This window comes from Streptomyces sp. SLBN-31 (assembly GCF_006715395.1).
GTDB lineage: Bacteria > Actinomycetota > Actinomycetes > Streptomycetales > Streptomycetaceae > Streptomyces.
The window spans coordinates 1,578,294-1,634,597 of record NZ_VFNC01000002.1; the positions used below are offsets into that span (position 1 = coordinate 1,578,294).

Genomic DNA, 56,304 nt, shown 5'->3' on the forward strand with positions numbered 1-56,304 from the left:
TCCCCAAGCCCGGCTGGGTGGAGCACGACGCCACCGAGATCTGGTCCAAGGTGCAGGCGGTGGTCGCCGGGGCGCTCGCGAAGGCGGGGCTGCGCGCCGACCAGCTCAGCGCCATGGGAATCACCAACCAGCGCGAGACCACGCTCCTGTGGGACCGCGCGACCGGGAAACCGGTGCACAACGCCATCGTCTGGCAGGACACGCGCACCGCGGCCCTGACCCGGCAGCTCGGCGGCTCGGACGGGCAGGACCGCTTCCGTGAGCAGACCGGGCTGCCCCTGGCCACCTACTTCTCCGGACCGAAGGCGGCCTGGCTGCTGGAGAACGTGCCCGGCCTCAGGACGCGCGCCGAGAACGGCGAGATCGCCTTCGGCACCATGGACTCCTGGCTCATCTGGAACCTCACCGGCGGCACCGACGGCGGGCAGCACGTCACCGACGTGACGAACGCCGGCCGCACGATGCTGATGAACCTGGAGAGCCTCCAGTGGGACCCGTCGATCCTCTCCGCGATGAACATCCCGGAGGCGATCCTGCCCGAGATCAAGTCCTCGGCGGAGGTGTACGGCACAGCGGTGGGCCAGCTCGCGGGCGTGCCGGTGGCATCGGCGCTCGGTGACCAGCAGGCCGCCGTGTTCGGGCAGGCCTGCTACGACGTGGGCACGGCGAAGAACACCTACGGGACGGGCTCCTTCCTGCTGCTCAACACGGGCAACCGGCCGGTGGCGTCGAAGAGCGGCCTGCTGACGACGATGGGCTACAAGATCGGCGGTGAGGCGCCGGTCTACTGTCTGGAGGGCTCCATCGCGATCACGGGCGCGCTCGTGCAGTGGTTCCGCGACCAGCTGGGCATCATCCGCACCGCCGACGAGATCGAGCCGCTCGCTGCGAGCGTCGAGGACAACGGCGGCGCCTACATCGTGCCCGCCTTCTCCGGCCTGTTCGCGCCCTACTGGCGCTCCGACGCGCGCGGTGTGATCACCGGTCTGACCCGGTACGTCACCAAGGCGCACCTGGCCCGTGCCGTGCTGGAGGCGACGAGCTGGCAGACGCGCGAGGTCGTGGACGCCATGTACCAGGACTCCGGAGTGCACATCACCACCCTCAAGGTGGACGGCGGCATGACCAAGAACAACCTGCTCATGCAGCACCAGGCGGACGTCCTCGACGTCCCGGTGGTCCGCCCCAAGGTCTCCGAGACGACCTGCCTGGGCGCCGCCTACGCCGCCGGTCTCGCCACCGGCGTCTGGAACGACCTCGACGAACTCAAGGCCCACTGGAAGAAGGACGCCGAGTGGACGCCCTCCATGGAGGCGTCGGTGCGGGACCGCGAGTACCACAACTGGCACAAGGCCGTGGAGAAGAGCTTCGGCTGGGACGAGGACGAAGAGGGCTAGGCACGCGCGTGTGCCGATGACGGCGGCCCGTACCCGGTCGGCGGGGGTACGGGCCGCTCCCGTGCGATGCCTCAGGTGCCGACGGTCTCGCGGCGCTCCGAGGCCTGGGCCATCGCGTGCCGCACCACGCCGATCAGGACCTCCTTGACCGATTCCCGGTCGCGGGCGTCGGTCAGCAGCAGCGGCACGTCGTCGTCGAGATCGAGGGCCCGCCGGACGTCCTCCACCGGGTAACGGGCGGCTCCCTCGAAGCAGTTGACGCCGACGACGAAGGGAATGGAGCGCCGCTCGAAGTAGTCGACGGCGGCGAAGGAGTCCTCGAGGCGGCGCGTGTCGGCGAGCACGACGGCTCCCAGGGAGCCCTCGGAGAGCTCGTCCCACATGAACCAGAACCGCTCCTGCCCGGGCGTGCCGAACAGGTAGAGCACCAGGTCCTCGCGCAGCGTGATGCGGCCGAAGTCCATGGCCACGGTGGTGGTGCGCTTGCCCTCCACCCCGGTCGTGTCGTCGACCGGGCGTCCCGCCTCGGTGAGCAGCTCCTCCGTGCGCAGCGGCCGGATCTCGCTGACCGCGCCGACGAGCGTGGTCTTGCCCACGCCGAAGCCGCCGGCCACCAGGATCTTGAGCGTGACGGGCTCGACCGGAGACTTCCCGCGCTCAGAACGCCCGAAGATCATCGATCTCTTCTCCTGCTTGATGGGGATGGTGGGACGGTGGGCCGTAGCCCCCGCCGCCAGGGGTTTCGATGACGAGTACGTCGCCGGGACCGACGTCCGCGGAGTCGCTGCCGGCGAGCGCGGTGACGGTGCCGTCGGCCCGCTCCACCCGGTTGGCCCCCAGCGCGCCGGGCTCGCCGCCCGCCATGCCGTACGGCCGCACCCGGCGGTGCTGGGACAGGGTGGAGACGGTCATGGGCTCCTCGAAGCGGATGCGGCGCACCGCGCCGTCCCCGCCGCGCCAGCGTCCGGCACCGCCGCTGCCGTGCCGGACGGCGAACTCCTCCAGCCGCACGGGCAGCCGCCACTCCAGGACCTCGGGGTCGGTGAGCCGCGAATTGGTCATGTGGGTCTGGACGACGGGAGCGCCGGGGAATCCGTCTCCCGCGCCCGAGCCTGAGGCGACGGTCTCGTAGTACTGGTGCCGCTCGTTGCCGAAGGTGACGTTGTTCATGGTGCCCGAGCCCTCGGCCTGGACGCCGAGCGCCGCGTACAGGGCGCCGGTGATGGCCTGGGAGGTCTCGACGTTGCCCGCGACGACGGCGGCGGGCGGTTCGGGCGCCAGCATCGAGGCGGGCGGCACGATGATGTCCAGGGGCCTCAGGCAGCCGTCGTTGAGCGGGATGTCGTCGGCGACGAGGGTCCGGAAGACGTACAGGACGGCCGCGTTGACCACCGCGAAGGGCGCGTTGAAGTTGCCCGCCAGTTGCGGGGAGGTGCCGGTGAAGTCGACGGCCGCCGACCGCTTCTCGCGGTCCACGCGCACGCGTACGCGGATGACGGCGCCCGCGTCGGTCTCGTAGGCGTACTCGCCGTCGTCGAGAGCGTCGATCACGCGGCGGACGGCCTCCTCGGCGTTGTCCTGGACGTGCCTCATGTAGGCCTGGACGACGTCGAGCCCGAAGTCCTCGATCATGCGGGCGACTTCGTCGACGCCCTTGCGGTTGGCGGCGATCTGGGCGCGCAGGTCGGCGAGGTTGGTCTTCGGGTTGCGGGAGGGGTAGGGCGCCTCGGTGAGCAGCCGGCGGGTCTCCTCGTCGCGGAAGCGGCCGGCCTCGGCGAGCAGCCAGTTGTCGAAGAGGACGCCTTCCTCCTCGATGGTGCGGCTGTCGGCGGGCATGGAGCCCGGGGCGATCCCGCCGATCTCGGCATGATGGCCCCGGGAGGCGACGTAGAAGAGGATCCGGTCACCCTCCGTGTCGAACACCGGCGTGATCACGGTGACGTCCGGGAGGTGCGTTCCGCCGTGGTACGGGTCGTTGACGGCGTAGGTGTCGCCGGGCCGCATGGACGATCCCCGGCGGCGGATGACCTCCTTGACGCTGGTGCCCATGGAGCCCAGGTGGACGGGGATGTGGGGGGCGTTGGCCACCAGGTTTCCGTCCGGGTCGAAGAGCGCGCAGGAGAAGTCCAGGCGCTCCTTGATGTTGACGGACTGGGCCGTCGACTCCAGCCGCGCACCCATCTGTTCGGCGATCGACATGAACAGGTTGTTGAAGACCTCGAGCAGAACCGGATCGGCTTTCGTGTCGATGTCGGAACTCTGCGTAATCACCGCGCGTTCCATGACCAGATGCCCGTCGTCGCGTGCCACGGCCTGCCAGCCGTCGTCGACGACGGTCGTCGCACTGGCCTCGGTGATGATCGCGGGGCCGGTGACCGTCTCGCCGGGAGGGAGCTCCTCTCGGCGGTGGAGGGGTACGTCGCGCCAGGTGCCGCCGGTGTGCAGCCGGACGGTGTCGGGAGCGGCGGTCCGGCCTTCGTACGGGGCGAGGGCGGAGAGATCGGGGGGTTCGGTGACGCCGGTGGCTTCCACTGAGAGGGCTTCGACGACGATCGGACGGTCGAGCGTGAAGGAGTACGTGGCACGATGACGTTCCTCGAAGGCGTGACGCATCGTGTCGGGCTCGGTCAGCTCGACGGTGAGGGTGGTGTCGGTGCCGTCGTAGCGGAGCTGGGCGCGGCGGACGACCTGGATGTGGTCCTCCGGCACGTCCTCGGCGAGGAGTTCGGCGCGGGCCGCCCCCTCGAGGTCCTCGGCCGTCTTGAGGACGGCGGCCATGGCCCGGCGTTCCAGGGGCGCCTCGACGGACTGTTCGCGCATGGCGGTGGTGTCGGCAAGGCCGATGCCGAGGGCGGACAGCACACCGGCCATGGGCGGGACGAGGACGGTGCGGATGCCGAGCGAGTCGGCGACCATGCACGCGTGCTGGCCGCCCGCGCCGCCGAAGGTGGTCAGGGCGTAGCGGGTGACGTCGTGGCCCTTCTGGACCGAGATCCGCTTGACGGCGTTGGCGATGTTGGCGACGGCGATCTGCAGGTAGCCCTCGGCGACCTGCTCGGGCGTGCGGTCGTCGGCGGTCCGCTCGCGGATCTCGCGCGCGAGGGCGGCGAAGCGGTCGCGGACGAGCTGGTCGTCGAGGGGCTGGTCGCCGTCGGGGCCGAACACCTTCGGGAAGTGGGCGGGCTGGATGCGGCCGAGCATGACGTTGGCGTCGGTGACGGCGAGCGGGCCGCCGCCGCGGTAGCAGGCGGGTCCGGGGTCCGCCCCCGCCGAGTCCGGCCCCACGCGGTAGCGGGAGCCGTCGAAGTGCAGGATGGAGCCGCCGCCGGCCGCCACCGTGTGGATGTCCAGCATCGGGGCGCGCAGCCGGACTCCGGCGATCTGCGTGGTGAAGACCCGTTCGTACTCACCGGCGAAGTGCGAGACGTCGGTGGAGGTGCCACCCATGTCGAACCCGATGACCCGGTCGAACCCGGCGAGCTGCGACATACGGGCCATGCCGACGATCCCGCCCGCGGGGCCGGAGAGGATGGCGTCCTTGCCGCGGAACTGACCGGCTTCGGCGAGACCGCCGTTGGACTGCATGAACATCAGCCGCACACCGTGCAGCTCGTCGGCGACGTGCCGGACGTAGCGGCGCAGCACCGGCGAGAGGTAGGCGTCGACGACCGCGGTGTCCCCGCGGGGGACGAGCTTCATCAGCGGGCTGACCTCGCTGGACAGCGAGATCTGCGGGAAGCCGATGCGAGCGGCCAGCTCGCCGACGGCCCGCTCGTGGGCGGGGTGCAGGTGGCTGTGCATGCAGACGACGGCGACGGCGCGGATCCCGTCGTCGTACGCCTCCTGCAGCGGCCCGGTCAGCGCGTCCAGGTCGGGGGCGCGCAGCACGGTGCCGTCGGCGGCGATGCGCTCGTCGACCTCGACGACCCGCTCGTGGAGCAGTTCGGGGAGTTCGATGCGGCGCGCGAAGATGTGCGGCCGGTTCTGGTAGGCGATGCGCAGGGCGTCGCGGAAGCCGCGCGTGACGACGAGCAGCGTGCGCTCGCCCTTGCGCTCCAGCAGGGCGTTGGTGGCGACCGTCGTGCCCATCCGGACGGCCTCGACGTGCTCCGGGGCGCCGTCCAGCAGTTCCCGGACGCCCGCGACGGCCGCGTCGGAGTACCGCGCGGGGTTCTCCGACAGCAGCTTGTGCGTGAGCAGGCGGCCGTCCGGGCGTCGCGCGACGATGTCGGTGAACGTGCCGCCCCGGTCCACCCAGAACTGCCAGCCAGTCACGTCAGTACCCCGCTTCCGCGCCGCTCACAGCGCCCGGAGGCCGTTGATCACGTCGCGCAGAATACTCTCGTCCACCAGCTCGGCAGGCGGGATCGGCCGGTTGACGTGGACGAATTCCGCGTCCACGAGGTCTCCGACGAGGACCCGGACCACACCGATGGGCAGGTCGAGCCCGGCGGCGAGTTCGGCGACCGACTGGGGGGTGTCCCGGCACAGGTCGACGATGTCCACGTGTTCGGGCGACAGCGTCGTGTCGGCGTCCGGGTCGTCCGCGTGCGGTTCCGCGACCACCACCGCGATCAGGTCGAGGCGGTGCTGCCCCGGGCTGGTCGTGCGACCGCGTGTCATCGCGTAGGGGCGGACGACCGGTCCGGCCTCGTCGTCGAACCAGTGGCTTGTTCCCTGACCGTCAGCGCTCATGACATCTCACTACCCGCCTGCGGGCAGATCGGTGCGTGGAGCGGTGCCGAGATGCGCGCCGACGCGCTTGACCAGGAGTGTCATCTCGTACGCCACCTGGCCGATGTCGGCGTCGGCGTCGGCGAGGACGGCCAGGCAGCTGCCGTCGCCCGCGGCCGTCACGAACAGGAAGGCCTCGTCGAGTTCCACGATGGTCTGCCGGACGTTGCCCGCCTCGAAGTGGCGGCCCACGCCCTTGGCGAGGCTGTGGAACCCGGAGGCGACGGCGGCGAGGTGCTCGCTGTCCTCCCGGGTCAGGTCCCTGGACACGCCGGTCGGCAGGCCGTCGCCGGAGAGCACGAGAGCCTTGCGGATGCTCGCGACGCGGTCCACCAGCTCGTCCAGGAGCCAGTTCAGCTCTCCGGACTGATCGGTCGCGCTGTGGCCGGTCGCCTTCGGTGCGGTCATCGACCGTCCCCCTTAGTCGTTCCTTGTGGTGCTGTGCCACGGTGGGCGTCGTCGCCCGCGGCATTCTCGTCGCGACCGCGCTGCCAGCCGCGCTGGAGCGAGGCCATACGGTTGCGTACCTCGTCGGCGTCCCGCTCGACGGGTTCCGCGCGCTCATCGGTGCGCCGCACGGCGCTCTGGCGCAGCTGTGGGGCCAGGTTGGCCTGGCGCACCCGCCGCGGCAGCGCGCCCGCGCCGGATCCGCCCTCCGGAGTGCCGGCGCCGGGGCGCCCGCCGAGGGCGTCCGCTCTGCCGGGCGTTGCCGGGGCGGGTCGGGTGCGGGCGGGAAGTGCGGGGCTCAGCGGGTGCTCGCCGGGGGCGCCGGCCGCGGCGCCCCCGCCGGGACGGCCGGTTTCGCCCTGGCCCGGACGCAGCGGCGAGGTGCCTCGCCTGCGGTTGGGCAGGGGCGGCGCGGCCTCGGGGTCCGAGGCGTCCGGCGCGCTGCCCGTCAGGAGTTCCTCGCGGCGCCGGGACGGCAGCGGCACGGCGGTCTTCGGCTCGGGGCGGCCGGACCGGGCCGGCGGGGCCTCGTGCGTGTCCTCGCGCCGGGGTCGTGCGTCGGTGACCGGGCGTCCGTGGGAGCTGACCAGCTTGGGCGTGCTGCGCCGGGGCAGCTGGACGGGCGAGCCCGAACGGTCGTCCTGGTCGCCGTGGGCGGACCCGCGGCCGTCGGCGTCGGGGCGCCGGAGGTCGTCGTGCCGGCCGCCCGGTTCGTCGTCGGCGAGGGCGCGGGACCGCAGGGGGCGGAAGATGCCGCCGCGTTCGTCGTCCTCGTCGTCGAGCGCGCCCGGGAAGTCGTCGAGGTCGACGGGGGCCTCCAGCTCGACCGGCCCGTTCAGGAGCGCGCCGGGCAGTTGCACTGGCACCCGGGACAGCTCGTTGCGGCGGCTCTCCTCGAGTTCGGCCTCCTTCGAGGGCTGGGGGCGGTCGAGGCGGAAGCCGATGCCGTTCGTGTCGGGCACGTCGTCGGTCAGCAGCGCGTCCGGGATGAAGACGACGGCGGTGGTGCCGCCGTACGGGGACGTCTGGAGGGAGACGCGCACGTTCTGCCGCTGGGCGAGCCGGCTGACCACGAACAGACCGAGCCGGTCGGTGTCGGACAGCTCGAACTCGGGTGTCTCGGCGAGCCGCAGGTTGGCGTCCAGCAGTGCGTCGGCGGCCATGCCCAGACCGCGGTCGTGGATCTCCAGGGTGAAGCCGTTGGCGACCCGCTCTCCGACGACCTGCACGGCCGTGTGCGGGGGCGAGAACACGGTGGCGTTCTCCAGGAGTTCGGCCACGAGGTGGGTGAGGTCGGCGACGGCCGGGCCGGTGACGGCGACCCGGGGCAGCCTGCGGACCTCGATGCGCTCGTAGTCCTCGACCTCGGCGACGGCGGCCCGCACGACGTCCATGAGCTGGACGGGTTTGCGCCACTGCCGGGACGGGGCGGCGCCGGAGAGGATCACCAGGCCCTCGGCGTGCCGGCGCATACGGGTGGTCAGGTGGTCGAGCCGGAAGAGGTCGGCCAGTTCGTCGGTGTCCTCGGTGCGGCGCTCCATGCTGTCGAGGAGGGTGAGCTGCTTGTGCAGCAGGACCTGGCTGCGGCGGGCGAGGTTGACGAACACCTCGGAGACGCCGGCGCGCAGTTCGGCCTGTTTGACGGCGGCCTCGACGGCGGCGCGCTGCAGGGTGTTGAGAGCCTGGCCGACCTCGCCGATCTCGTTCTTGTCGTACTCCAGGCGCGGTGCCTCGGTCTCCACGTCGACCTGCTCGCCTGCGGACAGGCGCCGCATGACGCTGGGCAGCCGCACGCCCGACGCCTCATGGGCCTCCAGGCGCAGCTTTCGCAGGTCGCGGATGAGGGTGCGGCCGATGCGCACGGACAGGAAGAGCGAGAAGAGCAGGGCCAGCAGGCCGAGGACGCCGGCGACGGCGGCCTTGGCGATGACCCCCATCGCGACGGGGCGTACGCGGTCCTGGTAGCGGTCGTCCGCCTGGTCGTTGAGGGTGCCGAGCTCGTCGAGGACGTTCCCGGCGGCGTTGTCCCAGTTCTTGGCGGTGACCTCGGGGGAGGTGCCGGCTCCCGCGGAGACCGCGGACTGTTCGGCCACGCGCAGCGGGGCCGTCTCGGCGTTCTTCCAGAACCGCTGGTAGCGATCGCGATCCGAGGAGGGCAGCAGCTGCAGGTTGTAGTCGTAGATCAGGCTGCGCTGGGCGATGAGGTCGGTGACCTTGCGCAGCTCGGTGCGGGAGGGCTTGCCGACGACCAGGGCGGAGCCCAGGAGCGCGTCCTCGCGGGAGAGCAGTTCGCGGGCGCGGGCGAGGCTGACCAGGGCACGGTACTGCTTGTCCATCTCCACGTTGTCGACGACGTGGAGGTTGGTGAGCAGCACGTAGCAGGGGTCGATCAGGCGGTTGTAGAGATCGAGGGCCTGGGCGCGGTCGACGGTTCCGTCCTCGACACTGTGCCGCAGGTCGTCGAGACCCTTGAACGCGTCCAGCACCGTGCTCAGGCGGTCGGTCGTCTCCCCGCCCATGGCGTCGCGCACATCCGGGTTCGTGGAGTTCTTCCGGATCCGTGCGACGGCCTTGTCGGTGGCGGCCCGGGTGCGCCGCAGATCGCTGATCCCCTCGGAGGCGCGGGGGTCGGCGAGATAGACGAGGGACTGGCGGCGTTCCTGCTGTACGACGCGGACGGTGTCCTCGATCGGATAAGCGACCTTCTCCACCACGTCCGACACGTTGAACAGCTGTTCCGCCTCACGTCCGGTGAGTACGGTGGCGAAGCCCCAGATCGCGGTGAGGGACACCAGCGGCACGAGAAGCAGCGCCACGATCTTCCGGCGGATCGACTTCCCGCGAAAGCGCATGGCCTCCCCCAGCTCGACCCCCGCCGAACGGGGGTACACATGTACGTCAACAAACGGCGCGAGCCTACTACCGAAGCACAGGTAACTCGAAGACCGGTCCGGAGGCTGAACTTCCGCACGGGCGGCGAGACATGGGGAGTTGTCCGTTCATTGCGGCAGATTGCCTCCCGGTTTGCCCTGGAGATGACGGAAGTTCATCGCGCGTGCGTGGCCGACGTGTTGGCCGAAATTTTTCGTTGCTTGGGAATCTTCGAAGGGCGTCGTTCGTCCTTCTCTACAGGAAATGGGTGCGGAATCGGCCACAGGAGCCGCATCCCGCAACCCGGCGGCGTAAAACAACGCAAGCCGGGCAGCCACTGGGGAGTCGTGCTGTGAGGCACGGAGGCGAGCGGTCTGCTGGCGGTGGGGAGTGACACGGTGATGGGCACGGCGGAGCGGAACAAGGCGCCCGGGGACGGCGTGGTGACGCGCACGGCGGTGCGGCGGGGCACCGAAGCACCGGATCGCGACATTCCGGCAGGCGGACGTGTGGCCGCGCAGGAAGGTGACGCTGCCCGGGGCCAGTCGTCCTACCGACCCCTGTGGGTCGAGGAGCCGGCGCGCAGGCGCCGACTGCCCGACCCGGTGCGTACGGCGGCCGTGCGGGCGGTGCTGATCATCGCCGTGACGCTGCTGCAGGCGATGGTGGCCTTCCTGTGCACCATGGCCGGCTCATGGCTGGCGTTCCCGATGGTCATCAGCAGCGTCGTCAGCACGGTGGTCGCCACCTGGGGTGCCCTGGACGTGTGGGTGACCCGCCAGGTGTGGAACCAGCGCAACGGCGTGGTGTCGACCCCGGGCAGCACCGCCCGGGCCCTGCGGCGCGAGCGGCGCCGCGTCCGGCGCCAGGAGAAGGCCGCCGTGCGGACCCAGGAGCGCATACGGCGTCGGGGCGGCGCGGGTCAGCTGTCGCACCCCTGACGGCCCGCTGGTCAACCGTTCGTCGGCGCCGGCCGCTTGAACATCCGGGTGGCGGTGATCTCGCTGCGCACCGCCTCGTCCTCGCCGTTCGGGCTCTGCTGGGGCAGTCCGGGCCTGAGGTGCTCCTCCACGCTGATGTACTTCAGCCCGGCCCGTAGGTCGGCGTCGTTGCGGAGCCTGATCACGAGGGGGAACTCCGCCAGCGCGGTCGTGTCGAACAGTCCGGTGGTGTAGAGGAGTTGGACGCCCAGCGCGTCCGAAACGGCCCGCTGCAGCTCCAGCAGGTACGTGGCGTTCGCGCGCCCGATGGGGTTGTCGAGGAACAGCGTGCCGGCGTGGCGGTGCCTGTCCCGGCCACGGTCGTTGGAGCGCAGGGCGGCCATGGTGCAGTACAGGGCGATGGCCGCGGTGAGCAGCTGGCCGCCCGAGAACACGTCGCCCATCTGCCCGACGGGCACCCGCTCGGCGCGCAGTACGGCGTCCGGCTTGAGGATCTCCACGGCGACGCCCCTGGGCTGCAGGGCCGCGGCCACACCGCGCAGCAGCAGGGACATGCCGTCGCGCCGCAGGTCGGAGTTCTTCTTCACGGCGGCCCGGGTCGCCTCGTCGATGACCTCGCCCAGGCGCTCGGTGAGCGTGGCCTGGTCGGGTTCCTCGAAGCGGATGCGCAGGAACTCCTGCCCGGACCACTCGCCGAGCCCCTCCGGCAGCCGGGACAACCGCTGGGCGGACCGCAGGGTCGCCAGTGCCGACTCGACGAGGCCGCGCAGGCGGTCCACGATCGAGTCGCGGTTGCGCTCCAATTGAGCCAACTCGTCGGTGAGCACACGGAGTCGGGGCGCGAAAGCGTCGGCCCACTTCTGCGCGTGCTCGGGCAGCGCGGAGGCGGGCAGTTCGCGGATCTGCTGCCGCGCGGGGGTGCGGACCTGCTCGTAGCGCGTGGAGTTGGCGTGCCGGACGAGGACGTCGCTCGCCTCCCGTACGGCGGACTCGGCGGCCGACAGGTCGGCGGCGCACCCGCGCAGCGAGCGGCGGGCCTCGGCCGCGGAGTGCCGGGCCTCCTCCAGGCTGCCCGGGTAGGGCTCCGGTTCCTCCTGCTCCTCCTCGAAAGGGTGCTCGCGCAGCAGGTCGCGCAGCATCGCGGCGATCTCGTCGAAGCCTCCGGCCGAGTCCTCGGCCGCGCGGTGGGCGTCGAGCAGTTCGGCGTGCGCCTGCCGGGACTGGCTCAACGCCTCGGTGCGGGAGGCCAGTTCGGCGGTGGCCGTGCGCAGCAGTGCCTGGGCGTGCTCGGCGTCGCGCGGCTGGAGCTCCTCGGACAGCTCGGTGTGCGCCTCACCGTCCTCGGGCGCGTGCCGCTCCGCCTCACCGCGGAGCCGGCCGAGCTGCTCGCTCGCGCTGGACATCCGGGTCTCCAGCAGCTGGACCAGCTCCTCGGCCCGGGCGGCGGCGGCCTGGCGGGAGGGCCCGTCGGAGCCGTCGGGCGACTGCAGCAGCTGCTCGGCGCGGGTGCGGACCTTGTTGCTGAGCCGGTCCAGTTCGGTGCGGGCGGCGCTCTCGTCGCTCTCCGCGCGGGCCTGCTCGGCGCGCAGGTCGGCGCCGACGCCGACCTTCTCGTAGACCTGGGAGGCGGCCCGGTAGGCCTCGCGGAGGGCGGGCAGCGACGCCTTCGGGGCCGCCGCGTCGTACTCCGGTACGTCGTCGGGGGCGCCCGCGATCTCGGCGCGCTCGGCGCGCAGCGCGCGGGCGGTGCGCCGGGCGTCGTCGGCGGCCCGCTGGGCGGCGCGCCGGTCCTCGTCGGCGGCGCGAGCGCGGTCCAGGCAGACCTGGGCGCGGGCCTCCGACTCGGCTCCCTCGTCGGCCAGTTCGCGGAGCTTTGCCTGCCAGCCGGCCCGCTCGCGCAGCCGGAAGGCGAGCCCCGCGAGGGCGTCGGCGGCGCGGCGTGCCTTCTGCGCGGCCTCCTGCCGCTCGTCCCGCACCTGCGCGGCCTCGGCGGCGGCCTCGTCGGCCTCGGCCCGCACCGTGCGCGCCTCGCTCAGTTCGGCCTCCGCCTCCTCGGCGAACGCGCGGGCGTCGTGCGCCGCCTGTGCCAGTTCCACGAGTCGACCGGCGGGACAGCCCGTGCGCCAGGAGGCGAGCCGGGCGGCCAGCTCACGGTCCTTGCCGAGCCGGGCGGCGAGCGTACGGATCTCCTCGTCGCGCTCGGCCGCCCGCGCGCGCAGCGCTTGCCGTTCCTCGTCGGCAGCGCGTTCGTCGTGCATGGCCGGGTTCGGCGGGACGAGGAACACGTCGGCGGAACCGCCGTGTTCGGCGTCGTGCGCCGGGGTCGGTGCGAGCAGGGCGGCCGCGGTGCCGACTGCGACCGCCGAACGCGGCAGCAGTGCCGCGTCGGCGAGGGCGCCCCGGGCGCGGGCGTGCGTGTCGGGGTCGGTGATGATCACGCCGTCGACCAGCTCGGGCCGGGCGGCCAGGACGCGCGCGTGGTCGGTGGGGTCGACGGCCTGGGCGAGGTAGCGCCAGCCGGGCAGTGCGGGGATGCCGTGCTCGCCCAGGAACTCGACCGTGGCGAGCACGTCGGGGCCGGGGGGAAGCAGTCCGCCGTCGCCGAGCGCGCCGAGGATGCGGGAGTCGTCGGCCGCGGCCGTGCGCAGTTCGAAGAGGTGGCGCTCTGCGGTGGAGACCGAGTCCTCCAGCAGCTCGCGCAGTTCGTCGGCGAAGCGGTCGAGGTCCTCGGGCGTGAGCGCCCCATCGTCGCTCTCCGCCTCCTGGCGGGGCCGCGGGACCGCCGACCGGTCGTGCTCGCCGGACCCGCCGGAAAGGCTCAGCAGCTCCGCCAGCCGTTCCTCGGCCGCCAGTGCCTCGGCCAGGCGCCGCTCGGCCTCGTAGGAGCGCTGGGTCGCGGTCGCCGCGTCCGCGGCGCGGGCCGCGGTCAGCTCCGCGCGGGACTCGGCCGAGGCCGCCTCGCGCGCGTGCTCGGCCGCCTTGCGGGAGGCCTCACGGGCCGTGTCCCAGGCCGCGACGGCCGTCTTCTCGGCGTCGCTGGCGGCGAGGGCGGCGCGCGCCGGATCGGCGTCGGGGGCGCTGTCGTCGAGCCAGCCGGCCCGCACCGCCTCGGCGGTCTCCTGTTCGACCTCGGTGAGGCGCTGGCGCAGATGGCCGATCTCGCTGCGGGCGCGCTGCGCCTCGGTCGCGGCGGCGGTCGAGTCCCGGTGGGCGGCCTCGCCGACCTCCTGCAGGGCGGCGGAGCGCTCTTCCTCCTCGTTGGCGAGGGCCTCGGCGCTCTCGGCGGCCGACTGCAGGGCCCGTACGAGATCCACGGCGGCCCTGGCGCGGGCGGCGAGCGCCGGGGCCGCGTCCCGTTCGGCCTCCTGGATGGCGGCGGCCACGCGGGCGACGCGGTCGGCGGCGGCGCGGTGGCGCAGTACGGCCTCGGCGGCCTGCCAGGCGGAGTGCAGGGTGCGGGCGTCGGCCAACTCGCGCTTCTGCGCGGCGGCGGACTTCTCGGCGGCGGCGAGCGCCAGGGAGGCGTTGCGGTAGGCGAGTTCGGCGGCGATCAGCGCGCTGCGCTCGCGGGCGCCCTCGGCGTGCGTGACCGCATAGGCGGCGGCGGTGACGCGCTGGGCGAGGTCGGCGGCCCGCACCCGCTCCCGCGTGCCGCGGGCCGACAGCCGGCGGGCCAGGGTCCGGGTGCGGCGCTCGGCCGCGGTGTGGACGTCACGCGCACGCGCGCGTGCCTCCGCGGCCTCGATGATCCGTCCGAGGAGGTCCACGGACCCGGCGGTGAAGTCCCGTTCGGCGATCAGCTCGGCGCGGCGGCCCAGCTTGTTGCCGAAGCCGCTGACGAGGTCGGCGAGTCCGTCGGTGTCCCGGGTGTCGGTGACGGCGCGCAGCAGCAGGTCGGTGAAGTCGGAGTCCTTCTTGACCGCGAAGAGGCCGGCCGCCTCGCCCTCGTCGGCGTTCATCTCCCGCTGATAGCGGAAGAGTTCGGGGTCCAGGCCGAGGTCGCCGAGGTGTTCGATCCACCGGTCGTGGATCTCCTCCCAGTGCACCTCAAGGTGGGGGTAGGCCTTGCCGGCCTCGGTGAGGGCGTCCCGGAAGCCCTTCATGGTGCGGCGGCGGCCCTGGGCTCCCGACTGGCCCTCGATGGCGGGGCGTACGGCGGTGGACTCGGCCACCGGCAGGTTGTCCAGGGACAGTCCGGGCCCGGGCCGGAACGAGTACCAGGCCTCGGCGAACTTCCGCGGGTCGTTGGAGACCTGCCGACCACGCCACTCGCTGACCTTGCCGACGACGACGCACTCGCCCGTCAGCGTGTGCTGCCACTCCAGGGCGACGTGCCCGCAGTCGTCGGCGAGCAGGAACTTGCGCAGGACGCCGGAGCTGGCGCCGCCGAGGGTGTTTCGGTGGCCGGGCAGCATCACCGAGAAGATCAGCTTCAGCAGGACCGACTTGCCGCCGCCGTTCTCCAGGAAGAGCACGCCGGCGGGCGCGGGGCGGCGCGGCGGCCCGACCGGCTCCTCCTCGAAGAACTCCGCCTGGGTGGGCGCGGGGTCGGGCACGGGCTCGCCCACGCCGCGCAGGTCGAGCACGGTGTCGGCGTAGCGCGCACCGGCGGGCCCGATGGAGTAGAGGCGGACGCGGGACAGCTCGTACATGGCGGACTCTCGTAGGTCTTCGGCAGGTCAGGGGGGTCAGGACGGGGACGACGAGTGAAAGGGCAGCCCGGCGTCGGCCGCCAGGTGCAGGTCGTCGGTGTCCTCGGGCGGCAGCAGCGTGGGCGTGCCGTCGGTCACCGGGACGACGCCCAGCTCCAGCAGTTCGGCCATCGCGGCACTGCCCGCCATGTCCCGCACCTGGAGCTGGTAGCGGGCGGTTGTGCGGTAGGTGCCGCCGTTGTCGTCACCGGTGCGCTGGAGGAACCCGGAGTCGGTGAGGAAGGCGACCGCCTTGCCGACGATGCCGGTCGTCGAACCGGCGAGTCTGCGCGCGTCCTTGGTGGCGCCGGCCGCGCTGCGTCTCATCCAGATCCGCCACGCGGCCTCCAGCCCGGGCGCGTCGGTGGCGGGGTCGGTGTTCTCGCCCTGCTCCTCGGCGCGTTCCTCCAGCCGCCGGCAGGCCTGTCGGACGAACGCGTCGACGCCGTTGACGCTCACGCGCCCGATGTAGCCGTCGTCGGCGAGGTCCTCGGGGCGTGGGAAGGCCATGGCGGCGACGGCGAGGTGGGCCAGTCCGTGCAGGAAGCGGTCACCGCCGTCGGCGGACGTGCGACGCGCGTAGTCGCCCATGCGGACGGCGAAGACGGAGTCCTCGGCCGCGGTGACCGCCATCCCAGCGCGCGGGGACACCTCCAGCACGATCAGTCCGAGCCCGGCGGCCACGGCGTCCGCGAGGCGCGCGAAGGGCGGGTCCTCCCGGTAGCGCCGCAGCAGTTCCGCGTACTCCTGGTCCCGCGCGGGCTGCAGTTTGGGCTGCAGCCCGAAGGCGACGAGCCGCGCCGCGTCGGCGGCGTCGGCAGGCGTGACGGCGGCGGGCGCCGAGGGCGCCGGGACCTCCGTGTCACTCCGATCGACGTGCTCGGTCACTGCTCGGGCTCCTTGTTGTCGCGTCGTTGCTCGGTCATGCCGCTTCCGTCCGGTCCGCGGCCATCCCCGCCGCGTCCAGCAGGGCGGTCCCGACGATCAGGTCGGCGCCGCCGAACTCGGGGTCGTCCAGCTCCGTCCCGTCGTCCACGGCGAACAGCAGTTTCTCCTCGCCCTGGCGGTAGGCCGTGCCGACGGGCGGACTGGCCGCGTGCACCGCGAGCAGCGCCACGAGGTACGGCAGTTCCGGATCCCTTCGGCGGGCCTCCGCGAGCAGTCCGGAGAGCCGGCGCGGCGCGTCGGCCGGCAGGTCGAGCAGTTCGGTCGCCGCGGCCAGCTGCTCCTCGCTGAACCGGCTGTCGTCCGGTGTCGCGATGAGATCGGGTTCCGGCATCTCGGCGCCGAGGTGCTCCCGCTCCACCGGGGGCGTGAGCAGGATGTCGACCAGGTCGCCCACCCGGACCGACACCGGCGTGCGCAGGCCGGTCCCGCGCGCGAAGAAGGCGTCCGTGACACGGACGGCGTGCTCCACCGGCAGGGGCAGCACGGGAGCGACCAGATGTCCGTACAGGTCTATCCCCGACGAGGTCATGGGGGTGGCGAACGCCTGCCGGTCCTGCTCCGCGCGGAACAGCGGCCCCGCCTCAAGCAGCCGGGACTGCAGCTGTGTGTGCCGGCGGATGCAGTCCTTGACGATGTCGACGAGTTCGGCCGCCCGCCGCTTGTGCTCGGTGTCCTCCGTCTCGTCGCGCGCCTTGCGGATGTTGGTGAGGATGGCGTTCTCGTGGCGGTACCGGTCGGCCACGTGGTCCAGCGCCTCGGCGATCATGTCGGGCACGGAGTTGAGCCAGTCCACCGCCCGTACGTTGCGCCGGGTCGCGTCCAGGGCGCGGCGCAGGGTCTCCGAGTACTGGACGGTGCGGTAGCGGGCCTGTTCGGCGGCGAGCTGCGCGTCGGCGAGGCGGCCCCGGTTGATGAGCACCTCCAGCTTGACCTCGGCGGCGATCTGGGCGCTGGTGACGTCCGTGTCGAGGGCGCCGACCAGGACGTTGACCGCTTCGTCGGTCGTACGGAGGTACACCGTGCCGCCGGGGCCGGGCACCTCCTCGATCAGCTTGAAGTCGTAGTCGCGCCGGACGTAGCTGCCGTCGGTCGTGAAGGTGCCGTAGACGGCCCGGAAGCCGCGGTCGACGCTTCCGACGTTGATCAGGTTCTCCAGCACCCAGCGGGCCACGCGCTCGTGCTCTGCGACGGGCCGCTGCGGGGCCTGGGCGGCGATGCGGGGGATGAGGCGGGCGACTATCTGGTCGTGGTCGGCGCCCGTGTCGAAGTCCATGTTCAGGGTGACCAGGTCGATGGCCGCGAGGGCCACCTCCGCCATGCCGTAGACCGAGTACTCACCGGCGAGGTTGGCCTTGCGGGCGTCGAGGTCGTGCAGCGGCGCGGTGCAGGCGAGCGCGCGCAGCCGCCGCGCCAGTCCCTCGTCGGCGGCCGGGCCCGGTGCGGGGCGCGGCCCCGCGCTGAGCTGGGGCGGAACACGGTCCGTCGGTGCAGGCGAAGTCACGGTGCACAGACTAGGTCCTCGGTCTGACAACGGCCCAAACGACTCAAGGGGGCCCTGGCGTCACACTTCGCCCGTCAGTGCGAGGAGCTCGCGCCTGGCCCGGCTCCATGGGCCTCCTCGCCGACCCGCCTGCGGTAGACCTCGACGACTCGCTCCAGGGAGTCCCGCAGATACGTCGCGAGCAGCTTCTCGGCCTCCGCCCGGTCCCCGGCCTCCAACGCCTGGAGGATCTGGCGGTTGCGGGCGAGATAGGGCTCGTGGAGCCGCTTCGGGTCGTCGACGACGTGGAAGGCGAGCCGCAGTTCGGCGAAGACGCTGCGCATCAGCTCGTCGGTGCGGGCGCTGCCCGCGAGGGCCACCAGTTCCCGGTGGAAGTGGATGTTGGCGGTGCCCAGCGCTTTCCAGTCACCCTCGCGCGCCGCCCGCAGCCCCTCCTCGACGGCCGCCGACAGCCCGTCGAGCCCGTACGGCGGCTCGCCGAGCCCGCGGACGACGGCGCACTCGACGAGGCCGCGGGTGCGGTAGATGTCCTCGACGTCCTCGACCGCCAGGACCCGGACGAAGACACCGCGGTTGAGCTCGTGGACGAGCAGGCGTTCGTGCGTGAGCAGCCGGAACGCCTCGCGCAGGGTGTTGCGGGAGACCCCGAGCGCGCCGCCGATGCTGTCCTCCGACAGGCGCGTGCCGGGCGGGAAGAAGCCCTCGGCGATGCGGCTTCTGAGGATGTCCGAAACCCGTTCGGCGGTGCTGGTGCGTCCCAGGAGGGCGCGGTCCTCGGCGAGTGACGTCAGCTGCTCTGCCATGCCGGAATTCAATCGCAGATCAGAAGAACGAACCAACATGGGTATTGAGGGATCGTTGAACAATCCTCTACGGTTCTCCTCGCGGCACCGCTCCGTTCTCCTGCGGCGCCCACCGCTTGCGCACGACTCAGCTCCGCACGGCACGCTCTCCCGCACGGCACGGCTCACTCCTGAAGCACCCTCCGTCCTCCCTCTGCGAGGTGCCCATGAGCACGACCCCTCCACCGCAGGCCCTGACCACCGACGCGCAGGTCGGCGAACACCCCGACCACGACGGCGCGTTGGGCTGGCTGCGCGCCCTCGGTCCGCGCGGCCGGCGCGCCTTCGCCGGCGCTTTCGGCGGCTATGCCCTGGATTCGTACGACTACTTCACCCTGCCGCTGAGCATGGTCGCCCTGTCCGCGTACTTCGGCCTCAACAGCGGCCAGACCGGCCTCTTCACCACCGTCACGCTCGTGGTCTCCGCGGTCGGCGGCGCCCTCGCGGGGGTGGTGGCGGACCGGGTGGGCCGGGTCAAGGCGCTGATGATCACGGTCATCACGTACGCGGTCTTCACCGTGGCCTGCGGCTTCGCGCCCAACTACGAGACACTGCTGGTCTTCCGGGCGCTCCAGGGCCTCGGCTTCGGCGGCGAGTGGGCGGTCGGCGCGATCCTCGTCGCCGAGTACGCGAGCGCCAGGCACCGCGGACGCACCCTGGGCGCGATCCAGAGCTCCTGGGCCGTGGGCTGGGCGCTGGCCGTGATCATGTACACGGTCGTGTTCTCGTACGCGGGTGACGACCTGGCCTGGCGGATCATGTTCTGGACGGGCGCCCTGCCCGCGCTGCTGGTGATCTGGATGCGGCGCCGGGTGCACGACGCCCCGGAGGCGGTCGCCGTACGCGAGAAGGCCACCGAAAAGGGCTCGTTCACCGCGATCTTCAAGCCGGGTCTGCTGCGCACCACCGTCTTCGCCGGTCTGCTGTCCACCGGCGTCCAGGGCGGCTACTACACGCTCGCCACCTGGGTGCCGACGTACCTGAAGACCGACCGCGACCTGTCGGTGGTCGGCACCGGCGGCTATCTGACCTTCCTGATCTCCGGCGCCTTCCTCGGCTATCTGACCGGCGGCTACCTCACCGACCGGCTCGGCCGCCGGCGCAACATCTGGCTGTTCGCCCTGCTGTCCGCGGTCTGCATCCTGGCGTACGCCAACATCCCGCAGGGCGCCAACACCCTGCTCCTGGTGCTGGGTTTCCCGCTCGGATTCTGCATGTCGGCCATCTTCAGCGGCTTCGGTTCCTATCTGAGCGAGCTGTACCCGACGGCCGTGCGGGGCACCGGCCAGGGCTTCACGTACAACACCGGGCGTGCCGTCGGCGCGGTCTTCCCCACGGCGGTCGGCTTCCTTGCCGACAGCTGGGGCGTGGGCGGCGCCCTGGTGTTCGGTGCGATCGGCTACGGCATCGCGGCACTGGCCCTCCTCGGGCTGCCGGAGACGCGCGGGAAGGAACTGGCGTGAACCGCACCGAGGACGCGGTCGCCGACCGCCCCCTGACCCTGGTCGACGAGCACGCGCACGCGTGGAGCCCGAAAACCGCCCGCGCCCGCTTCCGCGACGGCCTCTCCGGCCCGACCGCCGGGGTCGCGGCGGGCCACACCCAGGTCAACCTGATCTCGGTGCCCGCCGACTGGGCGTACGACATGCTGCTGTTCTGCCAGCGCAACCCCAAGCCGTGCCCGGTGCTCGACGTGACGGACGCCGGTTCCTGGACCACCGTCCTCGCCGACGGCGCGGACCTGCGCACCGATCTGCCGCGCTACCGGGTCTGGCGGGACGGCGAGTTGGTCGAAGAGCCCACGGACGTGCGCGCCCACTGGCGCGAGGATCTGGTGTCGTTCCTGATCGGCTGCAGTTTCACCTTCGAGTGGGCGCTGGCCGAGGCGGGCGTGCCGATCCGGCACGTCGAGCAGGGCCGCAACGTGCCGATGTACGTGACCGACCGTCAGTGCCGCCCGGCGGGGCGGCTGCACGGCCCCATGGTGGTGTCCATGCGGCCGGTGCCGCCGCAGCACCTGTCCGCGGCGATCCGGGAGAGCAGTCTGCTCCCGGCGGTGCACGGCAGTCCCGTGCACTGCGGCGATCCCTCGGGGCTCGGCATCGGCGACCTCGGCCGGCCCGACTTCGGCGACGCGGTGGACGCGGCGCCGGACGACATCCCGGTGTTCTGGGCCTGCGGTGTGACCCCGCAGGCCGCGGTGATGGCCTCCCGCCCACCGTTCGCCATCACGCACGCACCGGGACAGATGTTCCTGACGGACGCCCGCGACGAGCAGTACCGCGTGGCCTGAGACGAGACACGAAGGACCATGACCTCGATCGATCTGAACGCCGACCTCGGCGAGGGATTCGGCCGCTGGCGGCTCACCGACGACGAGCGGCTGCTGTCCGTCGTCACCAGCGCCAACGTGGCCTGCGGCTTCCACGCCGGCGACGCGGCCACCATGCGGCGCGTGTGCGAGCTCGCGGCCGAGCGCGGCGTCCGGATCGGCGCCCAGGTGTCCTACCGGGACCTGGCCGGCTTCGGGCGGCGGGCGATGGACGTCCCGCCCGCCGAACTGGCGGCCGAAGTGGCCTACCAGATCGGCGCCCTGGAGGTCTTCGCCCGCGCGGCGGGCACGCGCGTGTCGTACGTCAAACCGCACGGCGCGCTCTACAACCGCGTGGTGCGCGACGAAGAGCAGGCCGGCGCGGTCGTCGACGGCGTCCGGCTCGCCGACGCCACGCTGCCCGTGCTGGGCCTGCCCGGCTCGCGGCTGCTGGAGTACGCCGAGAAGGCCGGACTCCCGGCCGTCACCGAGGCGTTCGCCGACCGCGCGTACACCGAGGAGGGCACGCTGGTGCCGCGCGCCCATGAAGGCGCCGTGGTGACCGACCCCGAGGCGGTGGTGGAGCGCTCGGTCGGCCTGGCCCGAGACGGCGTGGTCGACGCGCACTCCGGGGCGCGCGTCGAGGTACGCGCGCGCTCCCTGTGCCTGCACGGCGACACACCGGGCGCGGTCGAACTGGCCCGGCTGGTGCGGGAGCGGCTGCAGGCATCCGGCGTCCGCGTGGAGGCCTTCGCATGAGGGTGCTGCCCGTCGGCGAGCGCGCCGTCCTGGTCGAGGTGGCCTGCGGGGAGGAGGCGCAGGCGCTGCACGCCGAGTTGCTGCGCCGCCGCGCCGAGGGATCGCTGTCGGCCCGCGAGATCGTCCCCGCCGCCCGCACGGTCCTCCTGGACGGCGTGGACGATCCGGTCCGCCTCACCGCCGAACTGACGGCCGCCGAGGTTCCCCCCGCTCCCCCACGCGCGCGTGAGGCGGTCGAGATCCCGGTGCGCTACGACGGTCCCGACCTGGCGGACGTGGCCGCGCACTGGCACGTCGACACCCGCGAGGTGGCCCGCATCCACGCCGACACCGAGTTCAGCGTCGCCTTCTGCGGGTTCGCCCCCGGATTCGGCTACCTCACCGGCCTGCCACGGCACTACGACGTCCCGCGCCGGGCCACCCCGCGCACGGCCGTCCCGGCGGGCGCCGTGGCCCTGGCGGGCCCCTACACGGGCGTGTACCCGCGCTCGTCGCCCGGTGGCTGGCAGCTGATCGGCAGCACGGACACGGTCCTGTGGGACCACGCGCGCGTGCCGGCCGCGCTGCTGTCGCCCGGCACGCGCGTGCGGTTCGTCCCGGTGGGGCGCTCATGACGGACCGTGCGCTCGTCGTCGTACGCGCCGGGGCGCTGACCACCGTCCAGGACCAGGGCCGCCCGGGCCACGCCCACCTCGGGGTGCCGCGCTCCGGGGCACTCGACGGCCCGGCGGCGGCGCTCGTCAACCGTCTCGTCGGCAATCCGCCCGGCGCCGCAGTCCTGGAGACCACGGTCAACGGCTGCTCACTGCGGCCGCGTTCGGCGGTCACGGTGGCCGTCGGGGGCGCGCCCTGCCCGGTGACGGTGGAGGGCCGCCCGGTGGCCTGGGGCGCGCCCGTACGCGTCCCCGCCGGCGCCCTCCTCAACGTCGGCACCGTCGTGTCGGGTGTACGCAGCTACGTCGCCGTCTCCGGGGGCGTCGCCGTCGACCCGGTGCTGGGAAGCCGTTCCACGGACCTGCTGTCCGGTCTGGGGCCGCCGCCGCTCGCGGACGGCACCGTGCTGCCCCTGGGCACGCCTGAGGCCCTTCACGCGCGTGTGGACGCCGCGCCGCAGCCGGCGCCGCCGGTCGAGCTCGTCCTGAGGGTGACGCTCGGTCCGCGCGACGACTGGTTCACCCCGGCGGCACTGCGCGCCTTCACGTCCCTGGCGTACCGGGTCTCCCCGGCGAGCAACCGTATCGGCCTGCGCACGGAGGGCCCCACCCTGGAGCGAGCCCGTCATGGCGAACTCCCCAGCGAGGGCATGGTGCTGGGCGCGGTCCAAGTCCCTCCGGACGGCAGGCCGGTGGTCTTCCTGTCCGACCACCCGACCACCGGGGGCTACCCGGTGATCGGTGTCGTCCAGGCCGAGGACCTCCCGGCCGCCGCCCAGGCGTCACCGGGCACCCCGGTCCGCTTCGTAGGCACACGGCGGCACTGACGCCGTAAAAGGGGCGCGGGGAACCGCGCGACCAGCCCCCACGCACCCGCGGAGACCCACTGCCGAGCGCTTCACGCAACCGGCGAGACCGACCGGCGTCCGGACCTCCAGGGCCTCCCGGTCTGCGCCCCGCTGACGGCGAGGTTGGTCAACTCGACGTCCGCCTCGGCGAGTGCGCCGGCGAGCAGCGCGGCCCAGCCGCGCCACCCGTTCCCGGCCGGGTCGCCCACGCCCTCGGTCAGGGAGTCCCCGAGGGCGACGAAACGCGGGGCTCTCATGCCACGCCCCCGCGGGTGAAACGACGCGTCGGTACCGTCGCGTCGTGCACGGCGAGGAACGCGTCCACCGCGGTGTTCCACCCGAAGCACTCCGCACGCGCGCGTGCCGCCTCGCGCCGTTCCCCTTCGGGGAGTTCGAGCAGCGTGTCCACTGCCTCCGCGAAGGCCTCCCCGTGGTCCGCCGCGACGGCCCCCGCGGAGCCGATGACCTCCGGCAGCGCCGACGACGCGCTCACCACGACCGGGGTCGCGCAGGCCATCGCCTCCAGCGCGGCCAGGCCGAACGTCTCGGCGGGCCCGGGAGCCAGGCAGACGTCGGCCGAGGCCTGCAGTGCGCCGAGCCTCGCCCGGTCCGAGACGTGCCCGAGGAAGGTCACCGGCAACCGGCGCTCGCGCGCCCGCAGTTCGAGCCGAGACCGCAGCGGCCCGTCACCGGCGACGACCAGCACCGCCGGACGCCCGCGGCGGATCAGCGCTTCCAGGGCGTCCAGAGCCGTGCCTGGCCGTTTCTCCACGGACAGGCGTGTGCAGGTCACCAGCAGCGTCTCGGTCACGCGCGCGTACTGTGCGCGCAGCCCGGCGTCGCGCAGCGCGGGACGGCGTTCCACCAGGTCGACGCCCAGCGGTGCCCGTACGACGTTGCGTGCGCCGATCCGTACGAACTCCCGCTCGGCGAACTCGGTCGTGCACACCACGCGCGCATAGGTGTGCGCGGTACGGGTGTTGAGGGCGTCCGCGGCGCGCCGGGCGGCGTTCTCGGACAGGCCCCAGGTGCGCAGCACGCCGTCGGCGGTCTCGTGGGAGACCATCACGGCGGGCACCCGGTGCCGCCGGGCCCACTTGCCGGTCCACCTGAGTGTCGTCCGGTCGGAGACCTCCAGCCGGTCCGGCGCCAGGTCCTCCAGCAGGGCGGCGACCCGCCGCTTGTCGGTCAGCACGCGATAGCCGCCCGTACCGGGGAGCAGCGGCCCGGGCAGCGTGATGACGCGGCCCTGTTCGGTGTCGCGGTCGTCGGCGCGTGCGCCGGGGACGATGAGCACGGGCTCGTGTCCGGCCGCCCGGTAGCCCTTGCCGAGTTCGCGCAGGGCGGTGCGCAGTCCGCCGGAAGCGGGCGCGACGAAGTTGGCGAGCCGGACGATGCGCAGTGAGGTCATGCCGCCACCACCGTCTTCTTCCGGGCGGCGAGCACGTCCGCGTAGTGCCCGATCAATTGGTCGCCCACGGCCGCCCAGGTGCGTCCCCCGACCGTGGCGCGGGCGGTGGCCCCGAACACGAACCGCCGCTCGGGATCGGCGATCAGGGACCGCACCGCCTCGCGGACGGCATCCGCGTCGTGCGGCGGCACCAGCAGCCCGGTGCGTTCGTGGGCGACCAGGTCGAGTGGTCCGCCGACGGCGGGCGCGACGACCGGGACGCCGCTGGCCATGGCCTCCTGCACGGTCTGGCAGAAGGTCTCGAACGGGCCGGTGTGCGCGAAGACGTCCAGGGAGGCGTAGATCCGGGCGAGTTCGTCGCCGGTGCGGCGGCCGAGGAAGACGGCGCCCGGCAGCGCCTCGGTCAGGCTCGGCGCGCTCGGGCCGTCACCGACGACCACGACCCGCACGCCTTGGAGTCCGCACACTCCGGACAGGAGCTCGACGTGCTTCTCGGGGGCGAGCCGGCCGACGTAGCCGACGAGCAGCTCGCCGTTCGGGGCGAGTTCGCGGCGCAGGGCCGGATCGCGCAGGTCGGGACGGAACCGGGCGGTGTCGACGCCGCGCGGCCACAGCTTCACCCGGGGGACGTCGTGGGCCTCCAGGTCGCGCAGGGAGGCGCTGGAGGGAGCGAGGGTGAGGTCGGCGGCGGCGTGGACGGAGCGGATGCGCCGCCAGGCCGCGGCCTCGCCTGCGCCCATGTAGGTGCGGGCGTATCCGGCCAGGTCGGTCTGGTAGACGGCCACGGCGGGAATGCCGAGCCGGGCGGCGGCCATGCCGCGGACGCCGAGGACGAAGGGGCTGGCCAGGTGCACGATGTCGGCCCGGTGTTCGACGACGGCCGCGGCGAGGCGCCGGCTGGGCAGGGCGACACGGACCTGGGGATAGCGCGGGAGCGGGAGGGAGGGGACACGGACGACGAGGCACGGCGCCTGGACGTCGGGCCCGGTCCCGGCCCGGCCGAGCAGAGCGGTGCCGGCCGGGGCGACGACGAGCGGATGGTGACCGCGATCTACGAGGTGCCGGGCGGTCTGGAGCGCGCAGTGGGCCACGCCGTTCACATCGGGGGGAAAGGATTCGGTCACGATGACGACACGCATACCGGTGTTCTCGCCGTGCCGGACGTGGCCGCGTCAACGTGGATCTTTGCGAACGATGAACGTCCCGTGAGCGTTCCCTCGCGCACCCGAGCAGGTCGACCGCGTCCATGACCGCCTGACCCGCGGGCCATCCCTCGTTCACCCGGCGGCAGTGCCACCCTCCGGTGTCACGGTCCGACGCGGGCCTCCACAGAACCGGGACCGCTCGGTTTCCGCCGTCGGCGCACTTCCATCCGCGCGCCTCACACGGCGGGTCCCTCGGGCGCGATCCGGCTGCGTACCGCCGTCTGGACCTCGGCCTCCTCGGCCGGATCGGCGGCGAGGCGGCGGAGCTGTTCGACGACCCGGGCGTCGCCGGTCTCGGCGTGCCGGGCGGCGATCTCCCGGGTGGACTCCTCACAGTCCCAGAGGCATTCGACGGCGAAGCCCGCGGGGAAGGAGGGATCGGTGGCGGCGAGGGCCCGGGCGGCCCTGCCGCGCAGGTGGGAGGAGGCGGTCTCGCGATAGATGTGGCGCAGGACGGGGGCGGCGCAGGCGATGCCGAGCCGGCCGGTGCCGTCCACGAGCGTCCACAGCGTGGGGGCGTCGGGGCCCTCACCGCGCACCGCTTCCCGTAGTGCGCCGAGGACCAGGTCCTTGTCCTCGACTCCGCCGCGGCAGGCAAGCATACGGCCGGCGGCGGCGCCGAGCGGGTCGGGGCGGCGGGCCCAGCCGCGTGCCCGGTCGACGGCGGCGATGCTCCGCATCCGTTCGAAGGCGTCCACGGCGGCCTCCACGACGACCGGTGAGCCCGTGGCCACAGCGCCCTCGATCAGATCGAGGGCGTCGGGATCGTTGCCGTCGGCGAGGTAGCGCAGGGCGGTGCAGCGCGCTCCGTCGAAGCCGTCCTCGGCGGCCCGGACGATCTCCGCCCGGTCCTCGGGACCGGCGACGGCGACCAGACAGCGGGCGGCGGGCACGTGCAGGGCCGCGCCCCGCTCGAAGCCCTGCTGGGCCCACTCGAAGACAGCCTGCACGCTCCACCCCGGGCGGGGCCCGGTCGGTCGCATCTGCCGTTGCCAACGGTCGAAGCAGCCGGCCTCGTGGGCGGCACGCACACGCGTGGCGATCGATTCGCGGGGATCCTCGGCCCACAGCCGCCAGGGCCGGGGCTCGAAGGCGTCCCGCACGGCGGCGGCCAGCTCGGCCTCGCCCTCGGCGTCCGTGGCGAAGCGGGCGAGGACGGGCGCGGCCAGGGACCGCAGGCCGGCGTCGTCGTCCCGCAGGGCCAGCTCGTCCAGGGCCCAGGCCCAGTTGGAGCCGGAGGCGGCGTATCTGCGCAGCAGCTGGAGCGCGTCCCGCCGGCCGTAGGAGGCGAGATGGCCGAGGACCGCGAGGGCCAGGCCCGTGCGTGACTCCTCGGTGTCGAAGGCGTCCTCGACGTCGAAGAGGTGGGCTTCGATCTCGTCCAGCTCGCCGTGCAGGTCGAGGTAGAGACGGGCGTAGTAGAGGGAGCGGTTCTCCAGCTGCCAGTCGTGGCGTGGGTCGCGCAGTACACAGTGGTTGAGCGCCGCGAGCGCTTCGGCGCGCGGGGCGGTGAGCGCGTGCAGTGTTCCGTCGCCGCGGCCCCGCTGAAGCAGGCCGAGCAGCGTACCGCTGGGCGCTATGACCGGTTCGAACATGGGAAACAGCCTCACATCAAGCGTCGACGCAACCGGGGGTCCTGCTTCACCTGGCCGCGTGACAACACGTCGGGGCGCCCGCCGTTTCCTGCTTGCTGTAGACCATTTTCCTCTGCCTCTCGTCGGTGGCCCATGCGGACCGCATCACGGCCCGCGCGGTGCGGCATCACCTGCCCAGCCATCGCGTCCGTGAAGCATGACGTCATGATGACTCGGCAGTTCGACCTGCCGCGACCGAAATTTCGGCGGCCCTGTACCGCCTCCCCCGTTTTCTGTGTTTTCGCTGGTCAAAACATACGGATCAGTGTGCGCCGAACAATTCGAGCAGTTCTGTCCGACCGAACATCCGAGCGGTGTCCACGGCCGACGGCGTGCCCACGGAGGGGTCGGCGCCACCCTCCAGGAGCACCTTGATGACATCCGTCTCACCCTTGAAGACGGCCCCGGCGAGCGGGGTCTGCCCCCGGTCGTTGATCTCGTCGGCGGCGGCGCCCCTGGCGAGCAGTTCGCGCACCGCGTCCGCATGCCCGTGATAGGCGGCGAGCATGAGCAACGAGTCGCCCCGGTCGTTGGTGAGGTTGGCCGGAACGCCCGCGTCGACGTACGCCACGAGTGCCTCGGTCGGACCCTGACGGGCCAGATCGAAGATCTTGGTCGCCAGCTCCACGACCTCGGGGTCGGGGGCTTCAGTCATCGGCCGGACCGCCTCTCATACAACCGATCAGGTGAATCGCAAGGGTACTGGCTCGCGCCGCACATGACCCGATCTGCCGGAGGTAAAGATCACCACAGACCCGGTCGGACGCAAACGGCCTGCTCAACGGGGGCAGCAGGGCTCAGCCATCCGAGGGAAATCCATCGAAATTCACCCAGTTGCACCTTTTATCGTATGGATACATCCTGTGATCCTGGAAGTACTCATGGTGACTGTCCCCGTGAACCAGGAGAACTCAAATGATCTTGTCCATCTCAGGCGTGGTCCTGCTCGGCATCATCGTCTTCCTCTTCTTCCGCAAGGACGGCCTCAAGGCCTCGCACGCGCTGGTCTCGGCTCTCTTCGGCTTCTACCTGGCCAGTACGGCGATCGCCCCGAGCATCAAGGCGGGCGGCGAGAGCCTGGCCAGCCTCCTCGGCGGCATCAAGTTCTGACGCCGTTCCTCCGTCCCGTACGCACCCCGAGGAGACAGCAGTGGCTCGGCGCCCCCTCCCCCGCATCCTGAGCACAGGCAGCGCGCAGATCGCCCGGAGCCGGGAGCTGGCCCGGACGGCGGCCGACAGCGCCACCGACGTACTTCATCCGCTGATCACGATCACGCGCGGTCTGCGCCGGCTGGCGGCGGCCGGCCGGCGCAGATGGGCCGAGACACCGAAGGACAAGCGCGGTCCGCTGCTGTTCCTCGCGGCGTCGGTGGTCCTGGTCGTGGCGCTCGTGCCGTACGGGCCGCTGCTCGCCGCCGTCGTCGTGATGTCGGCGGCGGCCTGGCAGGGCCGCGACCGCAAGCCGCCGGAGCCCGACGGCCCCGACGACTCGCAGACTCAGCGCCTCAAGTCCCTGTACGAGGCTCTGGTTCCGTACTTCTCGACCCCGGAGGACCCCGACCCCCTCTACGCCCACGGCGGCGAGTGGGAGAAGGCGTTCCCGGCGTACGAGTTCGACCAGACCGGCCGCACCACCGAGCTGGTGATCCGCTACCCCGCCTACTTCCCGGACGGCGAGGCCGAGGCCCGCGCGCGGATCGAGCAGCTGCTGCACGCCAAGTCGGGCCGCGGCCGCGAGTACCACTTCGCCTGGGACGAGGAGGGCAACCAGCTGACCGTCACGGTCCTGTCCCCGCTGCCCACCGACATCGCCGCCCAGCGTTTCGTGACGGCACCGGGCGAGACGGTCCTCGGCTTCACCGACCCCACCCAGGTCCAGCGCACGCTCCCGCTCGGCTACGGCGAGGAACAGCGCGACGTCCCGCCGGTCGTCTGGCGCACCGGCATCCGCTCCACCGAGCCGCACCTGCTGGTCATGGGCCAGCCGGGCAGCGGCACCTCGACCCTGCTGCGCTCCATCGCCCTGCAGGCCCTGCAGTACGGCGACGTCGTGATCGTCGAGGGCGGCGGCACCGGCGAGTACGCGTGCCTGACCGGCCGGGACGGCGTCCTCGCCGTCGAGTGCGGTCTCTCCGGGGCGACCGCCAGCCTGGAGTGGGCGGCCACCGAGACGGAACGCCGGCTCATCGCCGCCAACCGCGCCCGTCAGGCCGGCCACCCGCCGCCGGAGGACACCAAGCGCCCCCTGTGGCTCCTGCTGGACCGCCCCACCGCCTTCTCCCACCTCGCCGCGGCCGACGGCCGCAAGGACCCGCAGGCCCTGCTCCAGGTCCCCCTCCGGCACGGCCGCGCGGCCAACGTCACGGTGGTCGTGGCCGACCAGTTCGACAGCGCTGACGCGCTGAGCGACGCGGTACGGCAGCACACGCGCGCGCGTGTCGTGCTCGGACCCGCCACCGCCGAGCAGCTGCGGGCGGTACTGGGAGCGCCGCCGAACACGACACCGGTGGCGCAGGTGCCGCCCGGCCGGGGGTACGCGCGCCTGGGCGCCGGACCCGTGCACCGTCTGCAGGTGCCGTCGACACCGGACCCCTACGACGACGCGACGAGCGACACGGACCGGCAGGCGGTGCTCGCGCTGCTGCCCCCGCGGACGACGCCGGCCGACGGGGAGACCGTCGAGACCGGGCAGGTCGGGGCGGAGCCGTTGCCCGTGGAGGCCGTCGAGGCCGTGGAGGCTGTGGAAGCCGTGGTGGCCGAGAGCTCGTGAGCCCGCGTGGGCATCGGGTGCTGTGGGGAGGCGCGCCTCACGCCACGAACGTACGCGGCGTCTCCCCGCCGCCCGATGCCCCCGACTCCACCAGCTTCGCCGCCGCCGCGAGCCGCACGGCCGCCTCGTCGGCCACCGCGCCCCCCACGGTGAACGGCAGCCGCACATACCCCTCGAAGGCGCCGTCGACCCCGAACCGGGGTCCCGAGGGCACCCGTACCCCGACCCGCTCCCCCGCCTCCGCGAGCCGCGAGCCGGACAGGCCGCCCGTGCGCACCCACAGGGTCAGTCCACCCCGGGGCACCTCGAACTCCCAGTCCGGCAGCTCCCGCCGTACCGCGGCGACCAGCGCGTCCCGGTTCTCCCGGGCCTGCCCGCGCCGCACCTCCACGGCCTGCTCCCAGCCGCCCGTGTTGAAGAGCCAGTTCACGGCGAGCTGTTCCAGTACCGGCGTGCCCAGGTCGGCGTAGGCGCGCGCGGCGACCAGGCTGCGGATCACGTCCGGCGCCGCCCGCACCCAGCCGATGCGCATCCCCGCCCAGAACGCCTTGCTGGCCGATCCGACGGTGATGACGCTGGACCCGGCGGGATCGAAGGCGCAGACGGGCCGCGGCATCGTGTCCTCGTCGAGGCCGTCGTCCAGCCACAGCTCGCTCATCGTCTCGTCCGCAATGAGCACCGTCCCCGCCGACCGGGCCGCCTCCACGAGTTGCCGCCGCTGGTCCTCGCCGGCGAGCGCGCCGGTCGGGTTGTGGAAGTCGGCGACGATGTAGGCGATCCGCGGGGCGGCGTCCCGCAGGACCTGGCGCCAGCGGTCCAGGTCCCAGCCGGTCAGCCCCTCGGCCATCGCGACCGGCACCAGGCGCGCGCCCGCCTCCCGCATCAGCTGCAGGATGTTGGCGTACGACGGCGACTCGACGGCGATGCGCTCGCCGCGCCCGGCGAATAGGTGGCAGATGGCGTCGATCGCACCCATGGCACCGGTGGTCACCATGACCTGCTCGGGCATGGTCGGGATCCCGCGCGCCGTGTAGCGCTCGGCGATCATCGAGCGCAGCGCGGGAAGCCCGGCCGGGTAGTCGCCGTGCGTGTGAGCGTACGGGGGCAGTTCCTCCAGGGCTCCCTGGACGGCCCGGGTGAGCCACGGTTCGGGGGCGGGCAGCGCCGCGCAGCCGAGGTCGATCATGGATCCCAGGGCCTCGGGCGGAAGCGGCTCGAGACCGCGGGCGGGGAGCGGGTTCCCGGCCGGTACGGCCGTCCAGCTGCCGGCTCCGCGCCGGGACTCCAGGAAACCCTCGGTGCGCAGCGCCTCGTAGGCGGCCGCGACCGTGGTGCGGCTGACGGACAGGGCGAGGGCCAGCTCGCGCTCGGCGGGCAGCCGGGCGGCGACCGGGACACGCCCCTCCAGGACCAGCAGGCGGATGCCGTCGGCGAGCGCCCGGTAGGCGGGTGGACGGCGCGTGCCCGGGCCGGCCGGGCGGTCCTGCTGGGACCTCAGAAGCCGAGCGAGCTGCGCGGCACCCATCGCCGAGGTCCACTGTCCCATGGAAATCAGTCCACCTTCCCCGGATTGGCCATGGATGAGGTTTCCACTCACCCTCCAGGGTGGCATGCACCAGGCCACCACGACCACAGGGGGTATCCCTTGGCCACCAGGGACCGTTTCGGGCGACGGTTGATCCAGCTCTACGTCGGGCTCACGCTGTACGGCACGAGCTCCGCGCTCCTCGTCCGATCGGGCCTGGGACTCGAACCGTGGGGCGTGCTGCACCAGGGGCTCGCCCGGCTGACCGGCCTCACCATCGGCGTCGTGTCGATCATCGTGGGCGCGGCGGTCCTGCTGCTGTGGATACCGCTCCGCCAGCGCCCGGGGCTGGGCACCGTCTCCAACGTGTTCCTGATCGGCATCGCGATGGACGGCACGCTCGCTCTCTTCCCCGACGTCCGCTCCCTGGCCGTACGCCTCCCCCTTCTCGTGGCCGGCATCGTGCTCAACGGCGTGGCCACCGGGCTGTACATCTCCGCCCGCTTCGGTCCGGGTCCGCGCGACGGCCTGATGACGGGACTGCACCGCCGTACCGGCCGCTCGATCAGGCTGATGCGGACGGCGATCGAAGTGGCGGTCGTGGCGACGGGGTTCGTGCTCGGCGGCACGGTCGGCATCGGCACGCTGCTGTACGCGCTGTCGATCGGCCCGCTCGCCCAGTTGTTCCTGCGGGTGTTCGACGTCCCGTCGGCATCCGGTGGCAGCACGGTCGTTGCCGGCGGGCAACCGCAGGGAGCGATACTGCGACGGTGACCCCTGCGATACGCCACCCCTACCTCGACCATCCCGGTCCGATCGCCTTCGCTCACCGGGGCGGTGCCGCGGACGGCCTGGAGAACACCCTGCTGCAGTTCCGGCGGGCGGTGGCGGCGGGCTACCGGTACATCGAGACCGACGTCCACACCACGGCGGACGGCAGGCTGGTCGCCTTCCACGACTCGACGCTGGACCGGGTCTCGGACGGCGGGGGGCGGATCGCCGACCTGCCGTGGGCGGAGGTGAGCCGGGCGCGCGTGGCGGGCAAGGAGTCGATCCCGCTGTTCGAGGAGTTGCTGGAGACCCTCCCCGAGGTGCGCTGGAACGTCGATCTCAAGGCGGAGTCCTCGCTGCTGCCCTTCCTGGAACTCGTCGAACGCACGAACGCCTGGGACCGGATCTGCGTGGGCTCGTTCTCCGAGGCGCGCGTGGTCCGCGCCCAGCGCCTGGCCGGCCCGCGCCTGGCGACGTCGTACGGCACCCGGGGCGTGCTCAACCTGCGGCTGCGCTCCTGGGGCGTGCCCGCGGCCCTGCGCCGCTCGGCGGTCGCCGCCCAGGTGCCCGAGGCGCAGTCCGGCATCCAGGTCGTCGACCACCGCTTCGTACGCGCCGCCCACGCGCGCGGACTGCAGGTGCACGTGTGGACCATCAACGAGGCCGAGCGCATGCACCGTCTCCTGGACCTGGGAGTCGATGGCATCATGACCGATCACATCGACACGTTGCGCAAGGTCATGGAGGACCGCGGCGTCTGGGTCCCCCACCCCTGACACCCGCACCCCGCCCCCCCCTCGCGCGGGACATCCACCGGAAAAGCGAGGCGCGGGTGAGCACCACCGACACCGTGCGGACGGCCACCACCGACCTGCGGCGCGAGCAGCGCGGCTGGTACTTCTACGACTGGGCCTGCTCCGTCTACTCGACGAGCGTGCTCACGGTGTTCCTGGGCCCCTACCTGACCTCCGTCGCGAAGTCGGCGGCGGACGCGGACGGGTTCGTGCACCCGCTGGGCGTCCCGGTGCGGGCCGGGTCGTTCTTCGCGTACTGCGTCTCGGCGTCCGTGATCGTGTCGATCGTGGTGATGCCCCTGGTGGGCGCCGCGGCCGACCGCACGGGCCGCAAGAAGCCGCTGCTGGCCGCCTGCGCCTACCTGGGCGCGACGGCCACGACGGGCCTGTTCTTCCTCTCGGGCGACCGGTACCTGCTGGGCGGCCTGCTGCTGATCGTGGCCAACTCCTCGGTGGCCGTCTCGATGGTCGTCTACAACTCCTACCTGCCGCAGATCGCCCCGCCCGAGGACCGCGACCGGGTCTCCTCGCGCGGCTGGGCCTTCGGGTACGCGGCCGGCTCGTCGATGCTGATCGTGAACCTGGTGCTGTTCACGGCCCACGACTCCTTCGGCGTCTCCGAGTCGATGGCGGTCCGCATCTGTCTGGCGTCGGCGGGACTGTGGTGGGCTGCCTTCACCCTCGTACCGCTGAAGCGACTGCACGACCGCCGTACGGCGTCGGCCGCGCCGGCGGTACACGGATGGCGGCAGCTGGCGTCGACCGTCCGGGACATGCGGGGCAAACCCCTCACCCTGGCCTTCCTGCTCGCCTACCTCATCTACAACGACGGCATCCAGACGGTGATCTCGCAGGCCTCGGTGTACGGCTCCGAGGAGCTGGGGCTGAGCCAGTCCACGCTGATCACGGCCGTGTTGATGGTCCAGGTACTGGCGGTGGCGGGGGCGCTGGGCATGGGGCGGCTGGCGCGGACGTACGGGGCCAAGCGGACGGTCCTCGGTTCGCTGGTGGCGTGGACGGTGACGCTGGCGGCCGGGTACTTTCTGCCGGCCGGGGCGCCGGTGTGGTTCTTCGTGCTCGCCGCCGGTATCGGGCTCGTGCTCGGCGGCAGCCAGGCTCTGTCCCGCTCCCTCTTCTCCCATCTCGTGCCGCCCGGCAAGGAGGCCGAGTACTTCTCCGCGTACGAGATGAGCGACCGGGGTATGAGCTGGCTCGGTCCGCTTCTGTTCGGCATCACCTACCAGCTCACCGGGAGCTACCGGGACGCGATCATCTCGCTGGTGGCGTTCTTCGTCATCGGGTTCGCGCTGCTCGCGCGGGTTCCGGTACGGCGGGCGATCCACGACGCGGGCAACCCGGTTCCCGAGATGATTTAGCGCTCACGGGGAAAGGGCTGTAGTGTACGCGTTTGGCCTGCCAGGCGTACCGTTACTGCGCGTCAAAGATGCCGAAACGCTGGGTGACATCTGCTAGCAGATGTGACAAACCGGGCGCTGGTGGGTACAACAAGGGGCGGCTACGACGGCGACGCATTGCCCGGAACGGGAATCTTTACCGCCGACCGGACGTTGACCGGATGACGACGACAGCGACACCTGTCCTGTGGGCGACAAGCCCGGGAGGCACGATTCATGAGTGAGCGAGCTCTTCGCGGCACGCGCCTCGTGGTGACCAGCTACGAGACGGACCGCGGCATCGACCTGGCCCCGCGCCAGGCCGTGGAGTACGCATGCGAGAAGGGGCACCGGTTCGAGATGCCCTTCTCGGTCGAGGCGGAGATCCCGCCGGAGTGGGAGTGCAAGGTCTGCGGAGCCCAGGCACTCCTCGTTGACGGCGACGGCCCGGAAGAGAAGAAGGCCAAGCCCGCGCGTACCCATTGGGACATGCTGATGGAGCGACGCACCCGAGAGGAACTCGAAGAGGTCCTCGAGGAGCGTCTGGCGGTTCTGCGTTCGGGCGCGATGAACATCGCGATCCATCCGCGGGACAGCCGCAAGTCGGCCTAGTCCCTGCCGGGGTCGGGCAGACACCAACACACGCAACAGACGGCGGGCGCCTACGTGGATTCACGTAGGCGCCCGCCGTCGTGTGCCCGGATCCCGGTCGGGCCCGCCGTCACCGCGTCAGCGGCGGGCGCGGCTCCTGCGGGGCGTCACCGGGCCGCTCGTCGTCGCGGACGACCTCGCCCTGGACGACCTTGCCGTCGGGGCGGTGGATGCGGGCCTGCTGGAAGGCGTCGCCGAAGCCGCCCGGGACGGCCTCGCGCAGCTTGCGGTCGACGGTGCGTTCGGTGAAGCGGCTCACCGCCTTCTGGACCGGCGGGATCAGCAGGAGCAGACCCATCGCGTCGGAGATCAGGCCGGGGATCATCAGCAGCAGGCCGCCGAGCATCATCAGGCCGTTGCCCTCGCCGCTCTGCGGGGTCCCTCCCCGCTGCAGCGCCTCGTTGAGGTTCCGGAAGGCGCGACGGCCGGCCTTCTTGATCACCGCTGCGCCGAGCACGAACCCGGCGACGATCAGCAGGAAGACCACGAACCCGCTGGTCGCGCCCGCGACCATGGACAGCAGCCAGATCTCCAGCACCAGCCAGGCCGCCACGCCCAACGGCAGCAACGTCCGCAGCCGGGAGCGCCGGGGCCGGGCGGGGTACGTGGGGATGGGAGCGCCAGTCGTCATACGTCCAGTGTGCCTGGCGGCGGCTCAGGACGGGATAAACGGGTGATCGGCGGGACCCCCGCGGCCCCGCGCGGCCGGGTCAGGCCTTCTTGCCGCGGCCCAGCACCTTGTCGACCCGCTCCGTGGCGCCCCACGCGGTGACCCTGAACAGGGCCTCCACGAGGATGTCGCGGCTCATCTTGGAGTCGCCGAGTTCGCGCTCGACGAAGGTGATGGGGACCTCGACGACGTGGTAGCCGGCCTTGACCGCGCGCCGGGCGAGGTCCACCTGGAAGCAGTAGCCCTGGGAGGCGACCTCGTCGAGGCCGAGGCCTTCGAGGGTCTCGCGGCGGAAGGCGCGGTAGCCGCCGGTGATGTCCCTGAGCGGCAGGTCAAGGGCGAGACGGGAGTACAGGCTGCCGCCGCGGGAGATGAACTCCCGGCTCTTGGGCCAGTTCACCACCCGGCCGCCGGGGACCCAGCGGGAGCCGAGCACCAGGTCGGCGCTCTTCAGGGCGGTCAGCAGCCGGGGCAGCTCCTCGGGCTGGTGGGAGCCGTCGGCGTCCATCTCCACCAGGACGCCGTAGCCGTTCTCCAGGCCCCAGCGGAAGCCCGCGAGGTAGGCGGCGCCCAGGCCCTCCTTGCCCTTGCGGTGCATGACCTGGACGTGGTCGTCCTCGGCGGCCAGTTCGTCGGCGAGCTTGCCCGTGCCGTCGGGGCTGTTGTCGTCGGCCACGAGGACGTGCGCCTCGGGGACGGCCGCACGGACCCGGCCGACGATCTTCTTGATGTTCTCCGCCTCGTTGTAGGTCGGAATGATCACCAAGGCCGTGCCGAGCGGGCCGAACTTTTTCCCCCGGTCCGATGCCGCGAGGGTCTCGTCGCCGTCGTTCACTGCTGCCCCTTCATGTCCGTACGCAGACGTCCACCATAGTGGCCGCGGCCTGCGATGACGTGACAAGGACGTTCGTATGGTGGTGTCGATTCCGCAAGAGCGGGGTAAGAGCAGCCCTTTTACCGGTTTGGCTGCGGATGGGGGCCCGGCGCCCTTCGGGCCGACCTGGGGCCCGCTGGCTGCGGGTCGACCGAAAGCCGTTGTCTACTGAGCGTCCGGGCCCCACCCGGGTCGCACCTCCCCGACCGGCCGGAACGTCCCTCGCAGCGGCGCGGGCGCTGAGCCTGGCTCCCAGTGGCGGTGCCCCGGTACGGCACACCGTCCCTGACCCAGCGGCGCCGCGGGCGAGTGCCCGGAGGTTCCCCGGTAGGGCGTCCGGTGGTGGACTCGGCCGAACCTACCGGCCCCCCGCCTCCGCCTGTCAACAGCCGTTCGACCTGCGGCTCTTCAGGCAAATGCCTGGTCAGCGGGGTGGAGGCGCAGGTCGCACCAGCGGCGTGCGGACCACGGTCGGCGGTGCGCCACCCCGGGAGATCACTCGCCCGGCCGTACGAACACCGTGCGGCCGCCCACCACCGTGCGCAGGCAGACGGGCAGGTCACGGCCCGGGCTGAGGTCGGGCAGGCCGGGAGTGCCGGAGCGGGGGTCGGTGGACCAGCGGGCGACGCGGTCGTCGGGCGCCTGGACCACGAGTTCGTCGGTACGCCAGACGGCGTAGTCGGCGGGTGCCCCGGGCACCAGGACACCGGCGTCGTCGCGGCCGGTCGCCCGCCAGCCGCCGCGGGTGTGGGCGGTGAAGGCGGCCCGCACGGAGACGCGGTGCTCCGGCGTGCGGTGGAAGGCGGCGGCGCGGACCGTGCCCCAGGGGGCGAGGGGCGTGACGGGGCTGTCGGAGCCGAAGGCGAGCGGGACGCCGGCGCGCAGCAGGGCGGCGAAGGGGTTGAGGGTCCGGGCCCGCTCCACGCCGAGGCGCTGGGCGTACATGCCCTCCTCGCCGCCCCACAGCGCGTCGAAGGCGGGCTGCACGGAGGCGGTGAGGCCCAGTTCGGCGAAGGCCGCGACGGTCAGCGGCGTGAGCATCTCGGCGTGCTCGACGCGGTGGCGGGCGGCGCGGACGCGCGCGAGGCCGACCTTCTCGGCGGCGGCGCGGACGCCCTCGACGACGGCGGTCACGGCGGCGTCGCCGATGGCGTGGAAGCCAGCCTGGAGGCCGGCCTCGGTGCAGGCGACGACATGGGCGGCGACGGCGTCCGCGTCCAGGTAGGCGGTGCCGGTGTGGTCGGCGTCGGTGTACGGCAGGTGCAGGCAGGCGGTGTGCGAGCCGAGGGCGCCGTCGACGAACAGGTCCCCCGCGGCGCCCGTCGCACCGAGTTCACGCGCCTTCTCGACGTCCTGTTCGGCCCAGTAGCCGATGACACGGGGCCCCGTCTCCTCGGACGCGAGCCGCAGCAGGCTCGTGAAGTCGTCCTCGGAGGAGATCTCCGGTCCAGCGCACTCGTGCACCGACCCGATTCCGAGGGACGCGGCCTGCGCGAGGGCGGCGCGCTGTGCCTCGGTCCGCTGGGCCGGGGTCACGGCCGCGAACGCGGCGGAGCGCACGGCGTGGTGGGCGTCGGCGGTGAGCGGACCGTCCCCCGCGCCCCGTCCGGCCATGTCGAGCAGGGCCGAGGTCACGACCGCCGAGTGGACGTCGATCCGGCTGAGGTACAGGGGACGGCCGCCCGTGGCCGCGTCCAGTTCGGCGCCGGTCGGCGGACGGCCGCCGGGCCAGCGGGCGGCGTCCCAGCCGTGCCCGAGCAGGACGCGATCGCCGGGCCGAGCTGCGGCGAAGTCCCGTACGAGGGCGAGGGCGGCGTCCAGGTTGGGGGCGCCGGACAGGTCGAGGCCGGTGAGGGAGAGGCCGGTGGAGGTGGTGTGCACATGGGCGTCGGTGAACGCCGGGGTCACGAGCGCGCCGTCCAGGTCGACGACCTCGTCGACGCCGTCCGCGAAGGCGTCGGCGGCGCCCTCGGAGCCGACCCAGGCGACCTGTCCGGCCTCCACGACCATCGCGGTCGCGAAGGGGTCGGCGGGGCTGTGCACCTCGCCTCGGCGCAGCAGGACGGTCTTCGGCCGGTCGGTGCGTTCACTCATGACCGACAGTTTCTCGTGCCGCGGTGCCGCCGTCGTACGCGGGTCGGCTCAGATGCGCGGGGGCCGTGCCTCGTAGGGCGTCGACAGCACCACCGTGGTCCGGGTGGAGACCCCGGCCAGGGACCGCAGCCGGGCCAGCAGCTCCTCCAGCTCGTGGGGTGTGGCCACGCGCACCTTGAGGATGTAGTTCTCGTCGCCGGCGACGCTGTGGCACGCCTCGATCTCGGGCACTCCGGCCAGCCGCTCGGCGATGTCGTCCGGTGCGCTGGGGTCAAAGGGCTTGACCGAGATGAACGCGGTCATGGGCAGCCCGACCGCCTCGGGGTCTACGACCGCGGCATAGCCGCGGATGACGCCCCGCTGTTCCAGCCGTCGCACCCGCTGGTGCACGGCCGACGTGGACAGGCCCGTGGCCTTGCCCAGGTCGGTGTAGCTCATCCGCCCGTCCTTGACGAGCAGCTGAACGATCTGTCGGTCGAGCTCCTCCATGGCGCAAGAACCTACAGTGCGCCTGATCTCCTCGGATACCTCAGCACCCCAGGTCATGCCCGGTTCGTGATGTGGAAGTCCGCCATGGGCATCTGCGAGCGGCATGTGACGAACGCCACACCCCCCGACGCGTCTCCGTGATGCTCTCGTGATTACCGCCGAGACCGGGCGGGAAGTGCTTGCTGTGGTCGAGGCCGCAGCGCCTTCACGGCCCCAGCCCGAGGGGGAGTTATCCATGCAGAGTCTTAAGCGCCCTGGTCGCACCGCGCCCAAGCGGCTCCAGCCGGTGGTCGAGCCCGAGCCGGAGGGCGTCGAACCCGACGAGTTCGACGACGAGTTCGACGCGTACGACACCTTCGAGATGTACCGGGTGATCTGCCCGGACTGCGCCCAGCCCATCGCCCTGCTGGCCGACGAGGAGGTGCTGCCGGAGCACGCGCTGTGCGCCTCGCCGTGGAATCCGTTCGGCCTCACCGTCTGCACCGGTACCGGCCGCCAGGCCTCCGAGGCGCGCTCGGCCGACGAGTCGGCCAAGCCCCAGGAGCAGGACACGGCGCTGCTGTTGACGCTCCCTCAGGGGCTCGACTGGCGGACGCAGCCCTTCTCGCACGTCGGCGGCCCGGGCTCGCGCCCGATGAGCGTGCCGGTGATGCGCCGTCAGGCCGCCTGAGCCCGCTCAGTCCCAGTAGCTGCCCTGCACCATGGCGCGCAGACTGCCGTGGTGCAGGATCAGGGTGTCCGGGTCCGCCGGGACGACGGCCTCGCCGAAGTGCACCTGCCGGTGGGCGACGCGCAGCATGACGATCGCGTGCCGGAGCGCGGCGTACAGGGTGTAGAAGTCCATGTCGCGCGGTGTGTGGCCGGTGAGTTCGGCGTAGCGGGCCTCGACGCGGTCGCGGCGCAGGAAGTCCCGCAGGCCTCGCCGGCCGAAGGCGACCGTCAGGTCCTGGAAGAAGCGGTGCAGGTAGACGGTCCAGCCGAGGTCGACCTCGCGCGGGGCCAGGGCCGCCATCTCCCAATCCAGGACGGCGACGGGGTCGAACCCGTCGTAGACGACGTTTCCGATGCGTGCGTCGCCCCAGTTGAGGACCGGTGTGCCCGGATCGTCGGGCCAGGTCTCCGCCAGTCGGTCGAAGGCCGCCTCGATGAGGGGTGAGCGGGGCCGTCCGTCGACGACCCAGTCGTAGTAGGCACGTTGGGCCTCGACGTGCCGGCGCAGCGCGTCGCCCTCTCCGGGAAGCTGGAGGAACTCGGCCTGATCCACCGGAACTTGGTCGTGCAGTCGCGCCAGCAGTCCGATCGAGGCGGCCTCCAGGCGCTCGCGTTCGGCGTCGCTCGCCGCGTGCAGCCAGTTGCCCTCGTAGGTGTACGGCATGACGTCCGGCGGCACGCGTCCCGCCACCCGCTCCATGACGAAGAACGGCGCGCCGAGCGGTGCGGGGTCCTCCTCCAGCCACAGCACCTTCGGCACGGGCAGGTCGGTGTGCTGTGCGACCAGGCGCATGGTGCGGTACTGGCGCGGCATGTCGTACACCGGGAAGACGGTGTACGCCGCCGGATCGGCCGCCAGTCTCAACGCGCAGGCACGCAGCGGAGGTTCGGGGTGCTCGATGTCGAAGAGCAGGGTCTCGCTGGACATGCCGTTGGACTCGGGGACACCGACGCCGGTCGCCTTCGCGCCGGGCAGGCGGATGCCGAGCCAGGCGGTGAGGCGACGGGCGATGTCCTCGGGGTCGCGGGTGGTGGTGCGGGGGCGGGGTGTCGTGGGTGCCATGTCACATACCGCCTAGGGTGCGACCGACGTGAAGTCCGTGAAGCCGCTCGGGTCGTGCCGCCCGAACGAGCCGTGCTCGAGGATGCCGTGTCCGATCCGACCGTCGAGGCGGAAGCGCGCGGCGTGGTCGGTGACCCCGTAGGCGGCGAGTGGGTGGGCCGCCGTCAGGTCGTACGCGCGCCGGTCGGTCCAGCCCCTGCCCCGCCAGGTGCCGTGCTGCCAGTCGTCGGCGGGCGGGTGGCCGGCGCCGACGGCGAGCGGGGAGGAGGTGAGGATCTCCACCTCCAGCTCCTGGGGTTTGCGGGGGTCGCCGAGGTGGACGACGGCGCGCTCGGGGTGGCGGGTGCCGGACCGGTAGGTGATCTCGGGCCGGGGCCAGCCCAGTTGACGGTCCCGGTGGCCGGGGCGGACGAGAGTGGCGTCGTTGAGGGTGCGGTAGCCGTCGGCGTCCTCCTGGACGATCACCATCAGGAACCGGTCCTCGAAGCGCACCGGGCACCACAGCCAGTGGAAGCCCTCGGTGGGGTGCTCCTCGGCGAACCGGCCGCCTTCCTCACCCGGCAGGGGCCGTACGCCCCAGCTGCGGTCGCGGGTGCCCGTCCAGCCCCCGGCCGTGACCTCGAACTCCCCTCCGGCGGACCGGATCACGCCCTCCACGCTCCCCGCCTGCACGAAGCGGCGCCCTTCCAGGGTGAGCCGGTCGCCGCGGCGCTGGAGGTGGTGGGGTTCCCACAGGGCGGGGAAGTCGGCGGTCCAGACGAGGTCGTACGACAGCGACCCGTCGTCGCAGCGCAGTCTGATCCTGCGCAGCGGCTCCTCCACCTCGATGCGCAGCGGGCCCACCGTGAGCCGCATGCGGTCATCGCCGAGCGCGTCCGACGCCCGGACGGCGTGCAGGGTGTCGCCCGTGCGCAGGGTCGCGTAGGCGTCGATCACCCCGACGTTCGGGTACGCGCCGAGTCCGGTGATCAGCAGCGCCCGCCCCTCGTGGTCGAGGACGTGGAAGATGCACCGGTCGTAGGCGTTTCGGTCGCCGGTCGCGACGTGTTTCATCGACAGGGCGACCTGGTGCACGGGGTACTCGTCGAGCGGTACGGGACGGTCGTCGGCCATGCCCCACCTCCCCGGAGACGGCTTGGCTGACGGTACGTCAGGTGGCGTCCGCCCACCAGAGCCGCGGGCCGGACATCCGCGAACTCACGGTCGATTCCGCGGACGGGTGACCTGTCCCCTTGCCCGTCCGTTGCCCTGGTATGACCTCAACCTACGCAGCGACCGAGCGGCGACGCCGGGTGTTCGTGCCCACGCCCACAGGAACGGTTCCCCGCACCCCAGCACCGCTCCAGGACCCGCCCATCTACCGTGAGCTGCTGCGCGCCTGGGCCGACCGGGGCCGCACCCTGCCAGGGCGCCACGACCCGGAGTGGGCCAGGCTCGCGGCGCCGCAGGTCAGAACCGGCGAGTTCAGCGGGTCTCCGGGCCCGCAAGGTGACGGGCGATGACCATCCGCTGGATCTGGTTGGTGCCTTCGACGATCTGCAGCACCTTGGCCTCGCGCATGTAGCGCTCGGCCGGGAAGTCGGCGGTGTAGCCGTAGCCGCCGAGGATCTGCACGGCGTCCGTGGTCACCTTCATCGCGGTGTCGGTGCAGTGCAGCTTGGCCATCGCCGCCTGCTTGGCGAACGGCCGTCCGGCGTCGCGCAGCCGCGCCGCCGTCAGATACAGCGCCCGGCCCGCCTCGATCTGCGTGGCCATGTCGGCGATCATGAAGCGCAGGCCCTGGAAGTCGGCGATCGGCCGCCCGAACTGGCGCCGGTCGGTGGCGTACGCGACCGCCTCGTCGAGAGCCGCCTGGGCCAGGCCGATCGCGCAGGCCGCGATGCCGAGCCGGCCGGCGTCGAGCGAGGACAGAGCGATCGCGAAGCCCTGGCCCTCCTCGCCGATCCGCCGCTCGTCCGGCACCCGCACGCCGTCGAAGTGGACCTGGGCGGTCGGTGAGCCCTTCATGCCCATCTTCTTCTCGGGCGCGGCGCCACTGAGGCCCTCGGCGTCACCGGGGACCAGGAACACGCTGATCCCACGCGCGCCCTCCTCGCCGGTGCGGGCCATGACGGTGTAGAAGTCGGCCACCCCGCCGTGCGTGATCCAGGCCTTGGTGCCGCTGATCACCCAGTCTCCCCCACTCTCGGCTCCGCTCGAGCGGGAGGGGCCCCCATCGTCCCGCACCGCCTTCGTGCGCAGGGAGGCCGCGTCGGAGCCGGAGGACGGCTCGGAGAGGCAGTACGCCCCGAGCAGCCCCCCGCCGAGCATGGCGGGCAGGTGCTCGATCTGCTGTTGCTTGGAGCCGTAGGCGGCGAGCGCGTAGCAGGCCAGGGTGTGGACGCTGACCCCGAGGCCCACGGTGAGACGGGCCGCGGCGAGCTCCTCGAGCACCTGGAGGTAGACCTCGTAGGGCTGGTCGCCCCCGCCGTACTCGGAGTCGTACGGCAGTCCGAGCAGTCCCGACTTGGACAGCAGGGTGAAGACCTCGCGCGGGAAGTGCCCCGCGTCCTCCTCCTCGGCCGCCTTCGGAGCGATCTCCCGCTGGGCGATGTCGCGGACGAGCGAGATCAGATCCCGGGCCTCGTCCGTGGGCAGTTCACGGTCCACCGGCTGCACGGCGCGATCGGGCATGGCGACGCTCTCCTCCCTCTTTAGGGCACATCGGCGGACGTGCGCCTTGGGTGGGGGCGGCCGCCGGGTCTTCCACGGGCCCAGCCGACGCTCGCTCTCCCGGGTCTCGGAAGCTGCTGACCAGCGGCTGTGCGCTGTGAGTATGCCCGATCGGGGGCGCCCCGTCACCAGTTAACGACCGCTCACTTCAAGAATATCCGAAGCGGCCCGGGAGCCGCTCCGAAGGGCGTCGGATTGGTCCGCACCATTGACCCGAGTGGTCTAGTCCTCCTAGGGTTCATGACCAACGCTTTACCGCGTTCATGCCAATCGGCGCGCGTTCCCTCTCCCCCACGAGGAGACACCCGATGCACGTTTCGCACCGCTCCCGCGCCTCCGTGCGGGCACTCGCCTCCGCCGCCTGCTGCGCGGTCCTCGGCGCCGGGCTGCTGGCCGGCGCAGGCCCCGCCGCCGCCAAACCCTCGGCCCGGGAGGCGGCCGGCTCCAAGGTCGTCGGCTACTTCACCGAATGGGGCACCTACGACCGCAAGTACTACGTCAAGAACATCGAGACGTCCGGCTCGGCGGCCAGGCTCACGCACATCAACTACGCCTTCGGCAACGTCACCGGCGGCAAGTGCGCCATGGGCGACTCCTACGCGGCCACCGACCGCGCCTACACCGCCGCCGAGTCGGTGGACGGCGTCGCCGACACCTGGGACCAGCCGCTGCGCGGCAACTTCAACCAGCTGCTGAAGCTGAAGAAGAAGCACCCGGGGCTGAAGATCCTGTGGTCCTTCGGCGGCTGGACCTGGTCCAGCGGCTTCGGCGAGGCCTCGAAGAACCCGGCCGCGTTCGCCCAGTCCTGCTACGACCTGGTGAAGAACTCCAAGTGGTCGGGCCTGTTCGACGGCATCGACATCGACTGGGAGTACCCCAACGCCTGCGGCAACACCTGCGACACCAGCGGCCGGGAGGCCTTCAAGAACCTGATGGCGGCGCTGCGTTCGAAGTTCGGCAGCGGCTCGCTCGTCACCGCCGCGATCACCGCGGACGCCACCGCCGGGGGCAGGATCGACGCGGCGGACTACGCGGGCGCGGCCCAGTACGTGAACTGGTACAACCCGATGACGTACGACTACTTCGGCGCCTGGGACGCGAGCGGCCCGACCGCCCCGCACTCCGCGCTGACCTCCTACCCGGGCATCCCCAAGGCCGAGTTCAACACCTCGGCCACCATCGCCAAGCTCCGGGGACTCGGCATCCCGGCCGCGAAGCTGCTGCTGGGCATCGGCTTCTACGGCCGCGGCTGGACGGGCGTGACGCAGGCGGCACCGGGCGGCACGGCGACCGGTCCGGCGGCGGGCACCTACGAGCAGGGCATCGAGGACTACAAGGTCCTCAAGTCCAAGTGCCCGGCGAACGGCACGGTGGGCGGCACCGCCTACGCCAAGTGCGGCAGCGACTGGTGGAGTTACGACACGCCCTCGACCATCGCGACGAAGATGACGTACAGGAACCAGCAGGGTCTCGGCGGCACGTTCTTCTGGGAGCTGAGCGGGGACACGGCCGGCGGTGAGCTGATCAAGGCCATCAACTGACCTTGCCTGTACGACACTTGGGGCGAGGGCGCGGGAAGCTCCGGGCACCTCGCCTCAGGCGTCGCGGCGGGCCGGGGCCGGGGACGGGTAGGCCGGGTCGAGTTCCTCGATGGCGCGCATCGCGCCGCCGAGGGTCTTGACCAGCAGCTCGCGCATCTGCGCGCGGGTCAGGGCGGGGCGGTCGATCCAGTCGAGGGCGGCGCCCTCCACGCTGCACACCCAGCTGAACAGGCCCATGCGGGCCAGCGGCGAGATGTCGGTGCGACCGTAGGCGCCCTCGGCGATCGTCGCCACGATCGCCTCGCGCACCCCGTCCCGGATGGCCTGCACCTCGGCGTCGAAGCCGACTCCGCCGCTGACGATCGTGCGGTAGGCGGCCTGGTTGTGCTCGGCCCAGCGGAGGTAGCTCTCCATGGTGCGGTGGACCCGGTCCAGTTGCTCCAGTTCGACACCGCTCGCCGCGAAGCCGACCAGGTCGGCGACCGAGTCGTGGATGATCGCCAGGTAGTAGCCGCGCTTGGACTGGAAGTAGTAGTAGATCAGCCCCTTGGCGACATGCGCCTGCTTGGCTATGTCATCCATGGACAGCGCGTCGTAGGAGGTGTCGGCGAACAACTTCCGCCCGATGGCGATGAGTTCGGCGCGACGCGCCAGCGAGCGTTCGGTGCCGCGCGCTCGGGGACGGGCGCCGTCGCGCTGTTCGCTGATCTTCAATTCGTACCCTGGTCTCGGGCGGGGTGGCGGGACATCCGCAGTATGTCAGAACGACAACGTCCACTCGTTCGACTCTGATCGACGAGCGGGTGCGGAGGGGTCCGGGCCCGTCCCGGGTCGGATCAGAGCAGGCTGAGCTGGGTGACGAGCATGGCGACGACCATGACCAGGGCCCAGCCCATGACGTGCTCGAAGACCTTCGGGCCGTCGTTCTCGGGACCGCCGGTGCGAGTGCGGACGGCGGTGGCGGAGTGTGCGGTCATGGTGTCTCACTGAGGTCGGACGTGTGCGGTGGACTCCCCCCAACTGTTCTGTCCACCTTGCCACCCCGGACGGCTTTTGCGACAGAGACGTCGGTCACAGCACGAAGGCCCCGGTTCGTCCGGGGCCCTCGCCTGCGAGCCCGCGGGTCAGCGCACGCCGACCGCGGCCAGCGCCCTGCGCCGGCGGGGGCCGAGACGCGCGGGGAAGTACAGGTAGCAGACTCCGCCGCTGCCCGAGACGACCTTGCCGGAGGCGTTGTACCGTTTGGTGCGCAGCCAGATGTTCTCGAACTCACGCCGCTTGTACACCCGTCGCACGGCCTCGTCGTCCGGCGAGAACGGGTCGTTGGCGATCACGTCGCCCTCGCCGGTGAAGCCGATGACGGTCATGAGGTGCCCCGCGGTGCCGTAACCCGCCCCGGTCAGCTCCCCCTTGAGGAAGGACTGGGACGTTATGGCCGGGATGCCGGCCGCGATCAGCGTCTCCAGGTCGGTGAGCGAGCCGAGCCGGGTGACGACGCCCTGCAGCCCCTTGTACGTGGCCGCGTAGGCGGCGTTGAACGGCCAGTTGCCGCAGCCCTCGTACTGGTAGTCGTAGGTGTAGCGGGCCGCGTGGTCGACCTGCGGGTCGGCATAGGAGGGGTCCACCCAGGACAGCTGCTCGGGGGTGAGCCGGCCGCCCCAGTACTCGATGATCATCTGCGAGGAGGTGGGGCTGCACCAGGCCTCACCGCCGTTGTCGTACTCGGGGTACTGCCCCTTGTGGATCTCCTGCGAGTACCGCGGGACGATCAGCTCCTTCGCCAGGCCGGGGGTGGAGGCCGGGACGGTGAAGCGGTCGGGCACGTCGGAGCCCATCGCGCCCAGCCGCCACACCAGGGGCGTGAGTTCGGTGCCGGGCCTGCGGCAGAGAGTGAGCCGGAGGCGGTACGAGACCAGGCGCAGGCCGGTGGTGGCGTCGTCCACGGCGAAGGTGTCGGTCCAGATGGTGCTCCTGCCGTCGCTCTGGCCGTCGACCGAGGTGCGCCTGATGTCCTGGTCGCCCGCCGCCCAGCGGCCCATCACGTACCAGGGCGTGTCGGTGCCGTCCGAGTACGTGCCGTGCAGTTCGACCTGAAGCCAGGTGCCGGCCGGGGTGTGCGCGTTCCAGGAGGCGATCGCCTCCGTGGCCGGGACGCGCAGCCGGTGCACCGGCGAGGTCCAGGTCGCGTACTCCCAGGCGGCGGTCCTGCCGGTGTGCGGGTCGGTGTAGTCCATCGTGCCCGCCGGGTGGGCGATGACGACGCCGGGACGGGTCCCCGCGACGGCACGGGCGCCCTGCGCGCTGCCGGAGCGCCAGTCGGGGTACGAGGTCCAGGCGCGGTAGTCCACCGGGCGGGCGGGATCCTCGGCGGCGTCCGCCGCGTCGGCCACCCCAGGGGTGACCGAGGGACCGACGACCGCCGCGGCGACGGCCGCGGCGAGAACGGTTCTGCGGGACGGCTGTTCGGCTCTGCTCATGGGTGGAATGACCCCCAGGTGTCCGAGTCGGGGCAGGTCCGATCGCACAGCGGTACAGCACTTTTGACATGCACCGTTGTGCGCCCACTATGGCCGCCGACCGGCCCTGCGGCCAGCACTGCGGGCCGTGCCGCGCCCACCAATATTGGTCTGCACCACTGGCGTCACCTGCCAGGACGCGGACGGTGCCCGGCTAGACTGAGCCCGAGGACCACCCCCTCCCCCGAGCCAAGGAACGACGATTCAGCACCTCGCCTCCCGTCTCCGTCGCCTGCCGCCGTCCTGCGGTCCGGTCCGTCTGGTCGGCGTCGACGGACACGCCGGTTCCGGGAAGACCACGTTCGCCGGACAGCTGGCCCGGGCGCTCGGCGACGCCCCGGTGCTGCACCTCGACGACATCGCCACCCACGACGAGTTGTTCGACTGGACCGGCCGGCTCCGGACCGAGGTGATCGACCCGCTCCGGCGCGGCGAGAGTGCCCACTACGCCCCCTATGACTGGCGGACCCGCCGCCTCATCGCCCCCCGGGCCTTGCCGCCGGCCCCGGTAATCCTCGTGGAGGGCGTCGGCGCGGGCCGCCGCGCCCTGCGCCCGTACCTCGCCCAGCTGCTGTGGATGGAGTTGCCGCACGAGGACTCCTGGACCCGCGGACGCCTGCGGGACGGGGAGGAGCAACGAGAGTTCTGGGCCGCGTGGGTTCCCGCGGAACGGCGACACTTCGCCGAGGATCCCTCGCGCCCCTTCGCCGACCTGCTGGTACGGCAGGGCGAGAAGGGATACGAGGTACTGCCGGGACCTGCGTACACACCTGGACCGGACCAAGCGAACACACACAGTGACGGACCATCCGCAGTGTGCTGAACTTGTGAAGATCGCCGCTTGTGAACTTCCCGGAGGGCCTCAACTCGGCTTGACCGAGGGGCCGTACAGGTCTTACGTTCTCAATGTGCGGTCAAGCGTGGCCGCCCACGCACGCGAAGCCCCCGGTTGTTCCCCCGTGATCGGGGGCTTCGTTCTGCCCTGAGCCGCCCATCCGGACGCTGTGCGACGCACTTTGCTCACCCTCGGTCACCGTCCGATCCGGGGCTCATCCGCTCCCACCTCGTCAAACGTCCTGTGCGGCACCCTTCGACGGGCGACACAGCGCAGGTACGATGCCCTCGGTGCGACCTCTGGACGACGGCTGCGCGCACCGCAACTCCGGTCCGCGGTACGGCGGTTCGATCAAGGAGGCCACCGGGTGACCGCCCGGCGGCCAACCGACGGGGGCACGGTTTGTGGGGGACGGGATGGACTTCGGCACGCAGGGCCCCGAGGCCCCGGCCGACCTCGCCTGGATGCGAGGCGTGGACGCCTACACGATGGGCGCCTATCCACAGGCGGAGGAGGAGTTCCGGGCCGCGGTGCGGATGGATCCCGGGATGGCCGACGGCTGGCTCGGGCTGCACGCGCTGCGCGTCGACACGACGACCGCGCTGCTCAGGATGTTCCGCCACCGGGACCGCTTCGGGGAACAGCGCGCCCGGCACCGCCGCGCCCTCAACTCCTGGTACTGGCTGGGCTGGTGGGTGCAACCGGTGCTGGAGAGCCCGCGCGACCTGCTGCTCGCGCACGCCTCGCACTGGCTGGACGGCCGCCATGTCCCCGAGCTCGACCGGGCGCTGGCCGGCCTGCCGCCCGTCGACACCGACCACCAAGTCCGCTTCCTGCACGCGTGCCGCGCCTATCTGGTCAAGGACTGGGAGCAGCTCGTCCGCCACACCGACCCGCTGATCGACGATCCGCTGCTGGGCATCGAGGCGGGCCTGTTCGGCGGGATGGCACGGGTCCGGCTGGAGATGTACGGCCAGGCGGAACCGCTGCTGGCGGCCGCCCTGATGCGCTGCCGCAGCGAACAGCCGCAGCGCAAGGAGCTGCGCTACTGGCTGGCCCGCGCCCACGAGGGCACGGGCCGCTCGGCCGCCGCGCTCCCTCTGTACCGGGCCGTGCACCGCGTCGACCCCGCCTTCATGGACACCTCGGCCCGGCTCGCCGCGATCGCCGAGGGCGACGGCTACGACGACTCCGCCGACCTCGCGGCGATCGCGCTCTCCGGCGCCCAGGACGTCCTGGAGGGCCCCGACGGGTTCGACCCGCTCTTCGGGACCGACGGCCGGGACCTCAGGTTCCCGGAACCGGACCTGCCGCCGGCCGGGGCGATGCCGTCCGCGATCGATCCGCTGGTACGGGAGAAGACCATCCCGGGCTCACCGCTGCCCTCCGGTCCCACCGACCCCGCCCTGCTCGAGGAGGCGCTCGCCGAACTGGAGCGCATGGTGGGCCTGGAACCCGTCAAGCGCCAGGTCAAGGCACTGTCAGCGCAGTTGAACATGGCGCGGCTGCGGGCGGGCCAGGGACTGCCGGTCCAGCCGCCCAAGCGACACTTCGTCTTCTCCGGCCCCTCCGGCACCGGCAAGACCACGGTGGCCCGCATCCTCGGCCGCGTCTTCTACGCCCTCGGGCTGCTCGGCGGCGACCACCTGGTGGAGGCCCAGCGCGCCGACCTGGTGGGCGAGTACCTGGGGCAGACGGCGGTGAAGGCCAACGAGCTGATCGACTCCGCCATCGGCGGCGTGCTCTTCGTCGACGAGGCCTACTCGCTCTCCAACTCCGGTTACGGCAAGGGCGACGCGTACGGCGACGAGGCGCTGCAGGTCCTGCTGAAGCGGGCCGAGGACAACCGGGACCACCTGGTGGTGATCCTGGCCGGCTATCCGGAGGGCATGGACCGTCTGCTGGCGGCCAACCCCGGCCTGTCGTCCCGCTTCACCACCCGCGTCGACTTCCCGTCCTACCGGCCCCTCGAACTGACCTCCATCGGTGAGGTACTGGCCGCCGAGAACGGGGACGTGTGGGACGAGGAGGCGCTGGACGAGCTGCGCTCGATCGCCGGGCACGTCGTCGACCAGGGGTGGATCGACGAGCTGGGCAACGGACGGTTCCTGCGGACCCTGTACGAGAAGAGCTGCGCCTACCGGGATCTGCGGCTGTCGACCTACCCCGGGATGCTGTCCCGCGACGACCTGTCGACACTGCGCCTGCCGGACCTGATGCAGGCGTACGGGGAGGTGCTGTCGGGACGGGGGCCGCAGGACCCTGCCGGTATGTGAGCCGCGCGCCCACGAGCACGGGCGCTTCCGACGTGGCTCGGGTGCGGGTGCGTCGTGGCTTGTCGCGCAGTTCCCCGCCCCCCTTTCGGGGCGCGGGGAATCCGCGTCAGCCGGGCAGTGCGGCTTCCTTGGGCTCCGCCAGCCGGGGAGCGGGCGGGACCTCCCGGTGCGCCGGGTCCGTGACCTCGCCGACCAGGAGCTCCAGGACGTCCTCCAGCGCCACCAGGCCCAGCACCTTGCCGGACCCGTCGGCCACCTGGGCCAGATGGGTGGCCGCGCGGCGCATGACGGTCAGGGCGTCGTCCAGGGGCAGGTCCGAGCGCAGGGTCGTCATCGGCCGCCACAGCTGCTGCGGCACCGCCCGGTCCGAGTCCTCCAGGTCGAGTACGTCCTTCACGTGCAGGTAGCCCATGAAGGCGCCGTTGTCCGCGGCGACCGGGAAACGGGAGTACCCGGTGCGGGCGGTCAGCTCGACGATGCGACCCGGGGTGACCGAGGGCGGGACCGTCACCAGTGACTCGCGGCCCAGGAGCACGTCCGTCACCGGGCGGGAGCCCAGCTCCAGCGCGTCCTCCAGGCGTTCCTGCTCCTCGGGGTCGAGGAGGCCGGCCTGACCGGAGTCCTCCACCAGGCGGTTGAGCTGCTCGCTGGTGAAGACGGCCTCCACCTCGTCCTTCGGCTCGACCCGGAAGAGCCGCAGGATGCCCCGGGCGCAGGCGCCGAGGGCCAGGGTGATCGGCTTGCAGAGGCGGGCGAAGTAGACCAGGCCGGGGCTGAGCCACAGCGCCGCCTTCTCGGGGGCCGCCATGGCCAGGTTCTTCGGGACCATCTCGCCGATGACGAGGTGGAAGAAGACCACCGCGGCGAGCGCGATGACATAACCCAGCGGGTGGATCACGCCCTCCGGCAGGTGGATCCACTCGAAGACCGGTTCCAGCAGATGGGCCACCGTCGGTTCGGCCACGGCACCCAGGGTCAGCGAGCAGACCGTGATGCCGAACTGGGCCGCCGCCATCATCTGGGGCAGCCGTTCCAGGCCGTAGAGGACCTGGCGGGCCCGTGCCGTGCCGAGCGGTTCGATCTGGCTGCGGCGGACGGAGACCAGGGCGAACTCGGCGCCGACGAAGAAGCCGTTGGCGAGCACGAGCAGGGCGGCGAACAGGAGTTGGAGCACGCTCATCGGGCGACCTCCACGACCGGCCCGGTGCGCACCAGGCGGACCCGCTCGGCGCGGTAGTGGCCCACGCGGCGCACGGTGAGCCGCCAGCCGGGCAGTTCGGCCCGGTCGCCGGCGGCCGGGATGCGGCCGAGCAGGTCGGCGACGAGTCCGGCGACGGTCTCGTACGGCCCCTCGGGCACGTCGAGGCCGATGCGCTGCAGGATGTCGACCCGGCAGCTGCCGTCGGCGTCCCAGGCGGGCCTGCCGTCCTCCGGCGGGGCGGCGGCGAGCTCGGGCACGTCCTGGCCGTCGTGCTCGTCGCGGACCTCGCCGACGATCTCCTCGACGATGTCCTCCAGCGTCACCACGCCCGCCGTGCCGCCGTACTCGTCGACGACGACCGCGATGGGCTGCTCGCTGCGCAGCTGGGCCAGCAACGGCTGGACCGGCAGGGTCTCGGGGACCAGCAGGGCCGGGCGGGCGATGCGGACCACGGGGGTGCGCAGCCGGTCGTGCGCCGGGACCGCGAGCGCGTCCTTGAGATGGACCATGCCGACGACCTCGTCGATCTTCTCCTTGTACACGGGAAAGCGGGACAGGCCGGTGGCGCGGGTCAGGTTGACCACGTCCTCGGCGGTCGCCGAGGACTGCAGCGCGCTGACCTTCACGCGCGGGGTCATGACGTGCTGCGCGGTCAGCTCACCGAGCGACAGCGTCCGTACGAAGAGGTCGGCGGTGTCCTGTTCCAGGGCGCCGGCCTGCGCCGAGTGCCGGGCCAGGGAAACGAGTTCGCCCGGGGTGCGGGCGGAGGCCAGTTCCTCGGCGGGCTCGACGCCCAGCGCCCGTACCAGCCGGTTGGCGACCGTGTTGAGCGCGGCGATGACCGGGCGGAACAGGCGGGCGAAGACGTGCTGCGGGCCGGCCACGAAACGGGCGACCTGCATGGGCTTGGACACCGCCCAGTTCTTGGGCACGAGTTCGCCGATCACCATCTGCACGGCCGAGGCAAGCAGCATTCCGACGACGACCGCGACGCCGGAGACCGCACCGGCGGGGATGCCGACGGCCGTGAACGGGCCGTGCAGCAGCCGGGCGAGCGCCGGTTCGGCGAGCATGCCGACGACGAGCGAGGTGATGGTGATGCCGAGCTGGGTGCCGGAGAGCTGGAAGGAGAGTTCCTTCAGCGACTCGGCGACCCTGCGGGCGCGCTTGTCGCCCTCGGCGGCGGCCTTCTCGGCGTCCGTGGACTCCACCGTGACCAGGCCGAACTCGGCGGCCACGAAGAAGCCGTTCGCGAGGATCAGCAGGAACGCCGCAGCCAGGAGCAGCAGGGGGGTGGTCATGATGCCGCCACCTCGGTATGTCGACAGGGGGCGGCGCAGGTACTACAGGACGATCCGTCCATCGCTGGAGGGAGTCACTCCTCGGGTAGCAGGGGCAGCCGGTGTCCGCGGGAGCACCGGCGGCGGAGGCGCGACGAAAACGCCTCCGCCAACAGATTAATCAAGACAGGGGTCTCTAGGGCAGATCCCTCGGCGAGCGGGCCTCGGCGAGCGCGCGCAGGGTGCGCGCGTCGGCGATGGCCCGTTCCCGGGCGATGCCGGGCTGGATGCCGAGCGCCGGCAGGCTGGTGCCGTCGCTGAGGTCGAGGAACACCCAGGGGTCGCCGGGGCGCAGGTTGACGTGCAGGATCTCGGGCCAGTCCAGATGCCGCCTGGTGGCGATGTTGACCACGGTGACGCCGGTGTCGTCGGCGACCACCTTCACCCGGGCGAGCAGGGCCAGGACTCCGGCCATCAGGGCTCCGGTGACGATGAAGCTGAGCCGCTCCCCCGGGCCGAGGCCCTCGAGCAGCAGCGCGACCGCGGTGATGACCACGAAGATCGCGACGCCGGCGGTGAGCAGGACCGCGCGGGTGCGGCCGGGACGGAACGTGACGGGAAGGGTGGGCAGGTCGGACATCTCTCTACGGCTCTCCGGGCTTCCTACGGCTGTCAGAGACGGCAGGCGTGGATGGCCGTGGTCAGGATGGCCCGGGCGCCGATGTCGTACAGGTCGTCCATGATCCGCTGGGCCTCCTTGGCCGGGACCATCGCGCGGACGGCGACCCAGCCCTCGTTGTGCAACGGGGAGACGGTCGGGGACTCCAGGCCGGGGGTGAGGGCGACGGCCTTCTCCAGCTGCTCGACGCGGCAGTCGTAGTCCATCATCACGTACGTACGGGCCACCAGGACGCCCTGGAGCCGGCGCAGGAACTGCCGCACCTTGGGCTCCTCGCCGTCCGCGCCGGTGCGGCGGATGACGACGGCCTCGGACTTCATGATCGGCTCGCCGAAGACCTCCAGGCCGGCGTTGCGCAGCGAGGTGCCGGTCTCGACGACGTCGGCGATGACCTCGGCGACGCCGAGCTCGATGGCCGTCTCCACGGCGCCGTCCAGGTGGACGACGGAGGCGTCGACGCCGTTGTCGGCCAGGTGGCCCGCGACGATGCCCTCGTAGGAGGTGGCGATCGTCTTGCCCTTGAGGTCCGCCAGGCCCGCCGCGGCGCCCGGCTTGGAGGCGAAGCGGAAGGTGGAGCGGGCGAAGCCGAGCGGCAGGATCTCCTCGGCGTCGGCGCCGGAGTCGACCAGCAGGTCGCGGCCGGTGATGCCGATGTCGAGCTGTCCGGAGGAGACGTAGATCGCGATGTCGCGGGGGCGGAGGTAGAAGAACTCGACGTCGTTCGACGGGTCGACGGTCCGCAGTTCCTTGGACTCACGGCGCTGCCGGTAGCCGGCCTCATGCAGCATCTCCGCCGCAGGGCCTGAGAGGGAACCCTTGTTGGGGACGGCGATGCGCAGCATGAGGTCGGCTTCCTTCGCGTTCGTTTCGTGTGGGAACGGGGTGTGACTTACAGGTGGGCGTAGACGTCGTCCAGGGAGATCCCGCGGGCGACCATCATCACCTGGACGTGGTACAGCAGCTGCGAGATCTCCTCGGCGGCCGCCTCCTTGCCCTCGTACTCGGCGGCCATCCAGACCTCGGCGGCCTCCTCGACGACCTTCTTGCCGATGGCATGGACGCCCTTGCCGAGCAGTTCTGCGGTGCGGGAGGTGGCGGGATCGCCGTGGGCGGCCTTGTGCTGGAGCTCGGTGAAGAGCTCCTCGAACGTCTTATTGGACATGGTGAGCGTCAGACTACGCCAAAGGGACCTTGGCTCAGTGCCACGGTTCAGATACTGAGCGGAGGGTGGCCGCGGTCGCCACCGCCGCCGTCACCGCCTCGTGCCCCTTGTCCTCGTTGGAGCCCTCGAGGCCGGCCCGGTCCAGGGCCTGCTCCTCGTTGTCACAGGTCAGCAGGCCGAAGCCGACCGGGACGCCGGTGTCGACGGAGACCTGGGTGAGGCCCTGGGTGACGCCCTGGCATACGTAGTCGAAGTGCGGGGTACCGCCGCGGATGACGACACCGAGGGCGACGATCGCGTCGTAGCCGCGGCCCGCGAGGACCTTGGCGACCACCGGGAGCTCCCAGCTGCCGGGGACCCTCAGGAGGGTCGGCTCGTCGATGCCGAGTTCGTGCAGGGCGCGCAGGGCGCCGTCCACCAGGCCGTCCATCACCTTCTCGTGCCACTGCGCCGCGATGACGGCGACCCGCAGGTCTCCGACGTTGCGTACGGACAGCTCCGGTGCGCCCTTGCCGCTCACGTTCTCTTGTCTCCTCGGGGTGCTGTTACTGGTTGTTGCAGGTGGACGCCGGGACGGTGTCCAGCCAGGGCAGGTCGTGTCCCATCCGGTCCCGCTTGGTGCGCAGGTAGCGGAGGTTGTGCTCGCCCGCCTGTACGGGCATCGGCTCGCGGCCGGTGACCTTGAGGCCGTGGCGGACGAGCGCGTCGGTCTTCTCGGGATTGTTGGTCATCAGACGCAGGCTGCGGACGCCGAGGTCCTTAAGGATCTGGGCGCCGGCGCCGTAGTCCCGGGCGTCGGCGGGCAGGCCGAGCTCCAGGTTGGCGTCGAGGGTGTCGCGGCCGCGCTCCTGGAGTTCGTAGGCGCGCAGCTTGGACAGCAGGCCGATGCCGCGTCCCTCGTGTCCGCGCAGGTAGACGACCACTCCTCGGCCCTCTTCCTGGATGCGGTCCAGGGAGGCGTTCAGCTGGGGGCCGCAGTCGCAGCGCAGGGAGGCGAAGATGTCGCCGGTCAGGCACTCGGAGTGGACGCGGACCAGGACGTCCTCGCCGTCGCCGATGTCGCCGTGGACGAGGGCGACGTGCTCGACGCCGTCGACGGTGGA

49 protein-coding genes (2 of these 49 running past the window's edge) are annotated in these 56,304 nt (G+C 72.2%); 17 read left to right on the forward strand and 32 right to left on the reverse strand.

Translation table 11 applies throughout. The annotated features are described in order from the left end of the window. Window positions 1-1,397 carry the 3' portion of a glycerol kinase GlpK gene (glpK, locus tag FBY22_RS27225; RefSeq protein WP_142150278.1) on the forward strand. The gene continues 115 nt to the left of window position 1, outside the view, so only the last 1,397 of its 1,512 coding nucleotides appear in the window; the start codon falls outside the window, past its left edge; the stop codon is at window positions 1,395-1,397. Window positions 1,398-1,468: 71 nt separating this feature from the next. Here glpK and FBY22_RS27230 read toward each other — a convergent pair whose 3' ends face one another. Genes FBY22_RS27230 through FBY22_RS27250 form a run of 5 tightly spaced genes read right to left on the reverse strand, consistent with a single transcriptional unit; the run spans window position 1,469 to window position 9,430 of the window. Further along, window positions 1,469-2,074, reverse strand: coding sequence for an ATP/GTP-binding protein (locus FBY22_RS27230; protein WP_142150280.1), 606 nt, complete (start codon window positions 2,072-2,074; stop codon window positions 1,469-1,471). Next, on the reverse strand, window positions 2,055-5,672 hold the full coding sequence (locus tag FBY22_RS27235) for a hydantoinase B/oxoprolinase family protein (RefSeq protein ID WP_142150282.1): 3,618 nt from the start codon (window positions 5,670-5,672) through the stop codon (window positions 2,055-2,057). Before FBY22_RS27235 ends, FBY22_RS27230 begins: the two co-directional genes overlap by 20 nt. A 24-nt stretch (window positions 5,673-5,696) precedes the next feature. Next, entirely contained in the window at window positions 5,697-6,092 is a 396-nt protein-coding gene (locus FBY22_RS27240; RefSeq protein ID WP_142150283.1) for a DUF742 domain-containing protein, read from the reverse strand. A 9-nt stretch (window positions 6,093-6,101) separates the two neighbouring features. After that, complete coding sequence (locus FBY22_RS27245) at window positions 6,102-6,539, reverse strand: roadblock/LC7 domain-containing protein (RefSeq protein ID WP_142150285.1); 438 nt, start codon at window positions 6,537-6,539, stop codon at window positions 6,102-6,104. Next, window positions 6,536-9,430 (reverse strand): nitrate- and nitrite sensing domain-containing protein, encoded by a 2,895-nt coding sequence (locus tag FBY22_RS27250; protein WP_142150287.1) that lies wholly within the window; start codon window positions 9,428-9,430, stop codon window positions 6,536-6,538. Before FBY22_RS27250 ends, FBY22_RS27245 begins: the two co-directional genes overlap by 4 nt. 420 nt (window positions 9,431-9,850) lie before the next feature. Between FBY22_RS27250 and FBY22_RS27260 the strand changes: the two genes are divergently transcribed. After that, window positions 9,851-10,390, forward strand: coding sequence for a hypothetical protein (locus tag FBY22_RS27260; RefSeq protein WP_142150291.1), 540 nt, complete (start codon window positions 9,851-9,853; stop codon window positions 10,388-10,390). 11 nt (window positions 10,391-10,401) lie between these two features. Here the strand turns inward: FBY22_RS27260 and FBY22_RS27265 are convergent, their stop codons facing one another. From FBY22_RS27265 to FBY22_RS27280, 4 genes are all read right to left on the reverse strand, one after another. Then, a complete protein-coding gene (locus FBY22_RS27265) occupies window positions 10,402-15,042 on the reverse strand; it encodes a hypothetical protein (RefSeq protein ID WP_142150293.1) in 4,641 nt (1,546 codons plus the stop codon). 36 nt (window positions 15,043-15,078) lie between these two features. Further along, window positions 15,079-15,969, reverse strand: a complete 891-nt coding sequence (locus FBY22_RS27270) for a hypothetical protein (protein WP_142150295.1) — start codon at window positions 15,967-15,969, stop codon at window positions 15,079-15,081. Window positions 15,970-16,003: 34 nt separating this feature from the next. After that, window positions 16,004-17,530 carry a hypothetical protein gene (locus FBY22_RS27275; RefSeq protein WP_142150297.1) on the reverse strand — a complete coding sequence of 509 codons (1,527 nt, stop codon included), beginning with the start codon at window positions 17,528-17,530 and terminating at the stop codon, window positions 16,004-16,006. 74 nt (window positions 17,531-17,604) lie between these two features. Continuing rightward, on the reverse strand, window positions 17,605-18,333 hold the full coding sequence (locus FBY22_RS27280) for a GntR family transcriptional regulator (RefSeq protein ID WP_142150299.1): 729 nt from the start codon (window positions 18,331-18,333) through the stop codon (window positions 17,605-17,607). A 206-nt stretch (window positions 18,334-18,539) separates the two neighbouring features. Between FBY22_RS27280 and FBY22_RS27285 the strand changes: the two genes are divergently transcribed. From FBY22_RS27285 to FBY22_RS27305, 5 genes are read left to right on the forward strand one after another with little or no spacing between them, the layout of a single operon-like run. Continuing rightward, on the forward strand, window positions 18,540-19,835 hold the full coding sequence (locus tag FBY22_RS27285; RefSeq protein ID WP_142150301.1) for an MFS transporter: 1,296 nt from the start codon (window positions 18,540-18,542) through the stop codon (window positions 19,833-19,835). Then, complete coding sequence (locus FBY22_RS27290; protein WP_142150303.1) at window positions 19,832-20,665, forward strand: putative hydro-lyase; 834 nt, start codon at window positions 19,832-19,834, stop codon at window positions 20,663-20,665. The genes FBY22_RS27285 and FBY22_RS27290 overlap by 4 nt, the downstream gene beginning before the upstream one ends. An 18-nt stretch (window positions 20,666-20,683) precedes the next feature. Further along, window positions 20,684-21,442, forward strand: a complete 759-nt coding sequence (locus tag FBY22_RS27295; protein WP_142150305.1) for a LamB/YcsF family protein — start codon at window positions 20,684-20,686, stop codon at window positions 21,440-21,442. Further along, on the forward strand, window positions 21,439-22,056 hold the full coding sequence (locus FBY22_RS27300; RefSeq protein WP_142150307.1) for an allophanate hydrolase subunit 1: 618 nt from the start codon (window positions 21,439-21,441) through the stop codon (window positions 22,054-22,056). Before FBY22_RS27295 ends, FBY22_RS27300 begins: the two co-directional genes overlap by 4 nt. Continuing rightward, the gene (locus FBY22_RS27305) at window positions 22,053-22,922 is read left to right on the forward strand and encodes a biotin-dependent carboxyltransferase family protein (RefSeq protein ID WP_142150309.1); all 870 of its coding nucleotides are present in this window, start codon (window positions 22,053-22,055) and stop codon (window positions 22,920-22,922) included. The genes FBY22_RS27300 and FBY22_RS27305 overlap by 4 nt, the downstream gene beginning before the upstream one ends. A 71-nt stretch (window positions 22,923-22,993) precedes the next feature. Here the strand turns inward: FBY22_RS27305 and FBY22_RS27310 are convergent, their stop codons facing one another. The 5 genes from FBY22_RS27310 to FBY22_RS27335 all read right to left on the reverse strand — a co-directional run bounded on the left by FBY22_RS27310 (window position 22,994) and on the right by FBY22_RS27335 (window position 27,848). Continuing rightward, window positions 22,994-23,200, reverse strand: a complete 207-nt coding sequence (locus tag FBY22_RS27310; protein WP_399211906.1) for a GDSL-type esterase/lipase family protein — start codon at window positions 23,198-23,200, stop codon at window positions 22,994-22,996. Next, window positions 23,197-24,354, reverse strand: coding sequence for a glycosyltransferase (locus FBY22_RS27315; protein ID WP_142150311.1), 1,158 nt, complete (start codon window positions 24,352-24,354; stop codon window positions 23,197-23,199). Before FBY22_RS27315 ends, FBY22_RS27310 begins: the two co-directional genes overlap by 4 nt. Further along, window positions 24,351-25,493 (reverse strand): glycosyltransferase family 1 protein, encoded by a 1,143-nt coding sequence (locus FBY22_RS27320; RefSeq protein ID WP_142150313.1) that lies wholly within the window; start codon window positions 25,491-25,493, stop codon window positions 24,351-24,353. Before FBY22_RS27320 ends, FBY22_RS27315 begins: the two co-directional genes overlap by 4 nt. A gap of 242 nt (window positions 25,494-25,735) precedes the next feature. Continuing rightward, window positions 25,736-27,154, reverse strand: a complete 1,419-nt coding sequence (locus tag FBY22_RS27325) for a HEAT repeat domain-containing protein (protein WP_142150315.1) — start codon at window positions 27,152-27,154, stop codon at window positions 25,736-25,738. A 301-nt stretch (window positions 27,155-27,455) separates the two neighbouring features. Continuing rightward, complete coding sequence (locus FBY22_RS27335) at window positions 27,456-27,848, reverse strand: ankyrin repeat domain-containing protein (protein ID WP_142150319.1); 393 nt, start codon at window positions 27,846-27,848, stop codon at window positions 27,456-27,458. A 260-nt stretch (window positions 27,849-28,108) separates the two neighbouring features. On the opposite strand from FBY22_RS27335, the gene FBY22_RS27340 reads away from it, so the two are divergent. Beyond that, window positions 28,109-28,303: a hypothetical protein gene (locus tag FBY22_RS27340; protein WP_016434155.1), complete on the forward strand. Its 195-nt coding sequence runs from the start codon at window positions 28,109-28,111 to the stop codon at window positions 28,301-28,303. A 40-nt stretch (window positions 28,304-28,343) separates the two neighbouring features. Continuing rightward, window positions 28,344-29,963, forward strand: coding sequence for an ABC transporter ATP-binding protein (locus tag FBY22_RS27345; protein ID WP_142150322.1), 1,620 nt, complete (start codon window positions 28,344-28,346; stop codon window positions 29,961-29,963). A gap of 37 nt (window positions 29,964-30,000) precedes the next feature. On the opposite strand, the gene FBY22_RS27350 is transcribed toward FBY22_RS27345, so the two are convergent. After that, window positions 30,001-31,509 (reverse strand): PLP-dependent aminotransferase family protein, encoded by a 1,509-nt coding sequence (locus tag FBY22_RS27350; RefSeq protein WP_142150324.1) that lies wholly within the window; start codon window positions 31,507-31,509, stop codon window positions 30,001-30,003. A 129-nt stretch (window positions 31,510-31,638) separates the two neighbouring features. Here FBY22_RS27350 and FBY22_RS27355 point away from each other — a divergent pair, with 129 nt between their 5' ends. From FBY22_RS27355 to FBY22_RS27370, 4 genes are all read left to right on the forward strand, one after another. Further along, entirely contained in the window at window positions 31,639-32,262 is a 624-nt protein-coding gene (locus FBY22_RS27355) for a YitT family protein (RefSeq protein ID WP_399212553.1), read from the forward strand. Then, entirely contained in the window at window positions 32,259-33,035 is a 777-nt protein-coding gene (locus FBY22_RS27360; RefSeq protein WP_142150328.1) for a glycerophosphodiester phosphodiesterase, read from the forward strand. The genes FBY22_RS27355 and FBY22_RS27360 overlap by 4 nt, the downstream gene beginning before the upstream one ends. A gap of 56 nt (window positions 33,036-33,091) precedes the next feature. Further along, window positions 33,092-34,429 (forward strand): MFS transporter, encoded by a 1,338-nt coding sequence (locus FBY22_RS27365; RefSeq protein ID WP_260845179.1) that lies wholly within the window; start codon window positions 33,092-33,094, stop codon window positions 34,427-34,429. A 255-nt stretch (window positions 34,430-34,684) separates the two neighbouring features. Beyond that, the gene (locus FBY22_RS27370; RefSeq protein ID WP_010046329.1) at window positions 34,685-35,059 is read left to right on the forward strand and encodes an RNA polymerase-binding protein RbpA; all 375 of its coding nucleotides are present in this window, start codon (window positions 34,685-34,687) and stop codon (window positions 35,057-35,059) included. A 109-nt stretch (window positions 35,060-35,168) separates the two neighbouring features. Here the strand turns inward: FBY22_RS27370 and fxsA are convergent, their stop codons facing one another. From fxsA to FBY22_RS27390, 4 genes are all read right to left on the reverse strand, one after another. Further along, window positions 35,169-35,729, reverse strand: coding sequence for an FxsA family membrane protein (gene fxsA, locus FBY22_RS27375; RefSeq protein WP_142150330.1), 561 nt, complete (start codon window positions 35,727-35,729; stop codon window positions 35,169-35,171). A gap of 79 nt (window positions 35,730-35,808) precedes the next feature. Beyond that, window positions 35,809-36,603, reverse strand: coding sequence for a polyprenol monophosphomannose synthase (locus tag FBY22_RS27380; RefSeq protein ID WP_142150332.1), 795 nt, complete (start codon window positions 36,601-36,603; stop codon window positions 35,809-35,811). A gap of 534 nt (window positions 36,604-37,137) precedes the next feature. Then, window positions 37,138-38,736, reverse strand: a complete 1,599-nt coding sequence (locus tag FBY22_RS27385) for an amidohydrolase (RefSeq protein WP_142150334.1) — start codon at window positions 38,734-38,736, stop codon at window positions 37,138-37,140. Between the two features lie 48 nt (window positions 38,737-38,784). Continuing rightward, window positions 38,785-39,225 (reverse strand): Lrp/AsnC family transcriptional regulator, encoded by a 441-nt coding sequence (locus tag FBY22_RS27390; protein ID WP_030677853.1) that lies wholly within the window; start codon window positions 39,223-39,225, stop codon window positions 38,785-38,787. Between the two features lie 235 nt (window positions 39,226-39,460). Here FBY22_RS27390 and FBY22_RS27395 point away from each other — a divergent pair, with 235 nt between their 5' ends. Then, on the forward strand, window positions 39,461-39,895 hold the full coding sequence (locus FBY22_RS27395) for a hypothetical protein (RefSeq protein WP_142150336.1): 435 nt from the start codon (window positions 39,461-39,463) through the stop codon (window positions 39,893-39,895). A gap of 6 nt (window positions 39,896-39,901) precedes the next feature. On the opposite strand, the gene FBY22_RS27400 is transcribed toward FBY22_RS27395, so the two are convergent. From FBY22_RS27400 to FBY22_RS27415, 3 genes are all read right to left on the reverse strand, one after another. After that, window positions 39,902-40,999, reverse strand: a complete 1,098-nt coding sequence (locus tag FBY22_RS27400) for a phosphotransferase family protein (protein WP_142150338.1) — start codon at window positions 40,997-40,999, stop codon at window positions 39,902-39,904. A 12-nt stretch (window positions 41,000-41,011) separates the two neighbouring features. After that, complete coding sequence (locus FBY22_RS27405; protein WP_142150340.1) at window positions 41,012-42,112, reverse strand: hypothetical protein; 1,101 nt, start codon at window positions 42,110-42,112, stop codon at window positions 41,012-41,014. A gap of 351 nt (window positions 42,113-42,463) precedes the next feature. Continuing rightward, window positions 42,464-43,672, reverse strand: coding sequence for an acyl-CoA dehydrogenase family protein (locus tag FBY22_RS27415; RefSeq protein ID WP_142150342.1), 1,209 nt, complete (start codon window positions 43,670-43,672; stop codon window positions 42,464-42,466). Between the two features lie 347 nt (window positions 43,673-44,019). Here FBY22_RS27415 and FBY22_RS27420 point away from each other — a divergent pair, with 347 nt between their 5' ends. Then, entirely contained in the window at window positions 44,020-45,252 is a 1,233-nt protein-coding gene (locus FBY22_RS27420) for a glycoside hydrolase family 18 protein (protein ID WP_142150344.1), read from the forward strand. 54 nt (window positions 45,253-45,306) lie between these two features. On the opposite strand, the gene FBY22_RS27425 is transcribed toward FBY22_RS27420, so the two are convergent. From FBY22_RS27425 to FBY22_RS27435, 3 genes are all read right to left on the reverse strand, one after another. Beyond that, a complete protein-coding gene (locus FBY22_RS27425) occupies window positions 45,307-45,966 on the reverse strand; it encodes a TetR/AcrR family transcriptional regulator (protein WP_142150346.1) in 660 nt (219 codons plus the stop codon). A gap of 122 nt (window positions 45,967-46,088) precedes the next feature. Beyond that, window positions 46,089-46,229 carry an SCO1431 family membrane protein gene (locus FBY22_RS27430; protein WP_142150348.1) on the reverse strand — a complete coding sequence of 47 codons (141 nt, stop codon included), beginning with the start codon at window positions 46,227-46,229 and terminating at the stop codon, window positions 46,089-46,091. Window positions 46,230-46,376: 147 nt separating this feature from the next. Beyond that, a complete protein-coding gene (locus FBY22_RS27435) occupies window positions 46,377-47,729 on the reverse strand; it encodes a peptidase C39 family protein (protein ID WP_142150350.1) in 1,353 nt (450 codons plus the stop codon). 241 nt (window positions 47,730-47,970) lie between these two features. On the opposite strand from FBY22_RS27435, the gene FBY22_RS27440 reads away from it, so the two are divergent. Continuing rightward, window positions 47,971-48,591, forward strand: coding sequence for a uridine kinase (locus FBY22_RS27440; protein WP_142150352.1), 621 nt, complete (start codon window positions 47,971-47,973; stop codon window positions 48,589-48,591). Window positions 48,592-49,019: 428 nt separating this feature from the next. Continuing rightward, window positions 49,020-50,879 (forward strand): AAA family ATPase, encoded by a 1,860-nt coding sequence (locus FBY22_RS27445; RefSeq protein ID WP_142150354.1) that lies wholly within the window; start codon window positions 49,020-49,022, stop codon window positions 50,877-50,879. 106 nt (window positions 50,880-50,985) lie between these two features. Here the strand turns inward: FBY22_RS27445 and FBY22_RS27450 are convergent, their stop codons facing one another. The 7 genes from FBY22_RS27450 to FBY22_RS27480 all read right to left on the reverse strand — a co-directional run. Next, a complete protein-coding gene (locus FBY22_RS27450; protein WP_142150355.1) occupies window positions 50,986-52,059 on the reverse strand; it encodes a hemolysin family protein in 1,074 nt (357 codons plus the stop codon). After that, entirely contained in the window at window positions 52,056-53,381 is a 1,326-nt protein-coding gene (locus FBY22_RS27455) for a hemolysin family protein (RefSeq protein ID WP_142150357.1), read from the reverse strand. The genes FBY22_RS27450 and FBY22_RS27455 overlap by 4 nt, the downstream gene beginning before the upstream one ends. 175 nt (window positions 53,382-53,556) lie before the next feature. After that, entirely contained in the window at window positions 53,557-54,000 is a 444-nt protein-coding gene (locus tag FBY22_RS27460; protein WP_142150359.1) for a PH domain-containing protein, read from the reverse strand. 32 nt (window positions 54,001-54,032) lie between these two features. Further along, complete coding sequence (gene hisG, locus FBY22_RS27465; RefSeq protein ID WP_142150361.1) at window positions 54,033-54,881, reverse strand: ATP phosphoribosyltransferase; 849 nt, start codon at window positions 54,879-54,881, stop codon at window positions 54,033-54,035. A gap of 47 nt (window positions 54,882-54,928) precedes the next feature. Further along, window positions 54,929-55,201, reverse strand: coding sequence for a phosphoribosyl-ATP diphosphatase (locus tag FBY22_RS27470; protein WP_142150364.1), 273 nt, complete (start codon window positions 55,199-55,201; stop codon window positions 54,929-54,931). 34 nt (window positions 55,202-55,235) lie between these two features. Further along, window positions 55,236-55,721, reverse strand: coding sequence for a 6,7-dimethyl-8-ribityllumazine synthase (ribH, locus tag FBY22_RS27475; RefSeq protein ID WP_142150366.1), 486 nt, complete (start codon window positions 55,719-55,721; stop codon window positions 55,236-55,238). Between the two features lie 25 nt (window positions 55,722-55,746). Next, a protein-coding gene (locus FBY22_RS27480) for a bifunctional 3,4-dihydroxy-2-butanone-4-phosphate synthase/GTP cyclohydrolase II (RefSeq protein ID WP_142150368.1) crosses the window boundary here: on the reverse strand, window positions 55,747-56,304 show its 3' end. 786 nt of this gene lie beyond the right edge of the window; 558 of the gene's 1,344 nt are visible here — the last part of the coding sequence; its start codon lies off the right edge, out of view; its stop codon occupies window positions 55,747-55,749.

What these genes read in the sequence shown, in the direction of transcription:
- FBY22_RS27305 (WP_142150309.1), top strand. Translation starts at nt 22,053, where the DNA reads ATGACGGACCGTGCGCTCGTCGTCGTACGCGCCGGGGCGCTGACCACC.
- FBY22_RS27400 (WP_142150338.1), bottom strand. Translation starts at nt 40,999, where the DNA reads ATGGCACCCACGACACCCCGCCCCCGCACCACCACCCGCGACCCCGAG.
- FBY22_RS27285 (WP_142150301.1), top strand. Translation starts at nt 18,540, where the DNA reads ATGAGCACGACCCCTCCACCGCAGGCCCTGACCACCGACGCGCAGGTC.
- FBY22_RS27445 (WP_142150354.1), top strand. Translation starts at nt 49,020, where the DNA reads ATGGACTTCGGCACGCAGGGCCCCGAGGCCCCGGCCGACCTCGCCTGG.
- FBY22_RS27310 (WP_399211906.1), bottom strand. Translation starts at nt 23,200, where the DNA reads ATGAGAGCCCCGCGTTTCGTCGCCCTCGGGGACTCCCTGACCGAGGGC.
- FBY22_RS27370 (WP_010046329.1), top strand. Translation starts at nt 34,685, where the DNA reads ATGAGTGAGCGAGCTCTTCGCGGCACGCGCCTCGTGGTGACCAGCTAC.
- FBY22_RS27265 (WP_142150293.1), bottom strand. Translation starts at nt 15,042, where the DNA reads ATGTACGAGCTGTCCCGCGTCCGCCTCTACTCCATCGGGCCCGCCGGT.
- FBY22_RS27280 (WP_142150299.1), bottom strand. Translation starts at nt 18,333, where the DNA reads ATGGCAGAGCAGCTGACGTCACTCGCCGAGGACCGCGCCCTCCTGGGA.
- FBY22_RS27320 (WP_142150313.1), bottom strand. Translation starts at nt 25,493, where the DNA reads ATGCGTGTCGTCATCGTGACCGAATCCTTTCCCCCCGATGTGAACGGC.
- FBY22_RS27435 (WP_142150350.1), bottom strand. Translation starts at nt 47,729, where the DNA reads ATGAGCAGAGCCGAACAGCCGTCCCGCAGAACCGTTCTCGCCGCGGCC.
- FBY22_RS27415 (WP_142150342.1), bottom strand. Translation starts at nt 43,672, where the DNA reads ATGCCCGATCGCGCCGTGCAGCCGGTGGACCGTGAACTGCCCACGGAC.
- FBY22_RS27315 (WP_142150311.1), bottom strand. Translation starts at nt 24,354, where the DNA reads ATGACCTCACTGCGCATCGTCCGGCTCGCCAACTTCGTCGCGCCCGCT.
- FBY22_RS27420 (WP_142150344.1), top strand. Translation starts at nt 44,020, where the DNA reads ATGCACGTTTCGCACCGCTCCCGCGCCTCCGTGCGGGCACTCGCCTCC.
- FBY22_RS27240 (WP_142150283.1), bottom strand. Translation starts at nt 6,092, where the DNA reads ATGAGCGCTGACGGTCAGGGAACAAGCCACTGGTTCGACGACGAGGCC.
- FBY22_RS27390 (WP_030677853.1), bottom strand. Translation starts at nt 39,225, where the DNA reads ATGGAGGAGCTCGACCGACAGATCGTTCAGCTGCTCGTCAAGGACGGG.
- FBY22_RS27245 (WP_142150285.1), bottom strand. Translation starts at nt 6,539, where the DNA reads ATGACCGCACCGAAGGCGACCGGCCACAGCGCGACCGATCAGTCCGGA.
- FBY22_RS27335 (WP_142150319.1), bottom strand. Translation starts at nt 27,848, where the DNA reads ATGACTGAAGCCCCCGACCCCGAGGTCGTGGAGCTGGCGACCAAGATC.
- FBY22_RS27300 (WP_142150307.1), top strand. Translation starts at nt 21,439, where the DNA reads ATGAGGGTGCTGCCCGTCGGCGAGCGCGCCGTCCTGGTCGAGGTGGCC.
- FBY22_RS27230 (WP_142150280.1), bottom strand. Translation starts at nt 2,074, where the DNA reads ATGATCTTCGGGCGTTCTGAGCGCGGGAAGTCTCCGGTCGAGCCCGTC.
- FBY22_RS27430 (WP_142150348.1), bottom strand. Translation starts at nt 46,229, where the DNA reads ATGACCGCACACTCCGCCACCGCCGTCCGCACTCGCACCGGCGGTCCC.
- FBY22_RS27450 (WP_142150355.1), bottom strand. Translation starts at nt 52,059, where the DNA reads ATGAGCGTGCTCCAACTCCTGTTCGCCGCCCTGCTCGTGCTCGCCAAC.
- FBY22_RS27470 (WP_142150364.1), bottom strand. Translation starts at nt 55,201, where the DNA reads ATGTCCAATAAGACGTTCGAGGAGCTCTTCACCGAGCTCCAGCACAAG.
- FBY22_RS27460 (WP_142150359.1), bottom strand. Translation starts at nt 54,000, where the DNA reads ATGTCCGACCTGCCCACCCTTCCCGTCACGTTCCGTCCCGGCCGCACC.
- FBY22_RS27395 (WP_142150336.1), top strand. Translation starts at nt 39,461, where the DNA reads ATGCAGAGTCTTAAGCGCCCTGGTCGCACCGCGCCCAAGCGGCTCCAG.
- FBY22_RS27260 (WP_142150291.1), top strand. Translation starts at nt 9,851, where the DNA reads ATGGGCACGGCGGAGCGGAACAAGGCGCCCGGGGACGGCGTGGTGACG.
- fxsA (WP_142150330.1), bottom strand. Translation starts at nt 35,729, where the DNA reads ATGACGACTGGCGCTCCCATCCCCACGTACCCCGCCCGGCCCCGGCGC.
- FBY22_RS27295 (WP_142150305.1), top strand. Translation starts at nt 20,684, where the DNA reads ATGACCTCGATCGATCTGAACGCCGACCTCGGCGAGGGATTCGGCCGC.
- FBY22_RS27340 (WP_016434155.1), top strand. Translation starts at nt 28,109, where the DNA reads ATGATCTTGTCCATCTCAGGCGTGGTCCTGCTCGGCATCATCGTCTTC.
- hisG (WP_142150361.1), bottom strand. Translation starts at nt 54,881, where the DNA reads ATGCTGCGCATCGCCGTCCCCAACAAGGGTTCCCTCTCAGGCCCTGCG.
- FBY22_RS27350 (WP_142150324.1), bottom strand. Translation starts at nt 31,509, where the DNA reads ATGGGACAGTGGACCTCGGCGATGGGTGCCGCGCAGCTCGCTCGGCTT.
- FBY22_RS27455 (WP_142150357.1), bottom strand. Translation starts at nt 53,381, where the DNA reads ATGACCACCCCCCTGCTGCTCCTGGCTGCGGCGTTCCTGCTGATCCTC.
- FBY22_RS27385 (WP_142150334.1), bottom strand. Translation starts at nt 38,736, where the DNA reads ATGAGTGAACGCACCGACCGGCCGAAGACCGTCCTGCTGCGCCGAGGC.
- FBY22_RS27405 (WP_142150340.1), bottom strand. Translation starts at nt 42,112, where the DNA reads ATGGCCGACGACCGTCCCGTACCGCTCGACGAGTACCCCGTGCACCAG.
- FBY22_RS27325 (WP_142150315.1), bottom strand. Translation starts at nt 27,154, where the DNA reads ATGTTCGAACCGGTCATAGCGCCCAGCGGTACGCTGCTCGGCCTGCTT.
- FBY22_RS27250 (WP_142150287.1), bottom strand. Translation starts at nt 9,430, where the DNA reads ATGCGCTTTCGCGGGAAGTCGATCCGCCGGAAGATCGTGGCGCTGCTT.